Consider the following 57,671-nt stretch of genomic DNA (forward strand, 5'->3'; position numbering starts at 1 on the left):
AAATCCTTACGGTCATATTATTATGCGTGGTGGCAAAATCCCAAACTATCATGCCCATGATATCGCAAGTGCCTGCGATAGCTTGCGTGAATTTGATTTGCCTGAACACATGGTAATTGACTTTAGTCATGGTAATTGCCAAAAAATGCACCGTCGTCAACTTGAAGTGGCCGCTAATATCGGGCAACAAATTTGTGATGGTTCTGAAGCTATTGTAGGGATCATGGCAGAAAGCTTTTTAGTCGAAGGAGCACAAAAAAATATCTTAGGTAGTCCTATGACTTATGGCCAGTCAATTACAGATCCTTGTCTGAGCTGGAAAGATACTGAAACTTTACTAGAGTTACTAGCTGAAGCAGTCAGTTCAAGATTATCTTTCTGATAATATTTTTATTTCACATAAAATATTATAGTTATAATATTATAAGATATATTATTATGCTTTTCTTTCTTCTAATATAATTAAGATTATTACCATATCATTAATTACTGTATTTTATAATAAAGAGAATGTTGTGAGCAAGCATGTATTATGTTGCATAGGTGATAGAGATGATAAATATAAATATATAAAAATTGATAACAGCAATATAAGTATGTTTGCTGAATATTAATAAATTATTATAATCATTAATAGTCCACTCCTTATAGGTATCTATGCTGCCAGGAGATAGTTTTATTCGTTTTATTTTTTCGTTTTGTTGTATCTGAATAAATATTGCATAATTTTTATTTAAATCAAAATTAAGATAATTATCAAATTATATTTTATTATAGAATTATAATATATTTATGTATTGCATTTTGACAATATGATTAATTACCATTCTTAGAATAAGATGCATGACCTAAAACTTAGAAAGGTTACTTACTAAACATACTGATAATTCACATTATCATTCTTTTGGTGATGTATGTAGATTACAAATAAATCGGATGATAATCATGCCTATAAAGTTAATCGCGCTGATATCAGACTTTATTTTGATGCTAATACTAAATCAGAATATTTATATATCTGGATAAGTATAATGCTCTCCTACAGTCTTTTCTGTAACTAATTTATATTAATAGCTTCAGTTTGCATGTACTGTCAGTAATTACTCAGTAATACACATAATTTTTAACGTAACATAGCAAGCAGAGAAATTATCTATATATTGATCAAATAGAAAAATACTAAAAGTTTTGGGTCTGTATACTTATTATATTTTATAATCATAACGGTTATAAAGGCAGATATTCTTGAAATGATAAATGTTTTAATTATTCTAATTTTACTAAATTAAGTTATGTGCTACTCATTAGTTCTCATAAGAGATACTAGTTCATCTTAAGAAGTACCAAAAGTTTTCTTTAAAAGAGAGATCAGACACAACATGTGTTCATTAAAAGTCTTCATAGGTAATGTAATATTTTGTCACATAAAGAGATATTTTATAATTATATTTTTAGATATTAGTCGTTATTGACAGCACTGTTGTGGTATGTTATTAGGCATACCTAATAATTTTCTATGTAATCTTAATCTGAAATCCAGAGAGAATCTACTTAATCATGAATGAGTGATGTCAATTCATATTATGATATAGAAAAACTTTTTTTTAAATTCACATAAATCTTCTATAACACAAGCATTGCAGTGTGGCTTGCGTGCAACACAAGTGTATCGTCCGTGCATGACTAGCAAGTTATGGCAGTTATCTTGAAACTTCTTTGGTACTAACTTGAGTAATTTATTTTCCACTGCAAAAACATTTTCAGCAGGCGCAAATCCTGTACGATTGCATATGCGAAAAACGTGTGTATCTACGGCAATGGTAGGCCAATGAAAGGCAGTGTTTAGAACTACGTTTGCTGTTTTCCTGCCTACACCAGGTAGCGATTCTAGTGCTGCTCTATTTTCCGGAATTATTCCATTATATTTGTCAAGAAGTATACGACACGTTTTTATAATATTTTTTGCTTTGCGATTATATAGCCCTAGGATTTTAATATACTCTTTTATACCTTCGATTCCAAGTGCGAGAAAATCACTTGGCGTATTTGCAACCTGATAAAGACGTGCCGTGGCTTTATTAACTTTGTTATCAGTGGTCTGAGCTGATAATAATACGGAAATAAGTAATTCGAAATGACTAGCATATATTAGCGTTGTTGCGGGATGAGGATTGTTGCGGTGTAACCTCTCCAGAATGTACTTGCGTTTTTGCTGATTCATAATCTCCTATTTGTTGTTTATCTGGAGTAGTATTCCTGATAAAATATTTTTAAAATAATATTGCATGCATTCTGTATTGATAATTATTCATATTTTAAATTCAATAAAATCAATTTTTATAAAGTAGAAATAATATCTACTCTATTATTAAAAATATAGCTTGCATAAGCTAATCTGTTCGTATTGAGATGTCAACTTTAAAGTGATGCAAGTAAATGGATTAAAGAGAATAAATGTATTAATCATAAATGAATCTATCCCATCCTTTATTAAAATTATTTCATTTGCTCAAAATTATAAATCTTTATAAAATTAAGATTTATATTAATATTATAAAGATTAAAAATTAAAATACCCTCATAGAATATGCAATAAGATAATTGATTCTTGTTACTCTAGTATATCTTCTAGTAAAAAATCGCATCCTTAGAGAAAGAGAGCAATCATATCATCTGTTGGATTGATAAAATATATATTTATAATACAGTTATTATGCATCTAGAAGGGGTTAATACAGAGACTGTATGCAATATGTCTCTCATATTTATTGAGAAATAATAATGATATTTGTAAAATATAGCGGCTGATAGATCAATCTGAAGTATTTGTTTATCGGTAAGGTATAAGATAAATATATCAAAATAATTTAGATATCACAAATGAAATAGATTTAAAGTTTTATGAGATTAAATATTTTAAGATTATTATATAATATATAGAATCTTCCATGAAGAGTATAGTTAGCCAATAGATTAATCACGAAAAAATTTTGCAAGATATGATTTTTCTATTTTTGTTTAGTGCTTTACTTATATCTCTATATGCAATTATCTATATTGATACTTCTAAAACAAAAACCTTACATAACTGTATAGTACTATGGTTGTAAAATTATTGATATATACAGAAATGTACTAAAATGATTTTTGATAATAAAGGAAGAGGTAAATGTATAGATTCATAGAGTAGCTCTAAAGCATAAAAAACTAATTAGATAAAAATTAATCAGGTTAAGCTAAATATTAATGAAAAATCATGTCATGAGTATTTTATAAGATATTGAAAAATAAATCATATTATTCTTTAGTTATTTGCATAAATGATATTTTAGATTAAACATTTCCAAATGTACCCAAAATTTATAATAATATATATATTTTGTTAATCAATAAAGTGGATTTACAGATGGGGTCTTTAGTTGAATAAAATTGTTTTAGGGTTATTACAATATGAATCTTCATAATTAACATACTGCAATTGTGTTATTAGTTTAATAGTTCTACTATGTACCTCTATGAATTATGTGATAAATATTTAAGCTCTTGACGATCTACTCAGTCGTGTAACATTGTATACGTATTTGCATAGTGAAGACAATCAATGTTATTACGCTTCTTCTAAAGGGTTTAAGGTTATCTTAGACCAAATATTAAATAATCTATTATAAGACTCATAATATTATTGTTGAATATTAATAATATGTAGTCTAACTATATATTCTGTCTGCTATAAATAGGCTATAATATTAAGCAATAGACAAAAAACTAGGTAATAGCTCTATAATGATACAAATAGTTATATTATTATAACCAAGATCATAAAATAATCTCCTAGATTACAAGTCTAAAGATATGACATTACATGTACATCATAAAATTATTTTGAAATATTCATTCATTAAATACATTTTTAAAGATATATACAACAGATACTTATACCATATCCACAGATCATATATTAATATGTTATGCCACACTTAAGAAAAGGTAAGAACATTTGATAATGTGCGATAGATGAATTAGATAACGTTCTTTCGATTCAAAAAAGCGCATGATTCTTGTCATAATAAACTACATGCGTAATTTAACTGTTTAATAATTACATTAGATATGCTTATTTATAATAAGATAGAATCTTATGTTATGTCGTGGACATAATTATAATATTGTGGCCGCACATATCATATTATCCGGAGTTTTAATTATGTCAGAATCAGTAACAGGCATCATTACTCAAGTGAGACACTGGACCCATCATTTGTTCAGCATTATAGTAGAAGCACCTATAAATCAGTTTAAAGCTGGGCAGTTTGCTAAAATATCTTTAGTTATAGATGGAAAACGAGTTCAGAGAGCTTACTCTTATGTAAATGCTCCTAGCAGTATTAAATTAGAATTTTATATTGTAGCTGTAAATAACGGTACACTAAGTACTCGCTTACGTACTATAAAGATCAATGATACTTTACAGATTAGCAAGGATGCTGCTGGATTTTTCGTGCTTGAAGAAGTTCCTGATTCTAAAAATCTGTGGATGCTAGCTACTGGTACTGGCATCGGACCATATTTATCTATTTTACAAGAAGGAAAAGATCTCCAGCGCTTTGAAAATATTGTATTGGTTCATGCAGTTCGTTTTGCTGAAGATTTAAGCTATCTTCCATTAATGCAAAATCTTCAGAAAAGATATCATGGTAAATTACATTTCCAGTGTGTTATAAGTCGAGGTAATCTTCTAAAAGATTTACCAGGACGAGTGCCTACTCTTATTCAAAATGGTGCTTTAGAATCTTCGGTGGGATTAACAATTGACAAGTTAGATAGTCATGTCATGCTCTGTGGTAATCCGCAAATGGTTCGTGACACCCAACAATTGCTTCAAGAAACTCGTGGAATGTCTAAGAACCTACGAAGTAGGCCTGGGCATATTACTAGTGAGAATTATTGGTAATAATACGATTAATCATATCGAATATATTGTATCAGAGATCCCTCTGTATTTATTATACTGCATTGAATTTAAAGACATCATGCATCTTGCCATTCATAAGGCACACTTTGATAAAAATTATTAGTATTTTCCGTATTATGTTAGTCTAAAAATATCTTTACATATGGTTCTGAATATTTTTTGTAATCTATATATGTCTTTCATTTGATATGTTTCATTTACATATTACTCTCTTTGATGCACATAACGCAGTTATAAACTTTTAAAAACGCTCTACATATTCATTAATTGTAGAACAACTAATTAAGCCTATTTATAACTTATATGCTTGTTATTAGATCAATTTTATTGATATGATTATAGAAATCTAAGATGTCATACCATTTATATGTATACTATATAGATTAGATAGATAAATTGTTCGTAACAATTATATATAATAGATTAATCCACTTATCTTTAAATATATACTAACTAACTTTCTGTTAGGGTAGCGTATTACTTAATTGACATCTTCTATAGGTAGACAGCATACAGTATTAATTTATAGCAAACATGATTTGTTGTAAAATTTACATTCTGCACACAATGTAAATTATTCTATATTAAAAGAGCTATTTATTGAGGATAAATAAGCATCTTGAATAATGTTTGTTATATCTATAAATAGGGCTGTAGTTGTATTTGCTAATAATGTATCATAAAAAATAAATATTATTTATTAAATATAAGTATATTTTGAAGTATTAACCTGCATGATATTAAGTCAGTATTTAATCTAGCTCTTGCTTTGTTTTGTAATATTAGCTTTAATAGCTATTAGAAAATTATCTGATAAATCAGAGTGGCTGTAGTTAATAGTGTTCATTGCAATTAACATTATCAATGTTGTATCCAAGCTTGAAGGAGATACGTTTATATTAAAATAGTGTATCCTTCACGATAAATCTCTCTTAAAGTAACGTTATTATTAATTAGTTTACTATAGTACATGTTGTGTAATGTCTAAAAGTTTAATGAACAAAATAATATATCCTCAGGATAATTTAAGTTAAGCTCTAAATACATAAATGTTCTCTTTTGCATGCAAAAGATACAGAATATTATAATGACGTCATATTATTTTTAGATGCAGCTTTAACGATCATGGCAAAGTTCTTCGCCTGTAAAGATGCACCTCCAACCAGTGCTCCATCAATATCTGGCTGAGCAAATAGTTTAGTAGCATTGGCGGAATTCACAGAACCACCGTACTGTATTATAACTTTGTTGGCTGCTTCATAACTGTATTGAGCAATATGCTCACGGATGAATTTATGCATAAATTGCGCTTGGTTTGGTGTAGCTGATGTACCAGTACCAATTGCCCATACTGGTTCATATGCGATAACAGCACTTTCAAGCATGCAAGAAACGTCCACGTTTTTTAAGACTACATCTAACTGTCGTTTGCATACTACTTGAGTATCTCCTGCATTTTTTTCCGCTTCTGTTTCACCAATACACATAATAGGGATCAATCCTGCTTCTTTAACTGCTATAAATTTCTCTGCAATTAAACTATCACTTTCCTTATGGAAAGTGCGTCGTTCTGAATGACCTATAATAATATATTTAACACCAATATCTTTTAGCATATGAGCTGAAGTTTCACCGGTGAAAGCACCTGTTTTATTGATATCAACATCCTGAGCCCCCAATGCGATACAAGAACCAGACAGGTTATCCGCAGCCTGGTCTAAATACACAGTAGGAGGAGCAATAGCAACATTACAATCTACTCCTATTAGCTCTTGACGTAGCTCGAGGATGAGCTGGTTAACCATTTGGTGGTTGCCATTTAGTTTCCAGTTTCCTACAACTAATGGTTGACGCATTTTATTTCTCCAATTTATAATAAATATGTCTAAAATATGCCTAGTAAGTATTTTTTGTCTTTCTTAAAGAAAGAAATCATATTTATACTAAAATATTTATTAAAACATTATATTATTTTGTATTTTCAATACATGTTGATTTAACTAATAAATATAATAAAAAATTTTTATTTCTTATTAGATGGATATCTTCTTGAGATATTATCTGCTATGACAGAAGTACAGTTCTTATTTAACTCCTTATATATTTTTAGGATATTTTAGCTCTGTACTCATTTATCAGCTATAAATAATTTTTGTAAAAGATATACATAATATGTTATGTCTTACAATAAAATTTGATATTTTCTTAGTTAAAAATGTACATTATCTGTAAATTTTTTAAAAAACTACTTTTAATAAATCAGAGAGATGATCTTGTTAGGAAACATGATGACTTTGTTTTTTATTTGTTTGAATAAGTAATAAGATAGCGACAGATTTAGTAAAGACTCTTGCATCTATTTTTGTGCGTAACATAATATTAGAGAAGCAAATGAATAGATAAAGGAATAGCATTCTACTATTTCTTTTTAAGTAAAATCAGACAGTTTCTTGCAATTTAGCATGCATTATATGACTTTTTATATTTAATTTGAGAGAAAAGAGATGGAATCTTCACTATTTTAATGCTTGATAATACTTACTTTTATGATCAATACTATTATAATTTTATTACAAACTAATACTCTTTAAGATAGCATGTATCTTAGTCTTAAAAGAAACACCAGATAGTATCTGTTGTATTTTTAAAATGTCGGAAAATATCATAATATTTATTACAGTATAAAAAAGATAACTACTGTTCATAAATAATTAATTATTATATACTGTCAAGTATATTATATACAACCTTGTTGTACAAGATGATTATTAGGACTATTATTGTTTTAGTACGAGGATATTATCCTAATATATTTGCAAGAGATGTCATAAATAGCAAATAACCTTGTTATTATAAACAGCAGATCATAGCATAACTTTATGCTGTTCTTGATCTTTTTAGGGAAAATAAATTTAATATATAAGAATTAATTTAGGAAATTATTTAGGGGCGTAGCTCAGTTGGTAGAGCATCGGTCTCCAAAACCGGGTGTCGTGAGTTCGAATCTCCCCGCCCCTGCCATATAAAATCCTAGCTAAGATTTAGGGTTTGTATTCCAAAATTTTTTGGATATTTATTTTGTGATTCAATATCTTAATTAGATATTATTAATACTCATTAAATATGCAATAATATAATAAACTATTTTGCTATTGATAGCTAGAATTTTCCTAAAAAAATTCTTTGACATACCTTATGTTAGAGAACGATTGCATAAAATTATTATTAGAATAGCCACTCCATTTCTGGCGTAATTTGTTCTATAATAATTTGCTAATCAAATGATAAATATTAAGAAAGGAATAAGTGCTTTTGTTATAGTTGTTATCAATTAGAAACTACTATAATGACATTTCTGTTTTATATTATAATTAAATTTAATTTAATATCTCTCTTTTAAAAAAAGAAAGCATGTATGTTATAATTTAATACTGAATCTACATTCACGCCTCTATACTGATTTTTATAAAATATAAGTTTGATAGAAGTAAATAAACTTATTATTTTAGTTCTCTTGATCTAGCAAGAAGTTCATTTGATCACCTTAGTAGTCGAACATAGTTCCTTTATGTAAAAATCTTCTTTTTCAGGTAGAGCAATACAGAAACCAAAATATTAATCGATTAATTATCTTTTAAAATAATGAGAGTATTTTATATCTAACGTATCATTGTTAGTATTTAACGGAATATTTTATGGAAACATGCCTTATCTCTTTTATTTGCATATTTTCAGATTCTAGAAGGCGATGTAGGAATATTTTGCATTATTAAACCCTTCAGGAAATATTCTTTATTATCAGCCCCCTCGGATCAGTATTGAGATATTAATTTCATTAAACAGCGAAATAGAGTAATATTGCTGTATTTAAATATCTTTAAGCATAAAGATATTTAAATCTTTATCATATGTAAGTGGAGATATGTGATATAATTAAATCTTTTTAAGAATGCTAGCATATAATATGATCCTATATTTCTATAGTACTATTATATATTGATTACTCAATAGAAGAGATATTATTTATTTATGTATTATCAATATAATTGAATGTCAACGCTTTTAGTATAAAAGTAATAATTACTATATAAATATTATCTTCCACCTTTCTTCTTGTGCTTAAAAATCTTGCTAAGATTAATGTCAGGAAATACAGAATACAATACAACTTTATGCTATTAAAATTATATCAATGAGATGAACTGCTCTTTGGCAAAGATATAATAAGTGCTCATTAATTAAAACAGTTTAATTCTAGAGGTGTAGAATTTTAGTTAATCATTAATTTTTAGTAAATATAATAATTAAATAGGTCAATTATTACAAGCATCAGCTAATTTAATCAGCCCAAATTAATTAAATATTAAATAATATATAAATTATTATACTCTACATTATTATCATACTAAGATTTTGGTTATTTCATGAAATATTAAATTTTTCTCTATGCTCCTACAATATACATATACTACATATCAATAGTATAAGATTTAGACCTCTTATCATATAGTTGATTAGGTTAATACTTTGTTCTAATTTTATCTGTGTAGATTAGAGATATGACTAAAAATATAATTATTAGTAATAATATTAATAATACTCTTTAAAGAAGAGCTTATTATTTTATAATATATATTATAATACTGTATGTTTATTTTTAAATCCTTTATTATTAAGGATTAGCTAGTATATAATTCCTGATTCAGAAATATTGTGTAAAATTATATTTATGTTAGATTATCTTTTTAGTAATTGAGAAATAATAGCAAATATTTCTTCTTCTAATATCAGGTATTAATATATCCTGAGTTTTATAAGGTAATTCGGAGATAAAATGAATGGAAATATGTAATATTATTACAATAAAATCACTTTATTTCCTCATATGTTGTTAATAGAAAGAGATGTTTAGAAAGATTAAAAAAATCTCCTAAAAGGAAGAAGAAATCACTTCTCCATAATTTTATCTTGCGATGATACCGTGTCAGCACGAAGCGCTCTAGTCAATTCAAGCATGTCGTGAGGTAATGGTGCAAACCATTCCATTTTAATACCAGTAATAGGATGGTTTAGGCGAAGAATTATTGAATGCAGCGCCTGACGTTTAAAATTAACTAAGTAAGGCATGATATTTTTGGATACCCCTCTAGGTATGCGTGGATTACAGAAGTATATACAATCCCCTACTAGTGGGTATCCTATATGTGCGAGATGCACGCGTATTTGATGAGTACGTCCAGTTTTCAAACGCAAACGCAATCGTGTATGCATACCGAACTGTTCTAGAATTCGATAGTAAGTTATAGCTGATCTACCGATGGGGTTCACGGTCATTTGCGTACGTTTTATAGAATGACGAGAAATAGGATGGGATATTATCCCATCTACTATGATTCTACCAATTGCTATGGCTTCATATTCACGCGTAATCTCAAAATTCTTTAAAGCTTTCACTAAATTAATATGAGCAATAATAGTTTTTGCCACTACCATTAAACCCGTGGTATTTTTATCTAATCGATGTACAATACCTGCTCTTGGTACGTTAATAATTGCTGGATAGTAATATAGTAGTGCGTTTAGCATAGTGCCATCAGGATTGCCAGCACCTGGATGTACAACAAAATTAGATTGTTTATTAATGACTAGAATATCACTATCTTCATAAACGATATTTAAAGGAATATTTTGTATCTTAGGCGAATTATTTTGAATTACTGTATTAATAATAATTTCTTCTCCACCTACTACTTTTTTTTGGGGCTTTACTATAATTTTTCCGTTGATTTTTATGCGTTCATCCAATATTAATTTTTTAATAATAGATCGTGAATAACTAGGAAATAGTTTGGTTAACGCCCGATCTAGACGATGACCAAACTGTGATTCCATCACTTTTGATGTTAGTTCTAGTTGTTTTACCATGTGTTTTTCTTTAATTTTTATTTTCTTAACTTTGGGGTCAAAATATACAACGAGGTGTTACTGAGGATCTGAGCATATTATTTCTTTGATGACAGTATAATACCCTCAAAATTAACGGGCATACTATATCTATCTATCATTTTTTATGCTTAATAATTCAGATGATCATTTTGATTCTAGATATTTATTATAAGTAATACACTATTTTATAAAATTTATGCAAGGTTTGTAAAAATTGCAGATAAAATATGGAAATTGTTACTATCCAAGTTCATTAGAGAAAATAGCTATCATTTGCATGAGTTATTTAGGATATTTAATAATTTATTTTATTCTTAATTTATTTTTTAAAACGAATAAGTGAATACATGTTAACTAGATAGGTGACCATTGACTCCACAAAATATATTACATAACTATTTAATAGAAAAATATTTTGTTCATAGTTTTTAGTTTCAATTATCATAAAATCATCCTAGTAGTACTTCTTGTCTACTTCTTTAACATTCTATCATCTAATGCAGAACTGCTGTAATCAATATTGCCTCTTATTATATCAAGAAGAATGCCTGGTGCTATTCAAAATAGATAAGAGTTATCACACTAATTTTAATAAATTCATTAGCTTTTATTGACAATAATTTTGTAGTACCTCCTTAGAAAATAACAGGCATACAGTTTAGTGGTAATTTGTTATTTTATCTAAAATAGATATAGTATTAAACATTGTTAATCATACCATATATAATGTATAATGAAAATATTTTCTTAGGAGGAGGTAAGTATAAATATTCTATTTGTTCGAGTATGCTGCTAGATATTTTGATGTTTTCAATCCTAGTGCAACCTCTTCATATATAGATATAAATTAAAGCATAATATCATAAATTATTGTTTGTAATAAATCTTTAAAGATCATTGCTTGGTCTTGATATGCTTAATTGTGTTTTATTGTTAAAAAGGAGAGTATATTATTCAGTGAATAATAGATTACTTTTTATTTTTCTATATAAATCAGTAATCTATGCATAATTTAGGTATCGTTTTAAACGATACCTAAGGTTTAAACTACGCTAAATAATTTGCTGAACTACTGATCAATAATTTTTGATCACAGCTCTCTTCAATCGATAAAAGTGCTCAAGATATTTGCGACCGCATGAAGCATATACTTTAAGTGATATTCTACTTAAGGTATATTGCTTGATTTATTATTCATTACCCTAACGTGAATAACATATGTTTTAAAATAAATTAATTGAGTAAGCTAGTTCAAAAAAATCATATAAAGTATGATCGTAAATAAAATTCTTATAGAAGAGTCGTATTATTATAGTTGATTTTATACTTAAATTATTGTTGAAAATTTGAGAAATAATATCTTATATTTATCACTGATCACAAAGAAAAATTGTATTGTGTTATTAGTTATGTGAGTTCATGTGAATTAATGATACTATAGTTATTATTTTAATCGATATTTGTATGTTAAGCAGTAATCAGCAAACAAGATTCATGACCTAAATTTGGTGTATAGCCAGATTTCTTGTTTAGATTTTGGAATCCATATATAAGCATATATTAATTATATATACAATAATGATATTTTATTATTATTATTTAATAGAAATAAATCAGATCATTATTAGGTATTAATAAGCATGATATATAATTAAGATGATGTTTATAATCCTGCCATAGAAATAATTTTGTTAGTTCTACTTTACTTCTATTAATCAATAGAAGTAAAGTACTGCACGAGTCTTCTTGTGCTGTGGGGAAGGAGACATTAGCAGGGTGTTTGATTTTTTGTTATGATCTATTAATGTACTATTAATATATATGCTGTTAGTGCTTGTCTTCTCCTTTCTCAAGAGACCTTCAGCTCGTTATTACTGATAATCATTAAAATGTTTACTTAGTTGATGTATATGTATTGTGCCACTCATACTCAATAATCTTATTCTTAAATCTTATTCTTACTCATTGACTAAAGAGTCGCATAATGATGAATATACTAGATAGTCATCTAAAAATAGAATGATGAGTTACTATGGAAACATAGCTAATACAATATATGCTTCATGAAAGACTATCATCTATTTACAGTGTATCTCATTAAAGTAACATATCCATAATTACACATAAAATTAGGCCTTCAAGAAGGTTAATCTGAAATTCATAAAAATTATATTTATTGAGCCTTGCAGAATAAAAATAATAGCGTTATTTATCTTAATAAGAGAATGATAGTATTCATGATATATTATGACCCTATTTTAAAATAGTATTCTTCTCAAATTTACTCAAATGCACAAACTGAATCGTATTTATTATTTAAATGTCATTAATAAATCACTACTATTAAATACTGCCATGCATAAACATATTAAATAATATCTTAAGTACAAAAATATTTTGCATGCATATAGTGAATCTAGATTTTTATATTGCATAACAATATTCATCTAACATAATATATAGTTATCTGTTTCCAAGAGGTATCAAAAACTTATGGAGATGACCTATCAATGCACTAATGATAAAGATATAATTTTAGTGATAATATAGATGCATAAATATAAAAAGAGTGTAGCTACCAATATTCAGGCTATAAGAAATAAGATGCAGGAGATATAGATAAATGATTTGATGATTGACTAATGTGGCTAAGAGATTAGTGTAGAGTTGACAAGAGAAAAATAACAGAGATAAATGAACTAGTAAATTCATGTAGATCAGTACTGCACAACTATTACATAATCTTTATAATCTACGTGCGCTTACTATATCTTAATAAAGTAAAGAGTATTGCCCGTACCTTGAAAATATTCAAAAAATATGATATCCCCATAAGATAGATATGAATTTTTCATTTTTATTCCTATGCGATAACACAATCATATCCAATGTAAAGAAAGGATATATATGAATCTAGATAACCCATTATTAATATTACGCAATCAGATTAGTGCTATTGATAGCAAATTAATTTCACTATTGAGCGAGCGTCGCTCACTTGCAGAAGCTGTAGCCCATGCCAAAGAAAAAATTAATCATCCTATTAAAGATAAAGAGCGGGAGCGTGAGTTACTTGCTTCATTGATAGAGCAAGGTAAAGAGCTCAATCTTGATGGTTATTATGTTACTCGTCTATTTAAGACTATTATTGAAGATTCTGTATTAACTCAACAGGCATTACTGCAGAATAAATTGAATAACATAAGACAGTCAGCTCGAATCGCTTTTCTTGGTCCTAAGGGCTCTTATTCTCATATTGCAGCACGTCAATATGCAAGTCGAAATTTCGAGCATCTTATTGAATATAGTTGTCATAATTTTCAAGATATCTGCACTCATGTTGAAACTGATCAAGCGGACTTTGCTATATTGCCTATTGAAAACACTAGTTCCGGTGCTATTAATGAAGTTTATGATCTTTTGCAACATACTAGCTTATCGATTGTAGGGGAATTAACGATACCTATAGAGCACTGCATTTTAGTATCCTGTGATACAAAACTTATGAATATTCAAACAGTTTATAGTCATCCCCAACCATTTCAGCAGTGCAGTCAGTTCCTAAATTCCTTTCCAACCTGGAAATTTGAATATTGCGAGAGCACTGCAGCAGCTATGAAAAAAATATCATTACTTAATTCTCCTAATGCTGCAGCTCTTGGTAGCGAAGCTGGAGGATTGCTATACAGCTTGCATGCTTTAGAAAAAGAAATAGCAAATCAACAGCAAAATATCACTCGTTTTATTGTTTTGTCGCAGAAACCAATTGAGGTGACTCATCAAATTCCAGCTAAAACTACATTAATTATGGCAACTGGACAACAGTCTGGTGCACTTGTTGAGGCTTTATTAGTTTTTCGTGAACACAATATAGTTATAACTAAACTGGAATCTCGTCCTATTAATGGTAATCCTTGGGAGGAGATGTTTTATTTGGATGTGCAGATTAATGTAACCGACGTAGCAATGAAATCTGCTTTAAAAGCTTTAGAAGATATTACGCGTTCACAAAAAATATTGGGATGTTATCCAAGCGAAAATTTAATCCCAGTTTAATAAGAAAGAAATAACAATTTGTAGTTGCAGATCTGAGATATTTATATACATTGCTGCTAATAAAGCATTAGAATATTAATGTCGCCTATCTTAAAAAATTAAGTAAATTTTCCCTGAGGTTAATATTAACCTCAGAGTCAGCAGATAATATTAAACATTATCCTTATATTATCATTATATTACATGCGCTTGTTCAGTAATATTGTTTGTATATAACATAATAAAAAAGGGGGATCAATAGATTTTCTTTATAAAATAATTCATTATGTATTATTCATACTCTAATGAACTCTGCAGGTACTGTTTGAAAGAAGCATATTTATATAAATTATTCCTCTTATAATGTTCTATTTTCTTTTTTAGTTAGAGAATAAATATTCTATTGAGTATCCATGTTATTTTATAATCGTTATTGCTTTAATATTATTATATAGTATCTGGTATTATCTTTTTATATTGATATTATCTTATTATATTTTTTTAGTAGTAATAAATGCCTGCATGATTACATACGAGCTTATAAGTATAAATTTATTAAACATAACATATGTAAATATTAATATCTCTAAATTATCTCTGGTTGGAGCATCTGCTGCATAGATAATTTATGATAATACTCTCTTGTCTAATGATTTTATATTAGGAGTAGTATGTATTATTTTATTTTATCCATCAATTTTTACATCACACCAAAATTTATATAGTTTGCTTCTTAAATTACGCATATAATTTTTCTTAGTAAATATCTTTATTCTTGTGATATTAATATTATATTTCTAGTTACTGAGAAGGAATAATATAGTTTTAGAAAACTTACAAAAGAATTTTATTGCAAAGTTTCTAGAATAGATTGAAGAGCTTATTAGCGTTTTGCTGACATAGATAATGATCACTAAATTTTTATTCTTAAACATAATCTATATAAAAAAATTTTTTACTTATGTTTTTAGAATCTTTATATTATTATTCAATAAGTACAATACTCGTATTAAAATAAGTTGATTAATAAATAGGATCAATATTATAGTTTCTAGTGAAATTCCTTTTCGATATTATATAAGATAAATTATTCTAGCAATTTATTAAATAAAATTTCAGGATCTACCTGAATAAATAAATAATTAATTATACCCTCAAGCCATCTTTAAAGTGGCACATCTATATCCTTTGGATCTTTATTTAATTTTGTATGCTTATTGCTTATTCATTTACTGCGATTCTGTATCTGATATAACAGATACCTGCTTTCATCTTGAAATTGTTGAGCATAATCTCCAAACCATTGCTTTACTCTTTGAAAGTTATCAGTAAAAGCATCTTTATCATGGTTTTCTAGCAATGAGATTGCTTTTCCAAAACGCTTATAATAGCGTTTTATGAGTGCTAAGTTATTTTCAGAAGACATGATAATATCTGCATATAGTTGCGAATCTTGTGCAAACAAACGACCAACCATTATTAGTTCTAGACGATAAATAGGAGATGATAGGGAAAGTAGCTGCCTAAGTTTTATGTTCTCTTCGGATAGATGTAGACCATATACAAAAATGGCGAAATGTCTAAGTGCCTGAATAAATGCCATGTATGCATCATGCTCAACTGGGTTAATTAAATATGTTTCGGCGCCCCAAGCCTGTATCTGATCAAGAAACCATTGATACTTATGAGGCTCTCGACCATCGCAATATACCACAACTTGTTTGCTAAAACTAACTACATCTGGGCCAAACATTGGGTGTAAGCCCAATACGGGACCTATATGTGCTGCTAGCATCGCCTGCAATGGTTGCTTTTTTACCGAACTTAAATCTACGAGAATGCAATCGACAGGCAGTTTTGGTAGATTAGCAATTACCTGTGTAGCTCGATGTATTGTAACACTAACAATAACCATACCAGCATCTGCACATAATAACTCTGCGTTATGCCAATCTTCCTGTTCAAAAATGCGTACTTCATAACCAGAATCTTCTAACATTTTTTTAAATAGACACCCCATCTGACCGCGCCCTCCGACAATTACTATAGGACGCAAATTAGGATTCAGTTTTGTTAATCCTGTATTATTTGAATAATCATGGGATTCGCTTATCAGTAGACGTAACATTTCTTCTATTAGATCCGGTGATATACCTATATTTTGAGCCTTTTGCCAGAGAGATGATAGTATTACTGTTTCATGTTTAGGACAACAAATAGATACCTCATTTGAACTTTTCATTTTTTTAAGATCTGCCGCTAGTTGTAGACGGAGAGTGAGCAAATCTATTATATTATTATCTATTTCATCTATTTTATCACGCAATTTAGTGAATTTATGCATTATCTTTCTTCTCCTGCGCTGCGGACTGCTTAGTCCCTACTAAGATTTCATGTATAGCAAATGCATAAAATCACTATCTGTCCGTAGATCATATTGTTTCCTGATGCAATACTAAATTTCTTTGTATCTTTGTTATATAGCTTCTATGTACTTGACAAGTATTACTTGTATAATCTTGTGAAGAATAGGATAATTTTATAGCTATTTTCTTGATACAGTGTTAGTTACTTAAAACTAAATGATATCTTTAGTATCTATCTTATTAATCTCAATTCATAGTATAAGTTTTATATATTAAATATTTTTAGATGTGTTTTTGAGTGTAGATTATGAAGGTTTTTATGAATGGATATAAATATTTATAATCCAGTTAATGAATATCTAGCGTGATGCAGTATTTCCTGGAAATTTTAGGTATCTTTATTTTTTAAATTAATGTAATGCATTGAAATTTGATAAATAAATATAGAGAGATCTCTCATGGAACTTAGATCCTAGATGATATCTTAGAACTGATTTAAATACTGTTAAAGATAATTTTTCTGATTATAATCAGAATATATAGGGAAACCTATATATTCTATGTAATAAAATTATATGTATAAATGTACAAAAATAATAATCTTTTACAATAATTGTATAAATTAAAATCAGATATTAATTTCAAAATGCTAAATTTATTCTATAAGAGACATAGGTAATGAATAATCACTTGGTATTCAGAATAAGAGTTATAACAAAATCCGTAACTAACTCCATATTTAGGGATTTCCAGGAATATTGTGTAATGTATAGAACTTATTGGTTTTCTCTATGTTTTCTGCTAGATTGATATATATTTTGGATTTATAATCCTAATTATATCGTAGTAGAAACTATATTATTTATTCGGCATTGTTAATAATGCAAATGATTTATGAAAAAATTAAATTATACATAATATATCATAATATTTATACAATATCAAGCAAAAAGTTGCATTTACTTTTACAAAATTTTCATGTTTTTGGAAGTATTAGCGCATGATTATGTAATATCATCCCTGTGATTGATAGAATAACTAATATTAATCTGCGGTTATACATTGTTGATGAATTAATATAGATATATTACATCTGTTAATCGATATATTTAAAGATTTTTTAAATTATCTCGAACAAGTACCTCAGGGTATTACAGAATAACTTCTGCAAAAACATTATTCTTTACTTCTTAATATTTATATATAATAATTACATTGGCATCCCGTAATGCTATTTACGCATAACATGCTATTTTTGCTAAATAAATATTTTAATATATTTGAGCGTATTATATCAGTATACTATTTTAGTAATATCTGCATCTTATTCTATATTTTGTATGATATTTTGTAAATAAACTTGCCATGATTACTCTTAGAATTATGTTTAGTAGCCAATTTATTAACGTATCTGTTCAGCTCAAAACTTTTAGAGTATTTTATATTATTTCATGTTCTTGATATTGCAATTATATTATGCTCATTTTTAGCATTCTTGTAAACATATTACAATATAAACTGTACGTAGTGGCAGCGAAACCTATCTAACATGCAACTAAATAGTTTGCTATAACTTATACTAACTAGTCAGTCACAAAACTGTGGTAATATATTTCACAGAAAAGCTGTATTTATCTGTATTTTATCTAACTAGGTCTTTCCTAATTTTACTAGGAATAAATGCGGGTATATTTGCTGCTATAATTTTTAATTCTCATACCAGTCTGTGAGTTGCGATCGGCACGCTCCTTACAATTATTAACTTTAAAAATACCGAAACCAATGAATTCTACAGTATTACCTACTTTCAGAAATTCCGTAATCATTTTCAGTATGGACTCTAGAGCTAATTTTGATTTTATTTTAGATAAGTTAGATTTTTTAGCAATATTATTAATTAGTTATGCTTTATTCATTATTCATCCTTGCATTCTATTGATCGTCGGAAAAAGTATATAGTGTGCAGGAATATTACCGATTCATAGCACTGCATAAGTTTATGTCTATTCTGTTCTATCACAGATATAAACTTTAACATCATTGAATTAATATATTTAGAGCTCATATGTGCATTTTGCTTCCTTGTTGAGATAAATTTAAACACTATCATTAAAATAATATTTAGTTGGATCAAATTTAAATAGTGTAATTATTTGCATAATACGTTCTTTCTAATGAATGATTATCGCGAGAACATTCATGTGTTATTAATTATCTATTGTTTTCTATCCTGAAAATTTTTCCAAGTAATATAATAACTGTTATATATCATATTGATGATATCAATGATACGCAATAATGTCTTATATACTTTGCTCTATTTATAGATATGTTATTATAAAAGTTATCAAAAATATTTTCACTAGAGGCATGTATCAATAGTACGTAAAGTTATAAGTATCACATGTTTGTTAATCTATATTCTTGCTGCTTAAATGTTTGTTTATTGATTAGTATAACTTATGATAGCGTTTATTTTTAGAAACTGTATCAACTTCAATCATCTATGATCAAATAAAAATATTTTTTCTTAAAAAGATCTAGTAGTATTAACTCAGCTTCATGCGTATTATTTACGAATCTTAGAAGGTGTAATTCTGGCCTTAATATATAAGCATCTGCTCATGTTTAATTCGTGCACAATAATTTTGTGTGTAGCACTGCTAGATAAAGTTATTTTTAAATTATGATTTTACTATCTGTATTTTGAGGTAAAAGGTCCCTGTAGGTATAGCAATTACAGTGATATTTTGATTAAGAATCACTATTAAAAACATACTGTTATCAGTAAATCCAGGACTAAATTTATATTATACCTATGAAAATTAATATTTAATTTTTATTGCCTCGTATTGTTACTGTTAATTAAGATATCGATGTATATTATATAGTCTATAGAAATGTTCTTTTCCCTTATTACGACCTAATAAATTTTATTTTAACATTAGTTCTTCTATTACAACTATGATCCAGGAAAATTAACTAGTAAACAAGAGATAATTTAATAATTATGCTCTGGGAGTTATATAAATATATCAAATATTTTCTGCAAAATATTATGTTCCAAAGAGCAATAAAAAAAGAAATGATATTTTATGATACTAGAATGAGATTGACTTTTTATTGATAAAACTAAGTTATTCTATTTGAAATAAAAACACTTTTCGTGTGTAGAACATTATAACAGTGTTAGTGAAATTATGAAGTATATAGTGAATATTATACTAAATAAATTATGATAATTTTCTTTTTATTTTACTTGTATAGTGTTGAAGTTTAGCGCGTCCTGCACTAGTAGATCAGATTTTATAAGTAGTATAGTTTCATATGCCTACTAATTATCTACCACAATTTAAATATAGTAGCCGAACTAAATACAGCTTCGTTAAATTATATTTTATGTAGATAGTATCGAGAACAGTAAAAACATTTTATAAACAACTCAGTGCGCTCAAAAATTGTGCTTATCGTATTGTAATAAAAATTAAAAATAACTATATACTTAAAACGATGTTTGTATGAATACGCTATAATCAATAGAGTAATATAAATTAGTACTAAATAAATTATATAAATAATAATTTTTTAGAGCGTGTCTTTATCGTCATAATGTCAGTTAAAATCAAGAAAGATTTCTATAAAATATTAGGTCTTGGTTAAAATAGAAGAGGTGTATCATCCTTTTTGATGAAGTTAAGGTATTTCAGTTAAACGATTATTTGCTTAGATACAGATAAACTTATGATTACTAATCATCTGCACTCATAACCTACTAAGACACAAAGTGTGTTTATATTATTAGCTTAATGATATGCATCGATTATTGCGCCTGAATACAACATATTTCAGAAATCTTTAGAACTACATTTTGATATACCTGTATACCTCTATCAGCATAGCAAGTTGCCTGTAAAGCATAATACTGTTCCAGTATCTCGCTAATCTACTAATAATTTTACTAGTTAATACCTATTTAGATTTTACTTTATGTATTTATTTTTCTGTATATGAATACACTTTTTTAAGTAAGCTGGATAAGATTAATATGTTCTACAGTTATATATCTTGTTAATGATTCACAAGATACAGAAGTTAAACTACAGAATATATCCCGCGATATTATTATATAGTATCCGTATTTCTTTACAGACTATGTTAATTCTGAGATATAGTAATGTTTCTTTTCTCTCCTGTTTAATTAGATAAAAACAATTATATTATTCTCAGTACGATATATTGATTCGAACACTCAGATAAATAATAATATATTATTAGGCTCTGTTAAGTTATAATAATGCTTATTTTAGTTAAATATTAATACTTTTTATATGAACATTATAAATGTTGGTACCGTTGACCTGATTTTATGAAAATATTTTCATAATCATTTTACAAAAATATTCTTATATTATGGTCCTCAATAAGACTATCGCAGATAGTCCATTGCATTGTAATACCTTCTTAATTCTACTGCTGTGGATGATCAAAGTTGCAAGAACACAACATCATATTACGTCAGCTAGGCTTGCAGCCATATACACCTATATCGCAAGCTATGTACACTTTTACGTCTCAGCGCACAAAAAATACATCAGATGAGCTCTGGTTAGTCCAACATTATCCGATATTTACTCAAGGTAAGACAGGAAAAATTCAACATACATTAGCAGCAGAAGATATTCCTCTGATTCAGAGTGATCGTGGAGGGCAGATTACTTATCATGGTCCTGGTCAGCAGGTTATGTATATTCTTATGGATTTAAAACGTAATAATTTTGTTGTTCGTCAACTAGTAGAAGCTATAGAAAATACTGTCATCAAGACCCTTGATAAGTTTGGTATACAAGGTCATACTAAAATCCATGCTCCAGGAGTTTACGTGGGTATACAAAAAATCTGTTCATTAGGACTGAGTATCCATAAAGGTTGTTCATACCATGGGTTAGCTTTAAATATTTCTATGGATCTTACTCCATTTAGTCATATTCATCCCTGTGGTTGTATTGGAATGCAAATGACACAAATCAGCGCACTGAATCGTAATGTTAAACTTGAAGAGGTGCAAGAGGTTCTAATAGATCAATTCACTCAGGCAATAGGATATAAATCAATAGAATTGAGTCATTGGAATATGCAGGATTATAATTAAAAAATATCGAACACGCTAAACAATAACTTAATGTTAATATATAGAGAATATAATGCAGCTGATTCAGTTTAAAAAAATAGACGTTAAAAGAGAAAAAATGCTGCGTAAACCTAACTGGATAAGAGTAAAATTTCCAGTAGATGATACTCGTATTAAATATATTCAATCATTGATGCGCAAAAATGGTCTACATTCTATATGCGAAAAAGCTTCTTGCCCTAATTTGGCTGAATGCTTTAGTCAAGGTACTGCTACATTTATGATTTTGGGTGCTATTTGTACACGCTGTTGCCCGTTCTGCAATGTAACTCATGGTCGTCCAGTATCTCCTGCAGATTCTCAAGAGCCAGAAAAACTATCACAAACAATTGCTGCTATGGAATTGCGGTATGTTGTCATTACTTCTGTTGATCGTGATGATTTACGTGACGGCGGTGCTCAGCATTTTGTCGACTGCATACAAGCTATACGCGCAAAAAAACCGAGTATTATTATTGAAACCTTAGTGCCAGATTTTCGTGGTTGTATGAGTCGAGCAATTAATATTTTTACGGCAGCACCACCTGATATATTTAACCACAATCTTGAGAACGTTCCCAGGATTTATAAGAAAGTACGACCAGGAGCTGATTATCAATGGTCATTACAACTATTAGAAAAATTCAAAATAGCAAATCCGGAGGTTCCAACTAAATCCGGCTTGATGTTAGGTCTGGGTGAAAATAATTCAGAAATCATTCAAGTGATGCGCGATTTGCGTTCACATGGAGTGACAATGTTAACACTTGGACAGTATTTGCAGCCAAGTATTGATCATCTATCTGTTCAGCGTTATGTGAGTCTTAATGAGTTTGAAGATATGAAAGCAGATGCGATAGCAATGGGTTTTCAGTCTGTGGCTAGCGGTCCATTTGTAAGATCTTCTTATCATGCTGATGATCAGGCCAAAGGGTGTGCGTGTAATTAATACTCAAATTATTGATCCTGATTAATACATCTTAAAAATACATATTACTGAATATAATTTATAAAAGATTATATTCAGGATTGAACTTTCAAGAGATTATCTGACTTTTATTAGTTCTATTATTTTATAGAATAGAATGTTTACTAAAAATATCATATCATTTAAGATTATTGTAAATAACATGAGCCAATAAGGCATTATATTTCTTTTAGCACAAGTTTATGCAAGTAATTTTTGGCTCTACTTCTTCATCTTTAAATAAAAAATATTTTTATAAAACGTTATATCATAAAAAATAATGTGGATTATTTATCTTTATTACTAAGTACATTTTTGTTGTTTTTCTTTTGATATTTTATTAATATAATAGCGAAGATCGCACATCATCATGGTTTACAGCAAATTCTACTTTATAGGGAGACGTTATAAAAAACTTGCTTAGAAACTTCAGGCTGTTTTTATTTTTCTATAAAACTGCTAGATATTCTTTGAAATTATTAGTTGAGTCCTTTGATATATAATTTATATCCCTTAAAGTTCCTATTTTTAAATTTATTTAAGCGATCTAGTCTGATCAAAGATCACTAGATAAGTATAGGTTTACTATTGTTTTTGTCGAATATTAAAACCTTAATTATCTTTTGCAAATTATATAAAAATTTTACAAAAAATTAGATAAATTACATATATTCAATTAGCTCTAATTAATTAAATATATATTTTAATATCAGAATTTTCTTTGAACCAATATTGACCCTTAAGATCATCATACAATAAATATCCTAAGAAAAAGTTTGATACATACAATTTATTATGAGTGCTTTAAGTATGCTCTCTAATGTTACTTAGAATAGCAGTAGAATGATTTGTTCAGGTAAAATAGCCTTCTTGATTAATACTGAAGTGTTCAAGGTGGCTTATTAAGCATGTTAGCATAATAATGTACTAAGATAACACTGAGAAATAGTTTTTGTATGGTATATAATTTTAAGTTAAAAGAGTGCAGAAAGTTACATTGTATAGATAAAAGTATGATCTTTAATTGTACTATATCTACTTTGTCAATATTCAATAAATTATTTTACTTGTAGCTACACTTTAGACAAGATAATCTTTATATTTGAATAATTATTTTAATTAAATATAAATGTCTAAGAATGAGTAGTTATATGATCTTCTCTTTAATATATAATCTAAATTATGTAATGTGGCGTTTGCGAATAAATATCCAACCTAGACCTAAAATAATAAACCATATTGGTGTAACTATTAAAGCTTGGCAAGTTTCTTGATTGAATGTTAAAAGCACAAGGATAAAGACAAAAAATACCAAACAAATCCAGCACATTATTACCCCAAATGGCATCTTGTATAGAGAAATCTCATGAAGACGCGGCCGTTGTTTACGGTAAACCATATAAGAGCACAAAATAACAGACCATACGAACATAAATAAAATTGCTGAAACTGTGGTGATGATAGTAAACACGGCTAGCATATCAGGTATCAGATAGATAAGTACTACACCACCAAGCAGGCACACGCAAGAGAATGTTAAACCTGAAGAGGGTACTGCGTGTTTAGATAAGAATGTAAATTTCTGAGGGGCTACGCCATTTTTACCTAAGCTATATAGCATACGACTAGTTGAAAATACTCCGCTATTAGCTGATGATATCGCTGAAGTAAGGACTACAAAGTTAATAATACTAGCTGCTTCAGGTAATCCAGCTAGAACGAATAATTCAACAAAAGGACTTTTATCTGGAGCCACAAGACTCCATGAGGTTACTGACATGATCATAAGCAATGCAAATACGTAGAACATGATTATGCGTATTAGAATGGAATTAATTGCCCGGGGCAGTGAGTGGTGAGGATTTCTTGTTTCTGCAGCCGCAGTGCCTAGTAGCTCTATACCCACAAAAGCAAACACAGCGTTCTGAAATCCCAAAAAAAATCCGCTGATACCCTTCGGAAACCAACCGCCATAGCTCCATAAGTTACTAAATGAAGATATGCATCCATTTGGAGATTTCCAATGAAGCAGTGTCATACCTAGTCCAAGAATGATTAATGCTATGATGGCGACAATTTTAATCATGGCAAACCAAAATTCTACCTCACCAAATATCTTAACTGTTGCTAAATTTAATCCTAGCAAAAATAGTACAACAGTAAGAGAAATAGACCATTCGGAGAGACCTGGAAACCAGAACTGTGTGTAGGATGTTATTGCAATGATATCCGCAATGCCTGTAACAATCCAGCAGAACCAGTATGTCCAACTTGTATAATAGCCAGCCCATGGTCCCAGTAAATCAGCCGCGAAATCACTAAATGATTTGTATACTAAATTTGATAAAAGCAGTTCACCCATGGCGCGCATGACAAAGAATAATATAAAACCAATGATCATATAAACAAAAATAATTGACGGCCCTGCTAGACCTATCGTTTTTCCTGATCCCATAAATAGTCCTGTCCCAATCGCACCTCCAATTGCAATGAGTTGTATATGACGATTATTAAGATTGCGACGAAGATGCTCTTCCCTTTTCGTATGTCTTAAGGACTGAACTTTTATCTGATCTATCATTAGTGCTTGTTCCTTCTTATAGCTCAGTAAACTTTTATGATTAAATAGCATATATAGAACATTTGGTCGAATATAGGATGTAAATCTATCTGCTGTAATAAATATTTATATCATAAAATATAAAGGTAGTTTCTTTTTAATAAAGAATATATTTATCGTTTTTGATTAATAGTATTAATGACAGATCAAATCAGGTAGGTCATTCTATGTTTAGTAATACTGCAAGGAAAATATATCTTAAAAATATCAGTATGCTAAAATTAGATAGAAATCTGCAAAGATCTTGGATTTCTGTTTGCAGTTTGTTTTTTCTCTGCTGAAATGTTGTAATGATATACAAAGATACTTGGCTGAAATTTTATAAAGCAGTTCTAAGCTTTTAAATAAAATAATAATATTATATATAATAAGGTAAAATTATTGTCTTCTTTAGAAAGAAGTTTTTTATAAAAGGATTATGCATAGACTAAGATTAATTATTAAATATTAAAAATTTTCTAGTCTACACAGTAGATAAAACTAATAGAGCAATAAAATATATTAGCTCTTTCAGAGTAAAATCAATTGATTTTATTGCAAAAGCCATATATATACTTATATCCTAGTTCAGAATGCTTACTCTAAGGTTCTTTGAGAAGTATGAAATAACATTTATAAACAATTCAACTCTTTAAATAAGCTAATTTATTATAAATATAAAAATTATCTTATGATATTTGTAATGGCATTTAATATAATTTTGAAATGCGTAATATATGTAATATGATAAATAAAATAAAGATCTGATAAAAATTATAGTCTATCTGCTAATTTGCACATTTTATCTTTAATAAAATTCTAGAATTCGGAAAACCTCTTTTGTCGGGATAAGTATAATTATGAATAGAGATAGCTTATAAATTATTATAAGCTTTTTAAGCTATGACTACGTAGTTATTTTTTACATAGTTTAGTATAGAAGTAGTAAGTATGTCTTCTGTTGAAGACAATATATTCTTATATCAATTCACCAGAGTTATAGTGATAAATATTTTATGCAAAATCTCTTTTAATTAGGTTTTTGATCATTTATTAAATTAACTTTGGATTGTATCCAAAGTATTTTATTGTGGTACAGTAAAGCATAATTATAAAGAAATAGCCGTTTATTAATTGTAGTCTTGATATTAGGAGTGTATTACTAAGAATATTCATGATCCAAGTACAGTGTTAAATTTAGTAGTTTATATAATTCTTGTACTAATTCAGCTATTCTATTTTAGAATAGAATATTAGTTTTGATAAAATAATAAAATTATTTTTTCTTCAATAAATTTATTCTTTAATTGATCTTACTCTTTCTTGTAGTAATACTAGAAGTTGCTGTCGTGCATTTGCTATCTTCAATCATTGCTTGAACGTTCGTTATTTCGACACGCCTTAAGAGTTCTTTAAAAGATTTAATGTGATGTCCGAGCAGTTGATCATAAACGCTATTCCAGGTAAGATTAGTATTCAGAAAGGATTCTACCTTCTTACTTAATACAGGCATCACTGGCTTAAGGTAGATCATTATTACGCGGAATAAATTGAGTCCCATTGAGCAAATTGCCTGTAAATCAGCTTCATATTTTGCTTCTTTTGCCAGCTTCCATGGTGCCTTCAGATCAATGTAGCGGTTTGCGAGATCGGCTAATAACATAATCTCGCGCATTGCTTTGCCTGATTCTCTTGTTTCATAGAATTCAGCGATTTTATTTGCAGCGTCAACAAAGGTTTTATATAAAGCAGGATCTTCTAAATAACTAGAAAGTTGACCCCCAAATCTTTTGTTAATAAAACCAGCATTACGCGCTGCAAGATTTATTACTTTGTTCACTATGTCAGCGTTGACTCTCTGCACAAAATCGTTAATATTGAGGTCAATATCCTTGATACGAGAAGAAAGCTTTGTAGCGTAATAGTATCTTAAATATTCTGAATCTAGGTGATTCAGATAACTACGAGCATGTATAAGGGTGCCACGAGACTTAGACATCTTAGAACCGTTCATAGTAACATATCCGTGAACAAAAATATTACTAGGCTTTCGGAAATTGCTACATTCTAGAATAGCTGGCCAAAATAAACTATGGAAATAGATAATATCCTTACCGATAAAATGGTATAAATCGGTAGAAGAGTTCTTGTTCCAGAATTCATGAAAGCTAAGATCTTTGCGTTTATTGCACAGCTCTTTAAAAGAACTCATGTAACCAATTGGTGCATCCAGCCATACATAAAAATATTTACCCGGAGCATTAGGTATTTCGAAACCAAAATATGGAGAATCTCGAGTAATATCCCACTGCTGCAAACCTGACTGAAACCACTCCTGCACTTTATTTGCGACTTGCTCTTGTAATACACCAGCGGAAGTCCATTCATGTAGCATTTTGGTGCATGCAGGCAAGTCAAAAAAGAAATGTTCTGATTCACGTATAATAGGTGTATCTCCAGATAATACTGATCTAGGTTTGATAAGTTCTGTCGGAGCATATGTTGCTCCGCATAATTCACAGTTATCCCCGTACTGATCAGGTGCATTGCATTGAGGGCATTTCCCTATAACAAAACGGTCTGGTAAAAACATTTCTTTTTTTATATCATAAAGCTGAGAAATAGTGTGATTTTTAATGAAATTTCTTTCTTTGAGACGAGCATAAATCAATCTAGAAAGTTCTAGATTATCTTTGCTATGAGTAGAGTGATAATTATCATAGCTGATATGAAAGTCAGCGAAGTCTTGCTGATGTTTCTGGCTCATGAAAGCAATAAGTTCTTCAGGATGCACACCTAATTGTTGCGCTTTTAACATAACTGGCGTACCGTGAGCATCATCTGCACAGATAAAGTATACTTCTTTACCGCGCATGCGCTGAAAACGAACCCATATATCTGCTTGTATATGTTCTAGGATATGTCCTAAGTGAATTGGGCCGTTGGCATAAGGTAGTGCACATGTTACTAGCATTTTTTTTGCAGGTGCTTGTGCGGTTGATGAAGCCATATTAAATTTACTGCCTCTTAAAAGTGAAACTGCTAAAAATATTTTATCTAATTTTTTTATTTCTTTCTGCTAGGAAAAATTTTTCTTTTAGAAAACCAGATGCAATCACTAGAATTAGTACTATTATAATGAGATTCTAGCCGACTGTTATATACCTGATAATTCTTCTTGGAATAACTTAATTAGGATATAGCAATTAGATTTGAGCATAAAGAAATAGATCAGCCTCGTTCAAGAGAACTTGTCTTTAGTAGGGTATAAAAATATTAAATAACTATTTATATCAGATAATTTATAATTGTATTGGTACTATAGTCTATACTAAAACAGAACTTGGAGGTTGAAATTGATTTAATATTAGAAACTATAAAAATTTTAAGTATACAGTTCTGTGGCTTCAAATGTGACTGGTATAATATTTCAGCAATAAATAAGTGATATATATATTTATGTTAAATTTCATACTTTTGCCTACCCTAAGTAAATAATAAACTGATTATTTACTTAGGGTAGGCAAAAGAACAGTATTATCTCAATTTGTGAGAATGCTTTTTAAAGAATAATACCGCAATAAGCATTTATTTCAAATTTGGTAACTATAATTGCTTTACTATTGCAACGTACTAAGTACGTTAGCTAAATTCTTATAGTCTTTTTGATCATCTTCTTTCTATGCACAGAGCATGGTCTCCTGAGAACGATGCTCATTATATTATAAGCGAACTTCTCTCAAGATAGTATAATATAAAAGCTAAAATTTTATATATACTTATAATATTAATTATATAATCTTGTGCAATATCAAAAATATTGTCTTATTTTATGCATGTTATGAATACCCTAGGCTTATTATTTAGATCGCTCACCTTCTATTGCAGATGATTATTTAATAATATTGTAGTAATCTCATGAATATTTGGATGAGGATATGTTTTCTTCTATATCTATATAAAATAGTTAATTTCTATCGCATTAGTATAGAAATTCAAATTTTTAAATCTATAAGGATAATAATACTTCTTTCTAATTTCACTATGGTATTTACCTTCTTATGAGGTTAATCATAGCGATTGGTATAGTAGGGCTGTAATATATTAATTGTGCATAATTCAATATTTGTTATATATAATTATATACCAGGATGACAATAAGTGCCCCTGATCTATGCCTCAAGGTTAGATGGTCCTAATAATGATATACATCATGATCCTTGCACTTGATATTATTCATAGGTGTTATGTAAAATATAAATATTTTAACAGTGCAATAAGAGCTAAATAGGTGTAGTTGGAGTAATAGCCTCTATTCGCTTAACAGCATAAATGATTATCAAATCAAAAAGAACATGATATCTATATTTAGTGTATATCTGTTTATTATAGCATATTAATATCAATTTTTATCTATCTTTAGGATATGAGGATAATCTTTTCTTAGTTAAATCTTATCTCATTGATTTATCGATAGAAACTTAATAATTATTATGCTTATAATATCAGAAAATTCTATGTTAAAAAAAAGAAAAGACATTAATCATTCAAAATAGTTTTTAGGTTTCTGTCTATTATGATTAAGACATTTATTTCTATATAGTTACCTAAATCTGCTTAAGCATTATCAGCGACATTCTATTAATACTTCATTCTACTCTTTAATATCATTTATCATATCAGATAAAAGGGTAAAAACTAATTTCCTAAAAGAATAAGAATTTTAAGTGGATTATGTAAGTATACCATATCATCAATTGGGTTTGATTAACTTTTTATGGTATTTAGATTTAATTGAAAAATTTTTATTTATCTTTGTGCCAGATAGCTAGTATGAGTACTGTATTATTAATCTTCATCTCTATTAGTTATAGGGCATGCATACGTTTCATACTTGTTATGAATATGTTTATTCATATTAAATCATCCTTTATAGTATATATTTGAGATATCTGTCTTTTGATTCCACTGCTCTAGAAAGTTTCTTACTATTATTTAATTTAGCTTAAAGTGAAAAGGATTAATCCTATAATATATGTTATACCAGCGGGGATTCATGGAATAACTAGATACGCACTGCATTCGCTGAAGAAATTATATATCGTATATTTACACTAAGTCAGTTATGGTCTAGAGAAGGAATGACAATTAAAGAGACGCCACCTATTACATCATTACTTATGCATGATTATATTTAAAATGATAATTTTTTTACATTATAAATAACCGCAATATTACAATACTTGGAATAGATGTTTAGTACTTGTTGTATATATTTAGTTATATACTCAATATAATAAATACTAAAGATAGCATTTGCACTTTATTTTAATTAAATACTATTTTCTTGATTAGTTTGTGTGAACTATAAAATATGCTGTAGTATCTAAGTAAATATATTATATCGCCTTTTAGAGATATCAGTTATATTGCATCTTATTATAAGAATGATCAGGGAGTGTTAATTCTAATGAGATCCATAGAATAATTTTAAAAATTCTGCAATATCTATCATATGGAATCAATGTTATATATTTTGCTTCTAGATAGGATATGGAAGATTTTATTTTTCTAAAATAAAAATTAGCAGTGCCTATCAATAGCCATATAGGCCAACCTGATAAGTGCATTTTTATAAGGTGAGTGCGGTAATCGACTTAATGATAAAATCGCTTTACCAACTTCTTTTTCAGCGAGAAGGCGTGTATAAGTCAGTGATCCTATCTCACGCATGGTTTCAAGGATTGACTGGAGCAAATGACGTCCATTTCCTTCTTCTATAGCCTTCCTAATCATCGCAGATACTTCCGGAGAGCCATTTTGCATAGCGTGCAGTAATGGCAATGTCGGCTTACCTTCATTAAGGTCATCACCGTTATTTTTACCTATTGCGTTGCCATCAGAGTCATAATCCAGCAAATCGTCTATCAGTTGGAAAGCCGTTCCTAAGTAGCGCCCGTAATCCTGCAATGCTCTTTCTTCTTCCTTTGTAGCACCTGCAAGTATTGCTGATGATTGAGCTGCTGCTTCAAATAAACGTGCTGTTTTACTGTAAATAACACGCATATAATGCTCTTCAGTTATGTTAGGATCGTTAACGCTCATTAGTTGTAATACTTCACCTTCAGCGATAATATTAGTTGCATCAGACATCAATGTTAAAACTCGCAATGATTTTAGATTGGTCATCATTTGGAAGGATCTTGTATAGATAAAATCACCTACCAATACGCTTGCTGCATTACCAAAAATTTTATTTGCTGTAGGTTTACCACGCCGCATATTAGATGCATCGACTACATCGTCATGCAACAACATTGCGGTATGAATCAATTCAATTAAGGCTGCCACGGTTATGTGTTGACGTCCTTTATAATTTAATGCTCTAGCTGATAATACTGTAATCATCGGGCGAATTCTTTTACCTCCACTCCTCATAATATAATAGCTTAACTTATTTATTAAGCTGACTTTAGAATTGAGTTGTTTAAGAATTGTTGCGTTTACAGCTGCCATGTCCTGTGCGGTTAACTCAGTAATTTGTTCGAGGTTCATTATTGATTCAACTATATTTTCATTAGTTACTGCCCTAAATCATATCATGTCATGAATTTACTAAAATATCCTGTTATTATGGGATTGGCTATTATTAAATTATAAAGTAAGATAAGATTTTTTAATCTTCTGCAAGCAAAAAATCAGATAGCATTTATCCTGTGATCTTATTTCTTTAAAATTTTATTGATAGTTTTCTTTTTAATCACCTGTAATTTGAAAAATTATAAAATTAGTTTTTCCCTAGAATAAATAATATTGTTCTTGCTATAATATTATTCTCATGTGATTAATTTTATAAAACATAATATTCTGCTATTTTCTTAGTGAATATCTCTTTGTATTTTAAGAATATATTATATTTATAATATCTTGCGATAAAGATATAATGCTAATCAAAATATTCATGGTTATTGCATTATTTGAAGTGCAATATAACTGTGAATACACTGCTAGTGCTTTCCTTCTTAATGATAATGATTTCATACTACTATCTAATCACATGGCTACTTTTAGAGTAATCAATAATGAATAAGGTTTGAATCCTATAGTTAATTTCATATCTTCTGCTTATACCACTAAGTAAGAATGCATAGAATTATAAATTTATTATTCAAATATTATTTTTTGTATGAAACATTTCAATAAACTTTGAAAATCCGGTTAATAGAAAGATATATCATAATTTGATTGACAAAGTCATCTGTAAGTCTTTGTTACGCACTCAATTTTTTTAGTCTCGCCATTATCTATTTTCTTTTACTAATTTATAGTATTAGAACATTACAAAATGTGATTTAAATATATTGAGCATTATAGAATTGAAGCAATATTATTAAATATAGGCTTACTCTTATGCCTTGCTAGTACCCTGAATACAAAATATTCCACAGTATATGAAATACTAAAACATTCAACCTACTATTATTCAAGGCAGGTAAATTTTTTATATGCGTTAAATTCTTTTTTATTATTATGAAAATTAATGATACTTATTTTATAAGAGATCAGAAATCTATAAAGATTATTTTTATATTATCATTCAATATTAGTAAATCATAATCTGAGCAATAGCATCCAGGATTGGAAAAGATAGATAGTATGCTATTACTCTGCATGAGGTATACAAGATCTCTCTTCTAAAAAATAATATCTGAGATAAGGGTTAAATTAATATAGCTATCAAGCATCAAATAGCTAAATATTAATGATTATAAAGTTTTACTAAATCATATCGACAGAAGTATTACTAATACACACAGTATCTGTTGTGACATAACGAGAATCTATAGGAGTTTCTATGTATTTTATGCAAACACATATTTTTATGAATTAAAGATAGCTAGGTTATCAAGTATATGTCTCGAATATAGTAGAGCTCATGAAATCTTAAAATAAGATAACAGTCTTAGATTTGATTTTTCTTTATTTTATATTCTTTTATGTGGAAGAATAACCGGATTATTTCTAAATGATGCACTAACTAATGCTATCCGCTGATTTATGGTAATTTTTTTAGAGACATCATATATTTTAATAAAAGTCAACAAAAAAATTTGTTGGGATCTGTTGTCTCCATAATATATAGCTAATGTAATATTCATGAGAAAATACATGACAATTCAAAATATAAGATTACTTAGTCAGATCCTGAAAGATTAGATCAAAGAGATAAACATTATATAATTTATTACCACCAATTTGGTACTGCTCAAGACTGCGTGCCTTAATTGGGATTCTATGATTAAGTAAATTTGGAATAAATTTTACAATGAAATTGTTTAGATGCACTGATAAAGAACTATGGATTCTTGCATTTCCTATGATCCTGTCTAATATTTCAGTTGCCTTATTAGGATTAGTTGATACGATGGTGATAGGGCATTTGGGTAATCCAGTATATTTGGGTGGTGTTTCCTTAGGGACAATGGCAACATCATTCCTATTTATGCTTCTATTATTTTTACGTATGAGTACAACTGGTCTTACTGCTCAGGCGTTTGCGATATTAGATAAAGATTCTTTAGCTTCTGTGTTTATGCAGCCTATGATTCTAGCGATGTCTACCGGGATAGTTATTACTATAATGCGTGACCTGTTTATTCATAGTGTATTACTGATTTTTGGCCAAAATTATGAAGTATTGGAACAGGCTCAAGTCTTTATGCATATCCGTTTACTTAGTGCACCAGCAACTTTATCTAATCTCGTGATTTTAGGTTGGCTTCTTGGCGTGCAGTGTGTCCGTGCTCCTGTGATTATATTAGTAATTTGTAATTTCATTAACATTATACTTAATTTATATTTTGTAAGATTATTGCATTGGAATGTATTTGGCACTGCAACTGCTACTGTTATTGCTGATTATATTGCTTTATTTTTGTATATGGTCCTCGCCTGCCATGTTATGAAACTGCACGGTCTGCGTTTACTGCATTTCCGTAATAAATTGCAGAGCAAGCTACGATGTTTTCTAGTGTTTAATCGTGATATTATGCTACGTTCTTTTCTGCTACAGTTGTGCCCTGTATCATTGACAGTATTGAGCGCACGTATGGGATGTGAAGTTCTCTCAGTAAATGCAGTGCTAATAAATTTCATGAATTTTACCTCCTACGTTTTAGATGGTTTTGCGCATGCAGTAGAAGCCTATTCCGGACAGTCTTATGGTGCGCGTGATGAGCATAGGCTACAAAGTATATGGTATGCTGCCTGTCGTCAGGCAGGTTTTGTTGCGATATTTTTTTCTCTATTTTATGCGCTTTTTGGTCATCAAATAATACTAATATTAACCGGACTGCCTAATTTGCAATCACTTGCTAATTACTATCTTCCATGGCAAATTATTTTGCCTTTATTAGGCGTGTGGTGTTATCTGTTAGATGGTATGTTTATTGGTGCAACACGCGGGGCAGATATGCGTAATAGCATGGTCATCGCTCTTTCTGGTTATATCCTTACTCTGTTGACTCTACCTTGGCTAGGAAATCATGGTTTGTGGTTGGGCATGGCCGTATTTTTAACGTTACGTGGACTTTGTCTGTGGATTATTTGGCAACGTAACTGGCGTAATAAAACATGGTTTGAAGATAAGGATATCAATTTAAATAATTAGTGATCAATTTTTATCCTGGTTATGCTTAAAAGCGTAGAGTATTGTATGCAAAAATTGAAAAGTAATTAATTTTACCTTATCTTCAACTGTTTATGTCAGTGAAGAGTACTGTTATCATGGTATGTTTAATATATCAATATTTATGACTTTACTAGAATGTCTTGTTTATTAATTTCTTAGTGTTAAACATGAGACTATGTTGATTAAAATAATGCTAAGACTCCAGAGCTATTTTAAGCTTTTACATTTACTGGCAGATATCAGCTACTATAATAAATATATTTATTCTGCTTGAGATAAGTATTAGCAAAGAAAATAGATATTATACTACTCTGAAATCCTTAAGAGTATAGTATAAATATTGTAGTTTTATCGGCAATAAAAGAAATAATCTACCGCAAGGTAGATCTTGACATCTATATTAAAATACATAAAATTATCTATTCCTATTTCTCAACACACTAGTACTTATTATATATACTGCTAGTAATACAAATATTCACTCTATAAAATAGAAATGCTTTACTGGTTAGTTTTGTTCAGTAAAGTTCACATCTTTGATTATTAAAAATAATTAGAATATTAACATCTTTGAAATGGTATATAAATATGTTATTTCAGAGAAATATTGAGAGTTATATTATCTAATTGACTAATTCTTATAGCGTAATGAGCTCTGCATGCAGAATTGAGAATTTATGCATATTTAATTAATGCAAATAATAGCAAATATTCTGCATTCAAAATTTTGCAAGGAATAGCTCAGTTCGTTTCTCTAATGACGCTAAAGCGGATGATAAGATAGCGATAGAGCTATCTCTGATTTTCAATAATTTTATTATTTAATCTTATCTATGTGATTCAATATTAATAATGAAATTAAAATATTTTTCTGCTTAATGAACTATTAAATCAATAAATATAAAGGAACCATCAACAACTAATTATAAATGTTCGTTATTGATATTGTTATCATTGATGACAAATATAATTTTTATATGTAAATATTTTATATTTCTATACTAATAAATATTTAATATTATTCTTCAATAAATATTACCAAAAATTTGTATTTTCTCTAGCCTTAGAAAAGAAGATTATTTATTTTATTTAGACTATTTATTAAATCTTTACAAGTTATATATTATAGTTGTATATGAAATAATGAATGTCTTTATGTACTATAGTGGAAGCTATATAGGAAAGACATTAATTCAAAAAATAATATATGATGCGTGTTTATTATTGAGATAATCAACCTGATTAGGTAAAGTGCTTGAATTAGATTGTATAGCAGTTGATAAAAGTATGTATTATATCTTGCTAATTTCTTAAAGTAATTGAATAATAAGTAAGATAGAAGGAATAGCGCTGTTTTGTACAGTAGCAAACTTAAAAGGTAACAGAAATTATTTAAAAATACATTATTTGTTCTCGTACTCTGTTCCTGCATAGTTATCAAATCGAGAAAATTGACTATTAAATGTCAGGAGTACTGTTCCGATGGGGCCATTGCGCTGTTTTCCTAAAATTATTTCCGCAATACCTTTAAGATCACTGTTATCGTGGTAGACTTCGTCACGATAGATGAACATAATTAAGTCAGCATCTTGTTCTATGGAACCTGATTCACGTAGATCAGAGTTGATAGGACGCTTATCGGCACGTTGCTCCAAGGATCGATTAAGCTGAGATAAGGCTAAGACTGACACTTTTAGCTCTTTTGCTAACTCTTTGAGTGAGCGCGAAATTTCTGCTATTTCTAATGTACGATTATTAGATAAAGATGGCACGCGCATAAGCTGCAGGTAATCAATCATTACCAGACTGAGGCCATTATGCTCACGAAATAAACGTCGTGCACGTGAACGCACTTCTGTTGGTGTAAGCCTTGTTGAATCATCTATATAGATGTTACGTTTTTCTAGTAGGATGCCCATTGTGCTAGAAATGCGCGCCCAATCTTCATCATCTAGCTGACCAGTACGAATTTTTAATTGGTCTACTCGAGCTAAGGAAGCTAACATACGCATCATAATCTGTTCGGCTGGCATTTCTAGACTAAAAATTAGCACTGGTTTATCCTGAGTCATAGCAGCGTTTTCACATAAGTTCATAGCAAATGTAGTTTTGCCCATTGATGGTCGTGCCGCTACAATAATCAATTCTGATCGCTGCAAACCAGCAGTTTTTTTATTCAGCTCTGGATATCCAGTATCGATACCCGTAATACCAGAATGTGGGTTCTGATAAAGTTGCTCGATACGAGCTATTGTCTGTTCTAATATCAAGTCAACGCTTTTCGGTCCCTCATTTTTATTAGCACGTGCTTCCGCAATTTGGAACATGCGTGATTCTGCAAGATCTAGAAGATCTTCGCTGCTTCGTCCTTTAGTAATATATCCTGCTTCAGCAATTTCATTGGCTACGCAGATCATTTCTCTAACTATCGCTCGTTCCCGGACAATATCTGCATAGGCACTAATATTTGCTGTACTTGGTGTATTTTTTGACAGCTCTGCTAGATAAGCAAACCCTCCTACAGAATGTAAGAAACCACGCTGTTCTAAAGATTCAGAGAGTGTTATCAAATCAATAGGCTGACTTAGTTCTATGAGGCGTTGCATTTCCTTAAAGATCAAACGGTGTGGAGTGCTATAAAAATCGGCTGCAACTACATGATCAGTCACATTATCCCAGTGTTCGTTGTCTAGCATTAATCCACCCAAGACAGATTGTTCTGCTTCGAGTGAATTTGGTGGTAGTTTTATGTTTTCCATCTGCTTATCGCATTGTTTTTGATCGAATTGATTAGTGGTTTTTTTTTCTACCATAATTATAATGCTTTCGCCTCTTTAAGAAATCCACATTTTGATCAAAAAATAATATAATCTTGGAACAACAGTGATCTTTTCAAGAAAGATAGGATATTATCCTATTACATATGATTTTTCATTAAACAATATTTGTATTATATCTAAGTAATTGAAAATATTTACAGTATATAAAATTTAAATAATTTCTGAAATTATCAAAAATAATTTTTTATTTATATGATCAACATAATATATCCAAGATATTTCTGGCAAAATTAATAGTAATTGTTCTCTCGTAGAACTATACAAATGCTTATTGTAGGATTTTATAGAAGATATATAAGTTAATCCGCTGGGCATGCTTGATAGTATAGGATTAAGAAAGCATAATTGATGCAAAGAATTTTATAGTTGAATACATAGATTATCAATCTATAAAACTAAATGGATAATTATAAAAAGATAAGATTATATGCTCTACTAACTAGCATACTTTAAACTACCATCCTATAATAAAAATGAAGCTTTCTTTTTTTATATAGAATTGCGCTATATCTTCGTTTAATTACTATTGCTAGATCAGTACTATAAAAACAATATTGTTTAAAAATCCACTGCTTATTTTAAGTAATTGAACAGTTATTTTATTTTAGGTTAATTTTTGTAAATAATATTTTCCGAGACATGATTAATTTATAATTAATATAGGTAGTTAAAATGTATTCTTCATTAAACTGGCATGATGTTATCGGCGTTGAGAAAGAAAAACCTTATTTTTATAAGATTCTCTCCTTCCTTTCTTCGGAGCGTCGAGCCGGTAAGATCATTTATCCTCCTCAAAAAGATATATTCAACGCTTTTCGATTTACTGCTTTTAAAGATGTTAAAGTAGTTATTCTTGGGCAAGACCCCTACCATGGTCCCGATCAGGCACATGGTCTATCTTTCTCAGTTCTTCCGGGCATATCAATACCTCCTTCTCTTATGAATATTTATAAAGAACTTCAAGCCGATATTAAGGGATTTAATATACCTAATCATGGCTGTCTAAAAAGTTGGAGTGATCAAGGAATTTTGCTTCTCAACACAATACTAACCGTAGAGGCCGGTCAGCCTCATTCACATGCTAAAATAGGATGGGATAACTTTACAGATTCAGTAGTTTCTGCGCTTAATGAGTATCGCAAAGGCATTGTTTTTCTGTTGTGGGGTGCTTATGCACACAAGAAAGGAAATAGAATTTGTGCGCATAAGCACTGGGTTTTAAAGGCTTCTCATCCATCCCCTATGTCGGCACATAGCAGTTTTTTAGGATGTCGTCACTTCTCTATAACCAATCAGTTACTGGTAGAACAGGGTATATCGATGATTGACTGGCAGCCTTCTTAATTCTAGATTTAGCACTGTGATCGATCTGTATTTCTTGTTTGTTATAAAGACTTAGCTTTAGATACTGCAACCATGGCAGGACGAATAAGACGACCGTTCAGGGTGTATCCTTTTTGCATAACCATCATGACGTGATTTGATTTATGTTGGTCAGACTCCATAAGTGTCATGGCTTGATGCAGTGCCGGATTAAAAGGAACGTCAATCTCGTCTACTTGTTCTATGCCGAATTTACGGACGGTATCTAACATGGACTTCAGGGTTAATTTGATACCTTCGATCATAGATAATAAATTAATATTAGATTGATTAGCAAGATCTACAGCTCGCTCTAAATTATCAATAACTGGTAGTAGTTCATTAGAGAATTTTTCTAAAGCAAATTTATGAACTCTTTCAAGGTCTTGTTCAGCACGCCGACGTATATTCTCTACTTCTGCTCGGGAACGCAAAAAAGCGTCACGCTCACGTTGTATAGATTCCTGCAATTGTGATTCTAATGCAGCAATACGTTCAATATGCTCTTCTCTTAATTCATCTATAGTTTTTAATGAAACCTGATCTTGCTTGTTTTGTTCTTTGTCTATTTCTTCTGCGTCTTTCGCATGTGATATGGTTTGTTCTTTGCTACTCATGAAATTCTCCGAAGTTTGGCATTCATCCAGCTACTTCGTCTATTATAGAGATAAAATTAGGCTATTCAAGAGAACCTTGTATAACTAGAAAGATTAAATTGGTTCGGCAGGGGTAATTATTATATGAATAAAAAATTCAAATGCATTGGCGTGGTTGGTCATCCGATATATCCAGCTGTGCTGGCTATGCAGGATATGCTGTTTCACTGGCTGATGAGTCAAGGATACCAAGTTATTCTTGAAAAGCGTATCGCTGATGATCTTAATCTTAAGCAAGTTCTCACAGGAAGCTTATCTGAGATTGGTCAACAGGCTGATCTTGCAGTTGTCGTTGGTGGTGATGGTAGCATGCTCGGTGCCGCAAGAATTTTAGCATGTTATGATATTAAAGTTATCGGTGTAAAGCGAGGTCATCTTGGTTTCCTGACTGATATTGATCCTGATCATGCTAAACAGCAGCTTTTGAATGTTCTTGAAGGAGAGTATTTTAGCGAGAAGCGTTTTTTACTTGAAGTGCAGGTCTGTTGTCAAAATCAGCAAAGACTCATAAGTACTGCAATCAATGAAGTAGTTTTACACCCCGGGAAAGTAGCTCATATGATTGAATTTGAGGTTTATATTAATAAACATTTTGCTTTTTCTCAACGCTCTGATGGGCTAATAATCTCTACGCCAACTGGTTCTACAGCGTACTCATTGTCTGCCAATGGACCAATACTTACCCCAATGCTAGATGCTATAGCTCTCGTACCAATGTTCCCCCATACATTATCGGCTCGTCCACTCATTGTAGATAGTAATAGCAAAATACACCTAATATTTAGTCGCTGTAGTGAGTCTTTAGAGCTAAATTGTGATAGCCAGATAGTTTTATCAATATATCCTGGTGAAGAAGTGATGATCCATCGTAGTAAGTTTTATTTGCATCTCATACACCCTAAAAATTATAATTATTTCAATACTCTAAGTTCTAAGCTAGGATGGTCTAAAAAATTATTTTAAAGTTATGTTATCCTAGTTATTAATTGTATAAGGCACTGTCTTGCCTAGGCAAGATACACATCAAATATGCTCTAGTTATTGCTCTTGTAATCATGATTAATTATAGATTAATATATTTAATACTAAGTATGTTTGTTATTAATCATGAGGATGATATCTTATCTACTCGCTACATTTTCTTTAAAAGGGTTAGTAAAGGTAATAAGATTATTTAGTAATATTTTTATCCTGATAGAGAATTCTCTAATATATTTATCTAATCGGTAAATCCTTATATGATAGTATACATCTTTATATATATTCTTAATATCTCTAGGATAAGGCATAGCCCATTTGCACTAATGGAATTATCGAGCTTTATTGATTCAAGTAGTCGTTATTTTGCTGTTTTTTAGTTAGATGATCTCTGGTATACAAATAGCTCTTTTAGGTGTAGAGCGATTACAGTAATTAACGCTCTATGGCAATTTAATATTCTTTTAATCTGAAGATAAATACAGTATTTTGCATCAGGGCAGCATGAGGCTATTTTTTAAGATCAAAAAATTTGATAATGTCTAATATGGGGTATGCTGATGTGAAAATATGTATTTATTTGAACTTTAATTATCATGTGCCCTTAAGATTATAGGGATATGAACTTATATGTTTTATAAATTTCTTATCACTATTGTTGTGGTTACTCTTACTATAGGTTGCTCAACCGTCGAAAAATTCGTATATCGTCCTAATATAAATCAAGGGAACTATCTTATTCCTGATGATGTATCAAAAATCTGCATAGGTATGACAGAGCAGGAAGTAACCTACATATTGGGTGTTCCAATGCTAAAAGATCTGTTTGGTGCTAATACATGGTTCTATGTATTTCGCCAACAGTTAGGTTATATGGGATGGACTCAAGAAATATTGACTCTAAATTTTGATCGCAATGGTGTTTTAAATAATATAGAAAATACTAAAAATATTTCTGATAGTCATAAGGAGTAGTTTTATGCGTCTATTCTTAGGTAATCTTTAGTAATTTTTTATTGTTATTCTTATTTAGTATATTTATTATTTAAATAATAGACGATTAAGTAAGGTCTAGAATTACTAATATGGTTACATTAAATAGCGTTGTTAATATGCTTATATTTTCTTATCTGAGCACAAAATATATATTGTTGTATAATAACTGTTTTTGGAACAAGATTTAGGACATTAATTTGCTCAGACAGACAAATGTATGTATATGATATATTAGGTTCAACATATTTATGTCTTATTATGCGTGATATATATTGTTAAACTGATTACTCACTCTTTGTTCTATTTATATGCCTGCTTAAAAAGCATACGCAAGATGCCATGAATATGATACAGAAAACAACAGTGTGCATTGGCAAATAATTAGTGAGTACGATGTATCTATCAGTATTCAAAATATCTTATTAAATATAATTTTTAAATCCGTTATTATTGTGAGAAATATAGTCTATTCCGTGAACTATATGCAGTACAAATATTCTACATTAATTTTATCTATCATGTATTATATTTGTATGTTCTTCCATCTAGGTAGTTGTTAAGGTCGTGATTAAATGTCTTAACTAAATGATGTTGTTATAAAAACAACCGAAACTATATAGAATGTATAATTTAGTCAATTTGAACATTTTCTTTTACCCTTCTTTTATCTTATTTTACTGTATCTAAAATTCTAGTCTTGAAAAACAGCAAAGGGTCTCTTCTGTTGTGCGCTTATACTGCATTATTTTAAGCATATCAAAAATATAAATGATATAACCAAATAATACTCTGTGAGTCATTCACTAATAGGAAACTTTTAATGATTGTTAAATTTATTTATATTCTTTATGCCTATCTTACAAGAGGTTTGTTATTCAAGAATTATCTTAGTTGTTGATCTGGGTTATGAAGCCCTTGCATATCTTGTTGCATAATTTGTGTGTGAACGATTGCTTGCAGATATTTTACAATAGGACTAAGTCATCAGCATATTCCTTTGGGTATACAATATGTGTTATATCAGTATAGAAAGAGCGAAAATTTTCATCGGAAAATGTAGTAATAATCTCTGAGATCAATTTCTTTGGATAGATATTAAGGGATTTATGAAGTTTCTATGACACATTAGATCATGCTTTGCTTTAATATAATAACTTAGGTTATAAATGTTTCTTTTATGAAATTTTATAATTAATTATATTCTTAATACTTCAAGAATGTTACACATATTATCTAATATTTATGGATATAGTCATCTCCTATAGGAATAAATTCCTGGGGATTAATAGATCGCATAAATATATTATTACAAGTTAGTTTTCTATAAATATCTATTCTAGTATTTATTATTTATTCTTCTTAGGATTGCTCTTATTGTTAGCTGATAGAACTTATTAAATGAACGTATTATTGCACGTTTTGATAATCTAGAAAATATGATATTACTCATTGGTATTGCACATTGCTTCTTATGAGACTTCGTTTACACATACTAACATATTTATTCTGGCAAAATATAATATGTGCTTTTTGAATCCTTCATCATCTTATTGCAGTCAGTTCAAGACTAAGAAGAATAGTGGAACACATTTCTTCATATCGTGATGTTCATCTATTTTATATGATCCTAACTATAGATGTATAAGCATTTATGCTCAAATTTTCTTTAAAGATGCTAAATAGCGAACCATATATGGTTTTCTGATTAAGAAAAACATCTTAATAAAACATCGAGTAAGTATTAATAATACATTTATGTTATTTTCGACTTTTATGTAATCTGCTCTATATAATAAATATGTAATTTTATTCTCTATTGTTCACATATAAATTTGCATTTTCTGTACTAATTCATAGACATATCTTTGAGCAGTACTTTTGGCTATTGGTATTATTTTGAGAAGCACAATACATCCTGTATCATCTGTTGATGAATTCAAGAATTCTATTTATTATATGCTATCACTTCTATGCTAAATATTAAAGAATTGCTTCTATATATTCATTTAATAAAGATAATAGATAACAATAATGGATATAAATAATACAGAACTTTTTAGAAAATATAATTTATATGAAAATATATACATGCTATCACTACACTAACGCAGACATTGGTGCATGAGTGATCATTATAAAATATAATCGTTAAGAGATAATAATATATCTTCTATGTGAGATTAAGCTGTCATATCTTCACGCCTGCTACATTCTCATGTGATGCTGCCGATCAAGTGTCTCCTAAACCCAGCATACATGTTTTCCATTGATATAATTAGTATCAATAACTCGCAAGTAATATACGAAGTTATTAAGCATATGCAGTACAAGTATTTTTAAGATTTTGTATTTATAAATATTAAAATTATCTAAAAATTATTTATGTAATTTCATGTAGAATCTTACTAGTACAGCATGATTATTCAGGCAATCATTTCTTTTAATTAAAAATTTGCTATTTGGAAGTAATTACAAATAAAGCATCTAATTCTTTGGTAATTATTGGAGTTTTGTCTTTAAAGAGTTTAAAGTATATGTTTTATCTACTCTGCTGCCAGAATAATTAGATATGATAATGATTTGATTTCATAGTACTAAACTTACGATAATTATTTTAAGGAGCAGAGTGTGAGACAACTGTCTAAATACTTACTGCTAATATTAATTTTGTTAGTCGCACTAACATTAAGCGGTTTACGTTTGGCATTGCCTCATATTAATAATTATAAACAACAAATAGTTGAAAAGATTGAAGATTATTCTGGGATACCAATTAAAATTGGGCTCTTAGATGCTAGCTGGGAATCATTTGGTCCTGTCTTAGAAGTTCATGATATCTCTTTATTACATCCGCGAGGCAAGATCACTATTCAGCGAATGATAATTGCATTAGACGTCTTTAAATCCTTATTACATGGGCGATGGCAGTTACGAGAAGTAATTGTTGATCATGTAGACTCCCATAGTAATTTTCGCATGAAACAAACATCACTGAATTGGCATGGGTTAAATAAGAATAATATTAAGAATATTTTGCTGTATCAATTAGATCATTTAATGATTTGCAATAGCAAGATTATATTCCCTAGCCCATCTGGTGCGCGTATTCAATTTGATATTCCTAGCTTTACATTTTTAAAAACTGCTTCCCACTATCGTGGTGAGGGAGACATTGTTTGTTCTACTCATAAGGGTCAACAGGGTAAGATGCAAGTTCGAATAGATTTGCATGATAAAAAAGGTTTATTAATTAATGGTCAGGTTTATTTAAAGGCGGATGAATTTGCATTAAAGCCTTGGCTTGGCTGTTTTCTAGAATCTAAGATGGGTTTAAATACTGATAAGTTTAGCTTAGTATCATGGCTTTTTATAAGACATGGTAAGATTCAGAGCGGGCGTTTGGTTCTTAATCACGGTGCAGCTATATGTAATGCGGAGAATAAGCAGCATGCTATCATGGTAGATCGCTTACATTTACAAATGGTTCGAGTTGATGGAGGATTTTATTTTTATATTCCGCAGCTCAACTTCTCTACTGATGAAATTGCTTGGCCAAAAGGATCTTTAAGCGCTTTGTATCTACCTGCGCATCTACAGTCTATTTCGCATAATAAACCAGAAGAGTTACGAATCAGAGCAACTGATTTACAATTAGAGCTTATTGAACCCATTTTCACAACATTATCATTCTTAATGCCTGATACTATTCTTTCCTATTGGGGTAAAATACACCCAAAAGGACATATTACTTATATAGGATTAGATATTCCCTTACAGCAACCTGAACGCTTGCGATTTGTTGGTTCATGGGAGGATGTCAGCTGGCAGCTGTGTAAGACATTTCCTGGTATTAGTCATTTTGACGGTATTATTTCCGGTAGCTCTATTCATGCAGGATTAAGATTTTCTTTAGAAAAGATTGTATACCCTTCTACTAATGTCTTATCGAAGATTCCATTAAAGATCAGTCACGCTAGCGGATATACCTCATTCATTCAAAATGATCAAGGATGGTTTATATCAGGGGATCATCTAAATATGAAGGCTAATTCTTTATTTATAACTGGAGACTGTAGATACCAACATCCTAAAAATATACAGTCCTCTCTTAGTATGTTGTCGGGAACGCGCTTTTATGATTTCAGACAAACATGGAGATCTTTTCAAGAGCATTTTATGATGGGAGCATATTTAGTAGATAATTCTGCTGGTTCTCAAAAAATCTTTGTGGGTTATAATCCGAGCTTAGTATGCTTGAAAAATACGCACGATTCTCCACATAATAATCAAGAGCAATGCGAGATCTTCAGAAGATTAATCAATACTGGTGTTCTTTTCTGCCCTACTTGGATGCCTCACAATAATTTAAGAATAAATTTAGATTTTTTAAAATATTGTTTACGGCTAGAAAAAAGATCTAGTAATTCAGGGGGTCTCATATTTCAATATATAACAGCTACTATCCCGTCCCAGAAAAAAGAAAAGTTCTTTATTAATGCAAATTTTTCTGGGCCATTTCATGCAATTCATCAATTCTTTAAAGAGGTTAAGATCTCTAAGTTTTCAGGCAACTTTCTGAATAAAATAAAAGTGAATGGAGATGTCAGCGGGCGTTTACATGCAGAGATTCCTTTTTATGGCGACAAGATTAAAGCAAAGGGTAATATTGATTTCAAAAATAACTCTATACTGATTAAACCGCTAGATAATAGTATTGGCCATATCAATGGCTCTTTATATTTCAGTAATGGCAACATAACGAGTAGTTTAATACGTGCCTCTTGGCTTGGTCAGCCAATTAGTTTTACTATAATAACCTCGGAAGTTACGGAAGGTGTGATTCTTAATTGTATGTTAAAGTCCGATTGGCAGCCGGCTAATCTGCCAGGCATTTCTATAGAGCTTGCTAAATACTTCCGCGGTTACGCACATTGGACCACTAAAGTTTTTCTAAAACTGTCGTGCAAAGCATATATATCTTATGAAATTCAAATGAATGCAGATCTGAGAGATATTAGTAGTACATTACCCGCTCCCTTACAGCATAAAGCGTGTAGAGAAGCGTTACCACTGGTATTGAATGCTAAAGGTAATATTGATAGCTTTATACTTTCAGGAAATTTAGGTCGTAGGAACTATTTCAGCAGTGAGTTTATTTTGCAAAAACATGGAATAAAGCTAGCGCGAGCTGTCTGGAGGGATAGGACTTCTAAAGTTCCAGAGTTACCAGTTAGTGAGGTATTAATATTCAATCTGCCCGCATTTAATGGCAAAGAATGGTTGGATCTAATTAATCCTGAGTTAATAAAAAAATATAAACAGAAATCTTATAGTTTTACCTACCCAGAGAAGATTAACTTTACTACTCCAAAGTTAACTTTAGCCGGCCAAATATGGCATACAATAACATTTTCGGCTTCAAAACTAGAAAATGCTATCCATATTAATATTGATGGGAATGAACTTAATGGTCTGGTTATTCTAAATAATAATATGATACAGGCTAATTTTAAGTATCTGCATTATGACCCTGAGTGGAGTATATTATCTGTAGCAGATAATAATATAATCGTACATCCTTCTCATATAGATCATTTTCCATTCAGTAAATGGCTAAGTATTAAGCTCCGCTGTCACGATGGATGGATTATGGGTCAACGCCTGCAACAGGTTAATTTTGATATTACTCCCAATAGGGAAGCATTGACGTTAAATTATGGTTTGATCAATACAGGAAATACTCAACTAATTTTTGAGGGCTTCTGGAAACAAAAGGGAATTCAAAATTATACCTTTCTTAAAGGTAATCTTAAAGGTTCTGATATCACTAGTACTAGTGACTATTTTGGTTTTAACTCATTACCAAAAAAATCACCTTTTAATATTAAATGTGATCTAAATTGGATTGGCCCACCCTGGAGGCCATACGTGCGTTCGATTAATGGTAGCATAAGTATTGAGTTGGGCAAGGGTGAAATTGATAAAGCCACTGTCGGTAGCGTTGGACAAATATTACGTTTAGTTAGTGTTGACGCATTATTACGTAAATTAAAATTAGATTTCAGCGATACTTTTGGCAATAGATTTTATTATGATAGTATTCGCGGTAATGGTAAGTTGAGTAATGGTGTTCTAGCCACTCATGATTTGTTGATTGATGGTTTGTCTGCTGATATAGCGATGAATGGATTGGTAAATTTTATCACAAGACGCATTAGTATGCAAGCAATTGTTGCACCAGATCTTTCATCTACTGTAGGAGTTGCTACTGCTTTTATCATTAATCCTATTGTGGGGGCAGCAGTGTTTGCCGGATCCAAAGTTTTAGCACCTTTGTGGAATAAAATATCTCTGATATGTTACAATATTACGGGCAGTTTAGGTGATCCATCCATTAATAAAGTTTTGTGTAAATAAAAGTATCAAATAGCGGTCATGGAGTTTTAACTATACTATGAAATGAGAAAATATTATTTTTGATAAAATATTTCTCTACACGGTAACCCAGAGAGACTGTAGATCTTGTATTTAATAGACTAATATTTTTATTTTTAAATATAGGAATGAACGAAAATAGTTGAGTTCTATAAGAAGATGCTCAATTAGGTGTATTAAAATTTTAAATAAAATATTTTCTACTTCTCTGAATATCTTTATATTAAAATCTGTCTTAAGGAAACCTATTAATAAATTTACGCTTTTCTATTAAAGCTCTATTTCATGCATTTAGTTATTATTAATATAGCATATCCGGGAGGGTATCTTATCACGCGTATAAGACAATAATAGATCTAATTTGTACAGAAAACTATACTGCGTCGGTTTTTAGTATAATTTAATAAAATTATTAAATATTAGTTAAAAACTGAATCAGGTTTGGCTGTCTTTAAATAGAAAATAAATTATATATTTTATGTTTTTAACGGCAAAACAATTATCATGGATAAAAAATAAAAATATTTTTGAAGAAATTATATGTTAATCAGTTATTATTTAAGATAATTTTCAATTAAGTGATGATGTAATTATCGCTAAATTAATATACAGAGACTAGTTTCTTTTTTAAAAGATTAGAAATATATATTTTTTGTGGTAACTTATATGAGGCTGCTTGCGTAAGCAGGTTATTTTTGATAAAAAGAGCAAAAAGAATATGAGCATCACGTTCGTAAGCGAGCAGTTATTAGCTGCCAATAAATTAAGTGATCAAGATCTATTATCAGTCCTAGATATATTAACTGAACGTCAGATTGACTATGCTGACTTGTATTTTCAGTTTAGCTGCCATGAATCCTGGGTTATGGAAGACCGCATTATTAAAGATGGTTCTTATGATATAGATCAAGGTGTTGGTATTCGTGCTGTTAGCGGCGATAAAACTGGTTTTGCCTATGCCGATCATATTAGTCTGAAAACCCTGCATCAAAGTGCTCGAGCTGCTCGGAGTATCGTGCGTGAAGATGGTCAAAAAATAGACTATCGCTTGAATAAAGTACAGCATAACCTATTGTATCCAATGACTAATCCACTGCAAAGTGTGTCACGACAAGATAAGATTGATCTATTATATCGTATAGATAATACTGCACGCTCTCAAGATCCTCGTGTCCAGGAGGTGTCTGCGAGCATTACCGGTATGTATGAGCTTATCCTGGTAGTCGCTACTGATGGTACTTTTGCAGCAGACGTACGCCCTCTTGTGCGTATTTCAGTAAGTGCACTAGTAGAAGAACGTGATGGCCGTCGCGAGCGTGGTTCTAGTGGAGGTGGTGGACGTACTGGTTACGAATACTTTTTTGAATTAGTAAGCGATAGCGATGGTATACGAGCAGATGTTTTTGCTAAGGAAGCAGTGCGCATTGCTCTAGTAAATCTAGAAGCTGTTTCAGCTCCAGCCGGTTCAATGCCAGTAGTCTTGGGTTCTGGTTGGCCAGGAATATTGTTACATGAAGCAGTAGGGCACGGTTTAGAGGGAGACTTTAACCGACGTGGCACTTCTGTTTTTAGTGGTCATATTGGAGAGTTAGTCGCTTCTAAGCTATGCACTGTAGTTGATGATGGTACTATGATCGGTAGCCGTGGTTCTTTAACAATTGATGATGAAGGTGTACATAGTCAGCGCACTGTGCTAATTGAAAAAGGTATTCTAAAAGGTTTTATGCACGATAAAATGAATGCACGCCTTATGGGAGTCTCGCCAACCGGAAATGGTAGACGTGAATCTTATGCACATCTGCCCATTCCACGCATGACTAATACCTATATGCTTGCAGGTGAATCCAGTCCTCAAGATATTATTTGCAGTGTTGAGTATGGCTTATATGCTCCAAATTTTGCGGGGGGGCAAGTAGATATTACTTCTGGAAAATTTGTTTTCTCTACTGCAGAAGCTTATCTGATTGAGAACGGTAAAATTACAAAACCAGTAAAAAGTGCTATGCTGATTGGTTCTGGTATGGAAGCAATGCAGCAAATATCTATGGTTGGAAATGATCTTGCTCTAGATAAAGGTGTAGGAGTATGTGGTAAGGATGGACAAAACATACCTGTTGGTGTTGGGCAGCCAACGCTGAAGTTAGATGCAATCACCGTTGGTGGTACTGCGTAACAATTCTAGAGTGTAGAATATTTATTACTAATTAATTTCAATAATAATATAATAACCCTATTAGAAAGAAATAGTTTTAATATTATTAGCATGTTATAGAAATTACTGTAGTAGAAATACAGTGTGTATATTTATTGTTATATCATTTAAAATATATTTTGTGCGGATTTAAATATTATTGCATTCGATAAGTTATCCATAGTATATCTTTGGCTTGTATTATTAATAAAATAAATGATTAAATGATGAATTTAGTATATGCTTATAGCAAGTAATATTAAATATTATTTAATATTTGATGCTAGACGTTCTTTAATACGAGTAGCTTTACCAACACGTTGGCGTAGGTAGTATAGTTTTGCTCTACGAACAGCGCCGCGACGTTTAACAATAATATCATCAATGAGTGGTGAATGAGCTTGAAATACACGTTCCACTCCTTCCCCGCTAGAGATTTTACGAACCGTAAATGAAAAATTTACACTACGACGTTTTCTAATTGCGATAACTAGACCCTCGAAAGATTGCAGACGCTTTTTAGATCCTTCAGCTACCCACACCTTGACTTCTAGAGAATCTCCTACACGGAATCTAGGTAAGTCTTCTTTTACTTGCTCTTGTTCTATTTGTTGAATGATATTATTCATAATAAATGTCTCTTTACCTGGTTAACATAATTAATATATAAGATCGTTTCATATGAAAGAATTAAAACATTTAATTCATGAGATCTTCCTCTTCTAGAATGTATTCTTTGCAGAACTGCGCTAATAGTTCCTTATGTTCTTCATTTAGATAGTATATCTTCAGAAGATCAGGTCTTCTGAGCCATGTACGACCTAGCGATTGCTTTAAGCGCCAGCGGCGAATATTTTCATGATTTCCTGAAAGCAAAACCCGAGGTACTTGCATGCCGTCTAATACTTCAGGACGGGTAAAATGCGGATAATCTAGTAATCCTCTAACAAATGAATCTTCTAAAGCTGAATCTTGACGAGAAAGTACTCCAGGAATAAAACGTGATACTGAATCAATCAGTGTCATGGCCGGAATTTCGCCGCCGCTTAGTACATAATCCCCAATCGACCATTCTTCGTCTATTTCAGTTTGAATAAGGCGCTCATCGATACCTTCATATCGGCCACAAACTAGGATTACACTTTTGTTATTTGCTAGGTTTATAATTTCTTTCTGTTCGAGCTTTCGTCCTTGCGGAGAGAGATAGATCACTGATTTTACTTCTTTTGCTGCTTTTTTTGCAGCGTGTATAGCTTTCTTTAAAGGTTCTACCATCATTAACATTCCAGGGCCACCACCGTAAGGGCGGTGATCAATAGTACGATGTTTATCTTCTGTAAAATCTCGAGGATTCCAACATTGTATGCTTATGAGGCCATTTTTAATAGCTCTACCAGTGACCCCGTAATCCGTGATTGCGCGGAACATTTCAGGAAATAGACTAATGATTCCGATCCACATGATTGAATTAAAATCATCCTCTTTCAGTGATACAGGCTAGAAGAGAGGATCCCAATCGACTTGAATAGTATGAGTATTGAGATCAATATCCTTGATTACTTGTCCGTTGATAAACGGTATTAAACGATTCTTTATAACGCTTGTATCGTGCATTCTTTCTTGAACTACTAAAACATCGTTAGACCCGGTTTCCATAATATTAGTAATTTTACCGAGGTTATAACCAGCAGTAGTTACTATTTTGCAGTCTAATAGATCTTGCCAATAAAAATCACCATTTTCTAATGTTGGTAACTGAGAATATTCAACCACTATACTAAGATTAGTAATTGTACTTGCAATTTCTGGGAAATCAAAACCCTGAATTTTAGCAACAAAATATTGATTATGATGTCTCCATTTTTCTAATTCGATACAAATCCAGTGATTATCTTTTTGGATAAACCATGGCTGATATTCAAAAATTTTTTCGTTTTCTTCTGTGGATGAAAAAACTCTAATCCAACCGTTAATACCGTAAGAAGAACCGAAACTGCCAAGAACAACTGGATTAATTATTTGTTTATCCATTTAATTTACTAAAACATTTTTATTAAATTGTCTCATCAGTGTAGAAGCTCGCTTGGAAAGCGTTGCGCCTACACTGATCCAGTAATTTATGCGATTTACATCCAAAGACATAGTATTTGCCTGGCCTGATGCCAGTGGATTAAAAAAGCCAACTCGTTCTATAAAGCTACCATCACGTGCATTACGACTATCGGTTACTACTACTTGATAAAAAGGACGCTTCTTAGCGCCTCTACGTGCTAAACGAATTGTTACCATAAAAAATCCTCAGTCAATCGAAAATGAGCTCACATGTTATCAGGAGATTATCTGATGTAGGAATTGCATCTTTCCTTTAAATTACTGCATTTAGGAATCTAAAAAGACATAAAAAATTTTTACTAATATTAGTACCAATAATAATCTAAAATTAATTAAATTATTATTTGTAGTGTCTTGACAAATTACATCAGGAATTAATGACCAAAAAATTTTTTAGAAATTATACCCTCTATACCATGAATCATTTTTTTAGGTAAACTTCCTGTTTTCATTTGTTTCATCAAACGCCGCATATTATCAAAGTGTTTAAGTAAACGGTTGATATCTTGCATTTGCATCCCCGAACCTTGTGCTATGCGACGTTTGCGGGAGCCCTTAATAATTTCTGGGTTAGCGCGTTCTTTTAATGTCATAGATTTTATGATTGACTCCATATCTATTAAAAGTTTATTATCGATTTGATTTTTAAGATTTTCCGGTAATTGTCCTATGCCTGGCATTTTTTCTAGAATAGAATGTATTCCGCCCATATCACTCATTTGTCTTAGTTGACACATAAAATCATTCAGGTTAAAACCTTCTCCTTGCTTAATTTTTTGTGCTAACTTTTCAGTTTGTGCATAATCAATTTTACTCTCAATATCTTCAATCAGTGACAGAACGTCTCCCATACCTAAAATACGAGAAGCTATACGATCAGGATAGAATGGTTCTAGAGCTTGTTGTTTTTCTCCTACACCTAAGAATTTAATTGGTATATTTGTAATATGACGAACAGATAAAGCAGCGCCGCCGCGGATATCTCCGTCTACTTTTGTTAGTACTATACCGGTTAACTGTATTTTTTCTTGAAAAGCTTTAGCTGCATTAGCCGCATCTTGGCCTGTCATTGCGTCTACGATGAATAGTGTTTCTATTGGATTAATCGTATCATAAATTTGTTTTATTTCGTTCATCATAACTACATTAATATGCATACGACCTGCAGTATCGACTATCAAAACATCATATAATTTTTGTTTCGCAAATTGCAATGCAGATTTAACAATTTCTATTGGTTTTTCTGTAATTTCTGATGGAAAGAAGTCTATCTCTGCTTCTTTAGCTAAAGTTTCTAACTGTTTAATCGCTGCAGGTCTATAAACATCAGAGGAAACAACCAAGACTTTCTTTGTATATTTTTCTTTAAGAAACTTGCCTATTTTACCAACGCTAGTTGTTTTTCCTACACCTTGCAATCCGGCTATTAAAATAACTGCTGGTGGTTGGGTAACTAAATTGATTTCGGTATTTACCGCACCCATGGCGTGTGTCATTTCTTTTTTAACAATGCTTAGAAATGATTGACTAGGGGTAAGGTTTTTGTTGACCTCACGACCTAACGCGGCTTTTTTCACTCGATCAATGAAGTTAACAACCACCGGTAGTGCGACATCTGCGTCTAGTAATGCTATGCGCAATTCACGAAGAGTTTCTTTGATATTCTCTGCCGTGATACGTCCTTGACCACTAATATTGCGCAATGCGCGCGATACTTTCTCACTTAAATTATCAAACATGATTTCTCTGCCGAAGTTTAAGGCTCGCTGTTTAATTGACAGCGTCGATAAATGTTAGTGCACTCAGTAGTGCACACCCCTTTAATTTTTCCAGTGCAGATTATCTAGAGTATAATTTTAGTAAATTCATATGAATACCCATTACATAGATAATATAGTTAAAATTAATAGAAAGAAATAATCCTATGTCATTATTGTTTGTTCACTAAAAAGCATAATTATGATAAACAGAGTCATTTCTTATATAAGACATATTACTTCTCTTTTCCTCATTAGTAATTGCAGTTATCTTTCATCAGTGCGTCATACAACAGATAGTTTTTCTGAATTTGATGATATTTTAAATAGGACATGTTTCAGCAAATTGCTATAAGGCTTTAAATTTAATACACGCGCTTAAAGCGCATGTATTCTTAATTAGTATTACTTTATTAGTGGTTACTATAAAATAAAATTAAATATATTAATAGAAATAATATCTGAAGAAATTCAATAATATGGAGTATACTAAATTAATTGACTACTTATCCATGTACACATGAATCTTCCATTGTTCATATTAGCAATAATCTCTGCTATATTCATTCTGCTATATTTATTCTGCTATATTAATCGCGTCTAAATTTTTACATATAATAATTTTAGCACCATAAATTTTGATATTTATCCGCTTTATAACTGAAGGATGATTGTTTATTATTTTAAATATGTGCAATGATTTCTCTATCAGATAGTATCTATCTTATTATATTTCCTATGTTATCATATCCTAAATACAGTATTTAGTTCTACTGTCATTTTATCGAAAAATACAAAATCATGAAAATATCATGATGATAAATAGTTATACTAGGAGAACAATGCATTGATTATTATGTATTCAGCAAATAATCCGGATATCACTACCTAAAAATTAGTCAATATCATTTATTCCTTATCTTGTTCTCTAAAAGGTTATTATTTTATCAAAAAATTTTTTTCCTAATCTAGAATAATCATGATCTCTAATGTGTTAGAAATAGTACGTGATTACTAATATTATGCACAGGCTAATAAATCTGCTTACTTCTCGAAGAGCGTGTGTGAGTTTTAAAATTATGTCATAAATCTTGTAAACCCTATTAAATAATTTTTTGCTTATTTTGATAAGCTTGTTGTTTTCTAAAAACATATTGCAAGGATATTATTATGAAATAATCAATTGAGTAGTTGCTGTAAAATATTACATATAATGCCTGTGCTGCTTAAATATATTGAATAAATATAATGTAAATATCAATTTAGAAATATCGGGCTATTAAAATTTTTATAGAGTTCTAAACCTCTCATATTATTTTTGAAAATTGTAGCGTATTTATCACTGCAGTGATATAGAAGTCAAATCTATATTATTAATTAGATAATAAGTAAATTAACTTTTATTGCCGCATATCATGTGGGATATATTAGTACAATAGAATTATTATACAATACTAATTTTTAGTACTTTCTGTTATTACTAGAAATTCTATCGATAAAATTAATAGAGGTTTTAGTATAATCTTTTACAAAATTTTATTAAGCAGTACAAACTGATATAGAGAGATTATATTTGTGTAATTTTCATTCGATTTCTATTTTAAAAAAATGTTTTATTTATTCATTTTATCAGATCTTTAAGATTAAAACTATGCTACTTATTTAATAATATTTCTTTACAATGTATCTAAAATTTCTTAGATCATTTAATCTTTATTGAGATAAAAATTTATATTTTCTTGATTTCTGATAGAATTATAATTCTGAGAAATAAAAATATTTTAGATACTAATCTAATATTTAATAAATGCATTATGTCCTGATTAATTTTGTTATAACGCTTATCTAACGTAAGTAGATACAATGTGTAAACAAGATCTATCAGCTAGGAATCACTCAACAGAATAATTATTCTACATTTTAACTCATTAATGCAGTTAATTTAGCTGATTATTATGCAGATGTAAGAGGAACAAAGAAATTATCTAATCTATAGAAGTGATTGATATTTTTAACCGCAGATTATTAACAAACTTTATATCATTTGCAAATGATATGGTTTTCTATCATTTGCTTAAAATAATTATTAAATAAGCATCTTCTACATTACTAATTTATTGCAAAATTGAATTATTACATCTCAGAACACAAAATAATAAATATCATTTATTTTTTATCAAAGAGCAACTACAACAGTACAATGTATTGCCATCGATATATCTGTGTACAGATTACTTACTTGTTATAAAAAATAATCATCTCTCTTTTCTATAGGCGTAATAATTTGTATTATTTAAGTAGTTTTAGTGTGTTTCTCTGGGCAGCTATGTTTCTATCCTTAAAACATAAATAATGATCTTATAATTTCAAAAAATTTTATAATTATCATGGATACCTTTAATTTTTGAGCAGATGTATGATATACCCAATAGCAAAGCATTTAACTTAATATCTGCTCGATTATTATGTGCCTGTATATTTCCCGGATCTATAACTTAGGATCAACAAAAGCAAAAATTTTTTAATATACAAATAATATACTACTATTCTATGTGAGATTATTAAAATTAACCACCTAATATATATTTGTGAATTTAGATC

The 57,671-nt window shown here is 30.1% G+C and carries 25 protein-coding genes, 1 tRNA gene and 1 pseudogene (1 of these 27 only partly in view); 12 read left to right on the forward strand and 15 right to left on the reverse strand.

The features are described 5' to 3' along the window. Window positions 1-382 carry the 3' portion of a 3-deoxy-7-phosphoheptulonate synthase gene (locus KTT71_RS00140; RefSeq protein ID WP_216782474.1) on the forward strand. The gene continues 671 nt to the left of window position 1, outside the view, so 382 of the gene's 1,053 nt are visible here — the last part of the coding sequence; its start codon lies beyond the left edge, outside the window; it ends in the stop codon at window positions 380-382. 1,194 nt (window positions 383-1,576) lie between these two features. Here the strand turns inward: KTT71_RS00140 and nth are convergent. Next, window positions 1,577-2,221 carry an endonuclease III gene (nth, locus tag KTT71_RS00145; RefSeq protein WP_216782476.1) on the reverse strand — a complete coding sequence of 215 codons (645 nt, stop codon included), beginning with the start codon at window positions 2,219-2,221 and terminating at the stop codon, window positions 1,577-1,579. Between the two features lie 1,983 nt (window positions 2,222-4,204). On the opposite strand from nth, the gene fpr reads away from it, so the two are divergent. After that, window positions 4,205-4,951 (forward strand): ferredoxin--NADP(+) reductase, encoded by a 747-nt coding sequence (gene fpr / locus KTT71_RS00150; RefSeq protein ID WP_216782477.1) that lies wholly within the window; start codon window positions 4,205-4,207, stop codon window positions 4,949-4,951. Between the two features lie 1,103 nt (window positions 4,952-6,054). On the opposite strand, the gene tpiA is transcribed toward fpr, so the two are convergent. After that, a complete protein-coding gene (tpiA, locus tag KTT71_RS00155; RefSeq protein ID WP_216782479.1) occupies window positions 6,055-6,828 on the reverse strand; it encodes a triose-phosphate isomerase in 774 nt (257 codons plus the stop codon). Between the two features lie 1,089 nt (window positions 6,829-7,917). On the opposite strand from tpiA, the gene KTT71_RS00160 reads away from it, so the two are divergent. Then, window positions 7,918-7,993: transfer RNA gene (locus tag KTT71_RS00160), tRNA-Trp, on the forward strand. Window positions 7,994-9,919: 1,926 nt separating this feature from the next. Here KTT71_RS00160 and rluD read toward each other — a convergent pair. After that, a complete protein-coding gene (rluD, locus tag KTT71_RS00165) occupies window positions 9,920-10,897 on the reverse strand; it encodes a 23S rRNA pseudouridine(1911/1915/1917) synthase RluD (RefSeq protein ID WP_216782480.1) in 978 nt (325 codons plus the stop codon). A 2,928-nt stretch (window positions 10,898-13,825) separates the two neighbouring features. On the opposite strand from rluD, the gene pheA reads away from it, so the two are divergent. Beyond that, window positions 13,826-14,974, forward strand: coding sequence for a bifunctional chorismate mutase/prephenate dehydratase (pheA, locus tag KTT71_RS00170; RefSeq protein ID WP_216782481.1), 1,149 nt, complete (start codon window positions 13,826-13,828; stop codon window positions 14,972-14,974). Window positions 14,975-16,178: 1,204 nt separating this feature from the next. On the opposite strand, the gene tyrA is transcribed toward pheA, so the two are convergent. Then, window positions 16,179-17,300: a bifunctional chorismate mutase/prephenate dehydrogenase gene (tyrA, locus tag KTT71_RS00175; RefSeq protein WP_216782715.1), complete on the reverse strand. Its 1,122-nt coding sequence runs from the start codon at window positions 17,298-17,300 to the stop codon at window positions 16,179-16,181. A 1,689-nt stretch (window positions 17,301-18,989) separates the two neighbouring features. Further along, window positions 18,990-19,217 carry an HU family DNA-binding protein gene (locus tag KTT71_RS00180; protein ID WP_420885583.1) on the reverse strand — a complete coding sequence of 76 codons (228 nt, stop codon included), beginning with the start codon at window positions 19,215-19,217 and terminating at the stop codon, window positions 18,990-18,992. Between the two features lie 2,591 nt (window positions 19,218-21,808). On the opposite strand from KTT71_RS00180, the gene lipB reads away from it, so the two are divergent. Further along, window positions 21,809-22,468, forward strand: a complete 660-nt coding sequence (gene lipB, locus KTT71_RS00185; RefSeq protein WP_216782482.1) for a lipoyl(octanoyl) transferase LipB — start codon at window positions 21,809-21,811, stop codon at window positions 22,466-22,468. 52 nt (window positions 22,469-22,520) lie between these two features. After that, window positions 22,521-23,435 (forward strand): lipoyl synthase, encoded by a 915-nt coding sequence (lipA, locus tag KTT71_RS00190; protein WP_216782483.1) that lies wholly within the window; start codon window positions 22,521-22,523, stop codon window positions 23,433-23,435. A 1,198-nt stretch (window positions 23,436-24,633) separates the two neighbouring features. On the opposite strand, the gene cycA is transcribed toward lipA, so the two are convergent. The 3 genes and pseudogenes from cycA to ispB all read right to left on the reverse strand — a co-directional run bounded on the left by cycA (window position 24,634) and on the right by ispB (window position 32,607). Then, entirely contained in the window at window positions 24,634-26,034 is a 1,401-nt protein-coding gene (gene cycA, locus KTT71_RS00195) for a D-serine/D-alanine/glycine transporter (RefSeq protein ID WP_216782485.1), read from the reverse strand. Between the two features lie 1,372 nt (window positions 26,035-27,406). Continuing rightward, window positions 27,407-29,062 (reverse strand): annotated as a pseudogene (metG, locus tag KTT71_RS00200) (methionine--tRNA ligase); the annotation flags it as partial. Window positions 29,063-31,635: 2,573 nt separating this feature from the next. Next, window positions 31,636-32,607, reverse strand: a complete 972-nt coding sequence (gene ispB, locus KTT71_RS00205) for an octaprenyl diphosphate synthase (protein ID WP_216782488.1) — start codon at window positions 32,605-32,607, stop codon at window positions 31,636-31,638. A gap of 1,771 nt (window positions 32,608-34,378) precedes the next feature. On the opposite strand from ispB, the gene dinF reads away from it, so the two are divergent. Continuing rightward, window positions 34,379-35,722, forward strand: a complete 1,344-nt coding sequence (gene dinF, locus KTT71_RS00210; RefSeq protein ID WP_216782489.1) for an MATE family efflux transporter DinF — start codon at window positions 34,379-34,381, stop codon at window positions 35,720-35,722. Between the two features lie 1,424 nt (window positions 35,723-37,146). Here dinF and dnaB read toward each other — a convergent pair. Then, entirely contained in the window at window positions 37,147-38,556 is a 1,410-nt protein-coding gene (gene dnaB, locus KTT71_RS00215) for a replicative DNA helicase (RefSeq protein ID WP_216782490.1), read from the reverse strand. A gap of 699 nt (window positions 38,557-39,255) precedes the next feature. Between dnaB and ung the strand changes: the two genes are divergently transcribed. Further along, complete coding sequence (gene ung, locus KTT71_RS00220; RefSeq protein ID WP_216782491.1) at window positions 39,256-39,927, forward strand: uracil-DNA glycosylase; 672 nt, start codon at window positions 39,256-39,258, stop codon at window positions 39,925-39,927. 41 nt (window positions 39,928-39,968) lie between these two features. Here the strand turns inward: ung and grpE are convergent, their stop codons facing one another. Continuing rightward, window positions 39,969-40,562: a nucleotide exchange factor GrpE gene (gene grpE, locus KTT71_RS00225; RefSeq protein ID WP_216782492.1), complete on the reverse strand. Its 594-nt coding sequence runs from the start codon at window positions 40,560-40,562 to the stop codon at window positions 39,969-39,971. Window positions 40,563-40,685: 123 nt separating this feature from the next. On the opposite strand from grpE, the gene nadK reads away from it, so the two are divergent. From nadK to tldD, 4 genes are all read left to right on the forward strand, one after another. Further along, entirely contained in the window at window positions 40,686-41,564 is an 879-nt protein-coding gene (gene nadK / locus KTT71_RS00230; RefSeq protein WP_216782493.1) for an NAD(+) kinase, read from the forward strand. Window positions 41,565-42,209: 645 nt separating this feature from the next. Further along, a complete protein-coding gene (bamE, locus tag KTT71_RS00235) occupies window positions 42,210-42,554 on the forward strand; it encodes an outer membrane protein assembly factor BamE (protein WP_216782494.1) in 345 nt (114 codons plus the stop codon). A 2,649-nt stretch (window positions 42,555-45,203) separates the two neighbouring features. Then, the gene (locus KTT71_RS00240; RefSeq protein WP_216782495.1) at window positions 45,204-48,992 is read left to right on the forward strand and encodes a YhdP family protein; all 3,789 of its coding nucleotides are present in this window, start codon (window positions 45,204-45,206) and stop codon (window positions 48,990-48,992) included. Window positions 48,993-49,728: 736 nt separating this feature from the next. Beyond that, window positions 49,729-51,183: a metalloprotease TldD gene (tldD, locus tag KTT71_RS00245; RefSeq protein ID WP_216782496.1), complete on the forward strand. Its 1,455-nt coding sequence runs from the start codon at window positions 49,729-49,731 to the stop codon at window positions 51,181-51,183. 284 nt (window positions 51,184-51,467) lie between these two features. On the opposite strand, the gene rplS is transcribed toward tldD, so the two are convergent. The 5 genes from rplS to ffh all read right to left on the reverse strand — a co-directional run bounded on the left by rplS (window position 51,468) and on the right by ffh (window position 55,052). Beyond that, on the reverse strand, window positions 51,468-51,830 hold the full coding sequence (rplS, locus tag KTT71_RS00250; protein ID WP_216782497.1) for a 50S ribosomal protein L19: 363 nt from the start codon (window positions 51,828-51,830) through the stop codon (window positions 51,468-51,470). 70 nt (window positions 51,831-51,900) lie between these two features. Next, window positions 51,901-52,662 carry a tRNA (guanosine(37)-N1)-methyltransferase TrmD gene (gene trmD / locus KTT71_RS00255; RefSeq protein WP_216782498.1) on the reverse strand — a complete coding sequence of 254 codons (762 nt, stop codon included), beginning with the start codon at window positions 52,660-52,662 and terminating at the stop codon, window positions 51,901-51,903. A 36-nt stretch (window positions 52,663-52,698) separates the two neighbouring features. Next, a complete protein-coding gene (rimM, locus tag KTT71_RS00260) occupies window positions 52,699-53,232 on the reverse strand; it encodes a ribosome maturation factor RimM (protein WP_216782499.1) in 534 nt (177 codons plus the stop codon). Next, complete coding sequence (gene rpsP, locus KTT71_RS00265) at window positions 53,233-53,490, reverse strand: 30S ribosomal protein S16 (RefSeq protein ID WP_216782501.1); 258 nt, start codon at window positions 53,488-53,490, stop codon at window positions 53,233-53,235. 197 nt (window positions 53,491-53,687) lie between these two features. Beyond that, the gene (ffh, locus tag KTT71_RS00270) at window positions 53,688-55,052 is read right to left on the reverse strand and encodes a signal recognition particle protein (RefSeq protein ID WP_216782502.1); all 1,365 of its coding nucleotides are present in this window, start codon (window positions 55,050-55,052) and stop codon (window positions 53,688-53,690) included. Window positions 55,053-57,671: the final 2,619 nt, after the last annotated feature.

The sequence above is a fragment of the Candidatus Profftia tarda genome (assembly GCF_904848675.1).
GTDB classification, from domain to species: domain Bacteria; phylum Pseudomonadota; class Gammaproteobacteria; order Enterobacterales; family Enterobacteriaceae; genus Profftia; species Profftia tarda.

What these genes read in the sequence shown, in the direction of transcription:
- dnaB (WP_216782490.1), bottom strand. Translation starts at nt 38,556, where the DNA reads ATGGTAGAAAAAAAAACCACTAATCAATTCGATCAAAAACAATGCGAT.
- tldD (WP_216782496.1), top strand. Translation starts at nt 49,729, where the DNA reads ATGAGCATCACGTTCGTAAGCGAGCAGTTATTAGCTGCCAATAAATTA.
- fpr (WP_216782477.1), top strand. Translation starts at nt 4,205, where the DNA reads ATGTCAGAATCAGTAACAGGCATCATTACTCAAGTGAGACACTGGACC.
- ispB (WP_216782488.1), bottom strand. Translation starts at nt 32,607, where the DNA reads ATGAACCTCGAACAAATTACTGAGTTAACCGCACAGGACATGGCAGCT.
- nadK (WP_216782493.1), top strand. Translation starts at nt 40,686, where the DNA reads ATGAATAAAAAATTCAAATGCATTGGCGTGGTTGGTCATCCGATATAT.
- nth (WP_216782476.1), bottom strand. Translation starts at nt 2,221, where the DNA reads ATGAATCAGCAAAAACGCAAGTACATTCTGGAGAGGTTACACCGCAAC.
- tpiA (WP_216782479.1), bottom strand. Translation starts at nt 6,828, where the DNA reads ATGCGTCAACCATTAGTTGTAGGAAACTGGAAACTAAATGGCAACCAC.
- bamE (WP_216782494.1), top strand. Translation starts at nt 42,210, where the DNA reads ATGTTTTATAAATTTCTTATCACTATTGTTGTGGTTACTCTTACTATA.
- rimM (WP_216782499.1), bottom strand. Translation starts at nt 53,232, where the DNA reads ATGGATAAACAAATAATTAATCCAGTTGTTCTTGGCAGTTTCGGTTCT.
- lipA (WP_216782483.1), top strand. Translation starts at nt 22,521, where the DNA reads ATGCAGCTGATTCAGTTTAAAAAAATAGACGTTAAAAGAGAAAAAATG.
- ung (WP_216782491.1), top strand. Translation starts at nt 39,256, where the DNA reads ATGTATTCTTCATTAAACTGGCATGATGTTATCGGCGTTGAGAAAGAA.
- rpsP (WP_216782501.1), bottom strand. Translation starts at nt 53,490, where the DNA reads ATGGTAACAATTCGTTTAGCACGTAGAGGCGCTAAGAAGCGTCCTTTT.
- dinF (WP_216782489.1), top strand. Translation starts at nt 34,379, where the DNA reads ATGAAATTGTTTAGATGCACTGATAAAGAACTATGGATTCTTGCATTT.
- rluD (WP_216782480.1), bottom strand. Translation starts at nt 10,897, where the DNA reads ATGGTAAAACAACTAGAACTAACATCAAAAGTGATGGAATCACAGTTT.
- pheA (WP_216782481.1), top strand. Translation starts at nt 13,826, where the DNA reads ATGAATCTAGATAACCCATTATTAATATTACGCAATCAGATTAGTGCT.
- cycA (WP_216782485.1), bottom strand. Translation starts at nt 26,034, where the DNA reads ATGATAGATCAGATAAAAGTTCAGTCCTTAAGACATACGAAAAGGGAA.
- trmD (WP_216782498.1), bottom strand. Translation starts at nt 52,662, where the DNA reads ATGTGGATCGGAATCATTAGTCTATTTCCTGAAATGTTCCGCGCAATC.
- rplS (WP_216782497.1), bottom strand. Translation starts at nt 51,830, where the DNA reads ATGAATAATATCATTCAACAAATAGAACAAGAGCAAGTAAAAGAAGAC.
- grpE (WP_216782492.1), bottom strand. Translation starts at nt 40,562, where the DNA reads ATGAGTAGCAAAGAACAAACCATATCACATGCGAAAGACGCAGAAGAA.
- ffh (WP_216782502.1), bottom strand. Translation starts at nt 55,052, where the DNA reads ATGTTTGATAATTTAAGTGAGAAAGTATCGCGCGCATTGCGCAATATT.